General features: G+C 52.7%; 59 protein-coding genes, 3 tRNA genes and 1 CRISPR repeat array (1 of these 63 cut by a window edge). Of the genes, 32 read left to right on the top strand and 30 right to left on the bottom strand.

Annotated elements, in window-relative coordinates; all coding sequences use genetic code 11:
- Positions 1-548: the 3' end of a nitrous oxide reductase family maturation protein NosD gene (locus QXT02_RS00310; RefSeq protein ID WP_342811317.1), read on the top strand. It extends 2,734 nt beyond the left edge of the window; the window shows 548 of its 3,282 coding nt (coding positions 2,735-3,282); its start codon lies off the left edge, out of view; the stop codon is at positions 546-548.
- Positions 549-557: 9 nt separating this feature from the next.
- Here the strand turns inward: QXT02_RS00310 and QXT02_RS00305 are convergent, their stop codons facing one another.
- From QXT02_RS00305 to QXT02_RS00270, 8 genes are all read right to left on the bottom strand, one after another.
- Positions 558-947, bottom strand: coding sequence for a DUF126 domain-containing protein (locus QXT02_RS00305; RefSeq protein WP_342811316.1), 390 nt, complete (start codon positions 945-947; stop codon positions 558-560).
- A complete protein-coding gene (locus QXT02_RS00300) occupies positions 944-2,131 on the bottom strand; it encodes an aconitase X catalytic domain-containing protein (protein WP_342811315.1) in 1,188 nt (395 codons plus the stop codon). Before QXT02_RS00300 ends, QXT02_RS00305 begins: the two co-directional genes overlap by 4 nt.
- A 66-nt stretch (positions 2,132-2,197) precedes the next feature.
- A complete protein-coding gene (dnaJ, locus tag QXT02_RS00295; RefSeq protein ID WP_342811314.1) occupies positions 2,198-3,304 on the bottom strand; it encodes a molecular chaperone DnaJ in 1,107 nt (368 codons plus the stop codon).
- 17 nt (positions 3,305-3,321) lie between these two features.
- Positions 3,322-5,190 (bottom strand): molecular chaperone DnaK, encoded by a 1,869-nt coding sequence (gene dnaK, locus QXT02_RS00290; protein ID WP_342811313.1) that lies wholly within the window; start codon positions 5,188-5,190, stop codon positions 3,322-3,324.
- A gap of 4 nt (positions 5,191-5,194) precedes the next feature.
- On the bottom strand, positions 5,195-5,707 hold the full coding sequence (locus tag QXT02_RS00285; protein WP_342811312.1) for a nucleotide exchange factor GrpE: 513 nt from the start codon (positions 5,705-5,707) through the stop codon (positions 5,195-5,197).
- A 223-nt stretch (positions 5,708-5,930) separates the two neighbouring features.
- On the bottom strand, positions 5,931-7,202 hold the full coding sequence (locus tag QXT02_RS00280; RefSeq protein ID WP_342811311.1) for a UbiD family decarboxylase: 1,272 nt from the start codon (positions 7,200-7,202) through the stop codon (positions 5,931-5,933).
- A gap of 4 nt (positions 7,203-7,206) precedes the next feature.
- The gene (mvk, locus tag QXT02_RS00275) at positions 7,207-8,127 is read right to left on the bottom strand and encodes a mevalonate kinase (protein WP_342811310.1); all 921 of its coding nucleotides are present in this window, start codon (positions 8,125-8,127) and stop codon (positions 7,207-7,209) included.
- Positions 8,128-8,140: 13 nt separating this feature from the next.
- Positions 8,141-8,749: a PH domain-containing protein gene (locus QXT02_RS00270; protein ID WP_342811309.1), complete on the bottom strand. Its 609-nt coding sequence runs from the start codon at positions 8,747-8,749 to the stop codon at positions 8,141-8,143.
- 68 nt (positions 8,750-8,817) lie between these two features.
- On the opposite strand from QXT02_RS00270, the gene QXT02_RS00265 reads away from it, so the two are divergent.
- The 5 genes from QXT02_RS00265 to QXT02_RS00245 are packed head-to-tail and all read left to right on the top strand — an operon-like array spanning position 8,818 to position 13,775.
- Positions 8,818-9,801: a methylcobamide--CoM methyltransferase gene (locus QXT02_RS00265; RefSeq protein ID WP_342811308.1), complete on the top strand. Its 984-nt coding sequence runs from the start codon at positions 8,818-8,820 to the stop codon at positions 9,799-9,801.
- Positions 9,801-10,808 (top strand): methionine synthase, encoded by a 1,008-nt coding sequence (locus QXT02_RS00260; protein WP_342811307.1) that lies wholly within the window; start codon positions 9,801-9,803, stop codon positions 10,806-10,808. Before QXT02_RS00265 ends, QXT02_RS00260 begins: the two co-directional genes overlap by 1 nt.
- Positions 10,795-12,660 carry a transglutaminase family protein gene (locus tag QXT02_RS00255; RefSeq protein WP_342811306.1) on the top strand — a complete coding sequence of 622 codons (1,866 nt, stop codon included), beginning with the start codon at positions 10,795-10,797 and terminating at the stop codon, positions 12,658-12,660. The genes QXT02_RS00260 and QXT02_RS00255 overlap by 14 nt, the downstream gene beginning before the upstream one ends.
- 11 nt (positions 12,661-12,671) lie before the next feature.
- Positions 12,672-13,043, top strand: coding sequence for a Mov34/MPN/PAD-1 family protein (locus QXT02_RS00250; protein ID WP_342811305.1), 372 nt, complete (start codon positions 12,672-12,674; stop codon positions 13,041-13,043).
- Positions 13,044-13,049: 6 nt separating this feature from the next.
- The gene (locus tag QXT02_RS00245; protein ID WP_342811304.1) at positions 13,050-13,775 is read left to right on the top strand and encodes a 6-hydroxymethylpterin diphosphokinase MptE-like protein; all 726 of its coding nucleotides are present in this window, start codon (positions 13,050-13,052) and stop codon (positions 13,773-13,775) included.
- A 95-nt stretch (positions 13,776-13,870) separates the two neighbouring features.
- Here QXT02_RS00245 and QXT02_RS00240 read toward each other — a convergent pair whose 3' ends face one another.
- Positions 13,871-14,506, bottom strand: coding sequence for an HAD family hydrolase (locus tag QXT02_RS00240; RefSeq protein ID WP_342811303.1), 636 nt, complete (start codon positions 14,504-14,506; stop codon positions 13,871-13,873).
- Positions 14,507-14,587: 81 nt separating this feature from the next.
- Here QXT02_RS00240 and QXT02_RS00235 point away from each other — a divergent pair, with 81 nt between their 5' ends.
- Complete coding sequence (locus tag QXT02_RS00235; RefSeq protein ID WP_342811302.1) at positions 14,588-15,310, top strand: SprT family zinc-dependent metalloprotease; 723 nt, start codon at positions 14,588-14,590, stop codon at positions 15,308-15,310.
- Positions 15,311-15,318: 8 nt separating this feature from the next.
- Here the strand turns inward: QXT02_RS00235 and QXT02_RS00230 are convergent, their stop codons facing one another.
- From QXT02_RS00230 to QXT02_RS00215, 4 genes are all read right to left on the bottom strand, one after another.
- The gene (locus QXT02_RS00230) at positions 15,319-15,888 is read right to left on the bottom strand and encodes a DUF998 domain-containing protein (RefSeq protein WP_342811301.1); all 570 of its coding nucleotides are present in this window, start codon (positions 15,886-15,888) and stop codon (positions 15,319-15,321) included.
- Complete coding sequence (locus QXT02_RS00225; protein ID WP_342811300.1) at positions 15,878-16,201, bottom strand: hypothetical protein; 324 nt, start codon at positions 16,199-16,201, stop codon at positions 15,878-15,880. Before QXT02_RS00225 ends, QXT02_RS00230 begins: the two co-directional genes overlap by 11 nt.
- 34 nt (positions 16,202-16,235) lie before the next feature.
- A complete protein-coding gene (locus QXT02_RS00220) occupies positions 16,236-16,583 on the bottom strand; it encodes a winged helix-turn-helix domain-containing protein (RefSeq protein ID WP_342811299.1) in 348 nt (115 codons plus the stop codon).
- A gap of 257 nt (positions 16,584-16,840) precedes the next feature.
- Positions 16,841-17,347, bottom strand: coding sequence for a hypothetical protein (locus QXT02_RS00215; protein ID WP_342811298.1), 507 nt, complete (start codon positions 17,345-17,347; stop codon positions 16,841-16,843).
- Positions 17,348-17,500: 153 nt separating this feature from the next.
- Between QXT02_RS00215 and QXT02_RS00210 the strand changes: the two genes are divergently transcribed.
- Both QXT02_RS00210 and QXT02_RS00205 read left to right on the top strand, forming a co-directional pair.
- Entirely contained in the window at positions 17,501-18,850 is a 1,350-nt protein-coding gene (locus tag QXT02_RS00210; RefSeq protein WP_342811297.1) for an acetyl ornithine aminotransferase family protein, read from the top strand.
- A 62-nt stretch (positions 18,851-18,912) separates the two neighbouring features.
- Positions 18,913-19,842 (top strand): AEC family transporter, encoded by a 930-nt coding sequence (locus QXT02_RS00205; protein WP_342811296.1) that lies wholly within the window; start codon positions 18,913-18,915, stop codon positions 19,840-19,842.
- Here the strand turns inward: QXT02_RS00205 and glyS are convergent.
- Genes glyS through QXT02_RS00185 form a run of 4 tightly spaced genes read right to left on the bottom strand, consistent with a single transcriptional unit; the run spans position 19,832 to position 24,519 of the window.
- A complete protein-coding gene (gene glyS / locus QXT02_RS00200; RefSeq protein ID WP_404980397.1) occupies positions 19,832-21,331 on the bottom strand; it encodes a glycine--tRNA ligase in 1,500 nt (499 codons plus the stop codon). The two genes, QXT02_RS00205 and glyS, sit on opposite strands and share 11 nt — an antisense overlap.
- Positions 21,332-21,379: 48 nt before the next feature.
- A complete protein-coding gene (locus QXT02_RS00195) occupies positions 21,380-22,216 on the bottom strand; it encodes a CBS domain-containing protein (RefSeq protein ID WP_342811294.1) in 837 nt (278 codons plus the stop codon).
- A gap of 59 nt (positions 22,217-22,275) precedes the next feature.
- Complete coding sequence (locus QXT02_RS00190; protein WP_342811293.1) at positions 22,276-23,415, bottom strand: amidohydrolase family protein; 1,140 nt, start codon at positions 23,413-23,415, stop codon at positions 22,276-22,278.
- A gap of 21 nt (positions 23,416-23,436) precedes the next feature.
- Entirely contained in the window at positions 23,437-24,519 is a 1,083-nt protein-coding gene (locus QXT02_RS00185; RefSeq protein WP_342811292.1) for an MtaA/CmuA family methyltransferase, read from the bottom strand.
- A gap of 73 nt (positions 24,520-24,592) precedes the next feature.
- On the opposite strand from QXT02_RS00185, the gene QXT02_RS00180 reads away from it, so the two are divergent.
- Together QXT02_RS00180 and QXT02_RS00175 are read left to right on the top strand one after the other, a co-directional pair.
- The gene (locus QXT02_RS00180) at positions 24,593-25,114 is read left to right on the top strand and encodes a DUF367 family protein (protein ID WP_342811291.1); all 522 of its coding nucleotides are present in this window, start codon (positions 24,593-24,595) and stop codon (positions 25,112-25,114) included.
- A gap of 411 nt (positions 25,115-25,525) precedes the next feature.
- Positions 25,526-25,699 (top strand): preprotein translocase subunit Sec61beta, encoded by a 174-nt coding sequence (locus tag QXT02_RS00175; protein ID WP_342811290.1) that lies wholly within the window; start codon positions 25,526-25,528, stop codon positions 25,697-25,699.
- Here the strand turns inward: QXT02_RS00175 and QXT02_RS00170 are convergent.
- The 3 genes from QXT02_RS00170 to QXT02_RS00160 are packed head-to-tail and all read right to left on the bottom strand — an operon-like array spanning position 25,696 to position 28,185.
- A complete protein-coding gene (locus QXT02_RS00170; RefSeq protein ID WP_342811289.1) occupies positions 25,696-26,556 on the bottom strand; it encodes a M48 family metalloprotease in 861 nt (286 codons plus the stop codon). The genes QXT02_RS00175 and QXT02_RS00170 overlap by 4 nt on opposite strands.
- A gap of 51 nt (positions 26,557-26,607) precedes the next feature.
- A complete protein-coding gene (locus QXT02_RS00165) occupies positions 26,608-27,162 on the bottom strand; it encodes an adenylate kinase family protein (protein ID WP_342811288.1) in 555 nt (184 codons plus the stop codon).
- A 9-nt stretch (positions 27,163-27,171) separates the two neighbouring features.
- Entirely contained in the window at positions 27,172-28,185 is a 1,014-nt protein-coding gene (locus QXT02_RS00160) for an adenylosuccinate synthetase (protein ID WP_342811287.1), read from the bottom strand.
- Between the two features lie 103 nt (positions 28,186-28,288).
- Between QXT02_RS00160 and QXT02_RS00155 the strand changes: the two genes are divergently transcribed.
- From QXT02_RS00155 to QXT02_RS00130, 6 genes are all read left to right on the top strand, one after another.
- Positions 28,289-29,146, top strand: a complete 858-nt coding sequence (locus QXT02_RS00155; RefSeq protein WP_342811286.1) for a UbiA family prenyltransferase — start codon at positions 28,289-28,291, stop codon at positions 29,144-29,146.
- A 4-nt stretch (positions 29,147-29,150) separates the two neighbouring features.
- Entirely contained in the window at positions 29,151-29,813 is a 663-nt protein-coding gene (locus QXT02_RS00150; RefSeq protein ID WP_342811285.1) for a diacylglycerol/polyprenol kinase family protein, read from the top strand.
- Positions 29,814-29,826: 13 nt separating this feature from the next.
- Positions 29,827-30,390 (top strand): thymidylate kinase, encoded by a 564-nt coding sequence (locus QXT02_RS00145; RefSeq protein WP_342811284.1) that lies wholly within the window; start codon positions 29,827-29,829, stop codon positions 30,388-30,390.
- A 281-nt stretch (positions 30,391-30,671) separates the two neighbouring features.
- Positions 30,672-30,878: a histone family protein gene (locus QXT02_RS00140; RefSeq protein WP_342811283.1), complete on the top strand. Its 207-nt coding sequence runs from the start codon at positions 30,672-30,674 to the stop codon at positions 30,876-30,878.
- A 37-nt stretch (positions 30,879-30,915) separates the two neighbouring features.
- A complete protein-coding gene (locus QXT02_RS00135; protein WP_342811282.1) occupies positions 30,916-31,230 on the top strand; it encodes a hypothetical protein in 315 nt (104 codons plus the stop codon).
- Positions 31,231-31,241: 11 nt separating this feature from the next.
- On the top strand, positions 31,242-32,189 hold the full coding sequence (locus QXT02_RS00130; protein ID WP_342811281.1) for an aminopeptidase: 948 nt from the start codon (positions 31,242-31,244) through the stop codon (positions 32,187-32,189).
- On the opposite strand, the gene glmS is transcribed toward QXT02_RS00130, so the two are convergent.
- Together glmS and gatE are read right to left on the bottom strand one after the other, a co-directional pair.
- Positions 32,190-33,992: a glutamine--fructose-6-phosphate transaminase (isomerizing) gene (gene glmS, locus QXT02_RS00125; RefSeq protein ID WP_342811280.1), complete on the bottom strand. Its 1,803-nt coding sequence runs from the start codon at positions 33,990-33,992 to the stop codon at positions 32,190-32,192.
- A gap of 59 nt (positions 33,993-34,051) precedes the next feature.
- The gene (gene gatE / locus QXT02_RS00120) at positions 34,052-35,944 is read right to left on the bottom strand and encodes a Glu-tRNA(Gln) amidotransferase subunit GatE (protein ID WP_342811279.1); all 1,893 of its coding nucleotides are present in this window, start codon (positions 35,942-35,944) and stop codon (positions 34,052-34,054) included.
- 197 nt (positions 35,945-36,141) lie between these two features.
- On the opposite strand from gatE, the gene QXT02_RS00115 reads away from it, so the two are divergent.
- Positions 36,142-37,047: an AEC family transporter gene (locus tag QXT02_RS00115; protein ID WP_342811278.1), complete on the top strand. Its 906-nt coding sequence runs from the start codon at positions 36,142-36,144 to the stop codon at positions 37,045-37,047.
- A gap of 10 nt (positions 37,048-37,057) precedes the next feature.
- On the opposite strand, the gene gatD is transcribed toward QXT02_RS00115, so the two are convergent.
- Positions 37,058-38,398 carry a Glu-tRNA(Gln) amidotransferase subunit GatD gene (gene gatD, locus QXT02_RS00110; protein WP_342811277.1) on the bottom strand — a complete coding sequence of 447 codons (1,341 nt, stop codon included), beginning with the start codon at positions 38,396-38,398 and terminating at the stop codon, positions 37,058-37,060.
- 591 nt (positions 38,399-38,989) lie between these two features.
- Positions 38,990-41,215 (bottom strand): xanthine dehydrogenase family protein molybdopterin-binding subunit, encoded by a 2,226-nt coding sequence (locus tag QXT02_RS00105; RefSeq protein WP_342811276.1) that lies wholly within the window; start codon positions 41,213-41,215, stop codon positions 38,990-38,992.
- A 174-nt stretch (positions 41,216-41,389) separates the two neighbouring features.
- Here QXT02_RS00105 and QXT02_RS00100 point away from each other — a divergent pair.
- The 5 genes from QXT02_RS00100 (at position 41,390) to QXT02_RS00080 (ending at position 44,280) form a co-directional block, all read left to right on the top strand.
- A tRNA-His gene (locus QXT02_RS00100) sits at positions 41,390-41,466 on the top strand.
- A gap of 654 nt (positions 41,467-42,120) precedes the next feature.
- A complete protein-coding gene (locus QXT02_RS00095; protein WP_342811275.1) occupies positions 42,121-42,780 on the top strand; it encodes a 2,5-diamino-6-(ribosylamino)-4(3H)-pyrimidinone 5'-phosphate reductase in 660 nt (219 codons plus the stop codon).
- Positions 42,773-43,471, top strand: a complete 699-nt coding sequence (locus QXT02_RS00090) for a TraB family protein (protein ID WP_342811274.1) — start codon at positions 42,773-42,775, stop codon at positions 43,469-43,471. Before QXT02_RS00095 ends, QXT02_RS00090 begins: the two co-directional genes overlap by 8 nt.
- Before the next feature lie 327 nt (positions 43,472-43,798).
- The gene (locus QXT02_RS00085) at positions 43,799-43,990 is read left to right on the top strand and encodes a transcription elongation factor NusA (RefSeq protein WP_342811273.1); all 192 of its coding nucleotides are present in this window, start codon (positions 43,799-43,801) and stop codon (positions 43,988-43,990) included.
- A gap of 56 nt (positions 43,991-44,046) precedes the next feature.
- Complete coding sequence (locus QXT02_RS00080) at positions 44,047-44,280, top strand: Lrp/AsnC ligand binding domain-containing protein (RefSeq protein ID WP_342811272.1); 234 nt, start codon at positions 44,047-44,049, stop codon at positions 44,278-44,280.
- Between the two features lie 87 nt (positions 44,281-44,367).
- On the opposite strand, the gene QXT02_RS00075 is transcribed toward QXT02_RS00080, so the two are convergent.
- Positions 44,368-44,500: transfer RNA gene (locus QXT02_RS00075), tRNA-Gln, on the bottom strand.
- 114 nt (positions 44,501-44,614) lie between these two features.
- Here QXT02_RS00075 and hypA point away from each other — a divergent pair.
- Complete coding sequence (gene hypA / locus QXT02_RS00070) at positions 44,615-45,073, top strand: hydrogenase nickel incorporation protein HypA (RefSeq protein ID WP_342811271.1); 459 nt, start codon at positions 44,615-44,617, stop codon at positions 45,071-45,073.
- Positions 45,043-45,798 (top strand): Mrp/NBP35 family ATP-binding protein, encoded by a 756-nt coding sequence (locus QXT02_RS00065; protein WP_342811270.1) that lies wholly within the window; start codon positions 45,043-45,045, stop codon positions 45,796-45,798. Before hypA ends, QXT02_RS00065 begins: the two co-directional genes overlap by 31 nt.
- Here the strand turns inward: QXT02_RS00065 and tsaA are convergent.
- The 5 genes from tsaA to QXT02_RS00040 form a co-directional block, all read right to left on the bottom strand.
- Positions 45,795-46,220 carry a tRNA (N6-threonylcarbamoyladenosine(37)-N6)-methyltransferase TrmO gene (gene tsaA / locus QXT02_RS00060; RefSeq protein ID WP_342811269.1) on the bottom strand — a complete coding sequence of 142 codons (426 nt, stop codon included), beginning with the start codon at positions 46,218-46,220 and terminating at the stop codon, positions 45,795-45,797. The two genes, QXT02_RS00065 and tsaA, sit on opposite strands and share 4 nt — an antisense overlap.
- Before the next feature lie 82 nt (positions 46,221-46,302).
- Positions 46,303-46,437, bottom strand: a tRNA-Gln gene (locus QXT02_RS00055).
- A gap of 64 nt (positions 46,438-46,501) precedes the next feature.
- The gene (locus QXT02_RS00050; RefSeq protein ID WP_342811268.1) at positions 46,502-47,059 is read right to left on the bottom strand and encodes an SAM-dependent methyltransferase; all 558 of its coding nucleotides are present in this window, start codon (positions 47,057-47,059) and stop codon (positions 46,502-46,504) included.
- A gap of 9 nt (positions 47,060-47,068) precedes the next feature.
- Complete coding sequence (locus tag QXT02_RS00045) at positions 47,069-48,394, bottom strand: FAD-dependent oxidoreductase (RefSeq protein WP_342811267.1); 1,326 nt, start codon at positions 48,392-48,394, stop codon at positions 47,069-47,071.
- Positions 48,395-48,397: 3 nt separating this feature from the next.
- On the bottom strand, positions 48,398-49,648 hold the full coding sequence (locus QXT02_RS00040; protein WP_342811266.1) for a phosphoglycerate kinase: 1,251 nt from the start codon (positions 49,646-49,648) through the stop codon (positions 48,398-48,400).
- Positions 49,649-49,787: 139 nt separating this feature from the next.
- On the opposite strand from QXT02_RS00040, the gene QXT02_RS00035 reads away from it, so the two are divergent.
- The 7 genes from QXT02_RS00035 (at position 49,788) to QXT02_RS00005 (ending at position 55,251) form a co-directional block, all read left to right on the top strand.
- The gene (locus QXT02_RS00035) at positions 49,788-50,450 is read left to right on the top strand and encodes a DUF120 domain-containing protein (protein ID WP_342811265.1); all 663 of its coding nucleotides are present in this window, start codon (positions 49,788-49,790) and stop codon (positions 50,448-50,450) included.
- Positions 50,447-51,127: a 3,4-dihydroxy-2-butanone-4-phosphate synthase gene (gene ribB, locus QXT02_RS00030; RefSeq protein ID WP_342811264.1), complete on the top strand. Its 681-nt coding sequence runs from the start codon at positions 50,447-50,449 to the stop codon at positions 51,125-51,127. The genes QXT02_RS00035 and ribB overlap by 4 nt, the downstream gene beginning before the upstream one ends.
- Positions 51,124-51,585, top strand: coding sequence for a riboflavin synthase (ribC, locus tag QXT02_RS00025; RefSeq protein WP_342811263.1), 462 nt, complete (start codon positions 51,124-51,126; stop codon positions 51,583-51,585). The genes ribB and ribC overlap by 4 nt, the downstream gene beginning before the upstream one ends.
- 4 nt (positions 51,586-51,589) lie before the next feature.
- Positions 51,590-52,003, top strand: coding sequence for a 6,7-dimethyl-8-ribityllumazine synthase (ribH, locus tag QXT02_RS00020; protein WP_342811262.1), 414 nt, complete (start codon positions 51,590-51,592; stop codon positions 52,001-52,003).
- Positions 52,000-52,659 (top strand): 2-amino-5-formylamino-6-ribosylaminopyrimidin-4(3H)-one 5'-monophosphate deformylase, encoded by a 660-nt coding sequence (gene arfB, locus QXT02_RS00015; protein WP_342811261.1) that lies wholly within the window; start codon positions 52,000-52,002, stop codon positions 52,657-52,659. The genes ribH and arfB overlap by 4 nt, the downstream gene beginning before the upstream one ends.
- 2 nt (positions 52,660-52,661) lie before the next feature.
- Positions 52,662-53,828 (top strand): NADP-dependent malic enzyme, encoded by a 1,167-nt coding sequence (locus QXT02_RS00010; protein WP_342811260.1) that lies wholly within the window; start codon positions 52,662-52,664, stop codon positions 53,826-53,828.
- A 64-nt stretch (positions 53,829-53,892) separates the two neighbouring features.
- On the top strand, positions 53,893-55,251 hold the full coding sequence (locus QXT02_RS00005; protein WP_342811259.1) for an aspartate aminotransferase family protein: 1,359 nt from the start codon (positions 53,893-53,895) through the stop codon (positions 55,249-55,251).
- Between the two features lie 52 nt (positions 55,252-55,303).
- Positions 55,304-56,725: direct repeats of the CRISPR family, unit length 37 nt; unit sequence CTTTCAATCCTCACTTTATGAGGCTGTTCACTGAAAC.
- Between the last annotated feature and the right edge of the window lie 27 nt (positions 56,726-56,752).

Raw genomic sequence — 56,752 nt, 5'->3', positions numbered from 1 at the left:
CGATAACCGTGATAACGAACCTCTCCGGGGTTACTCTTCCTGAGGGCTTGCTTCAGGCGGGGTTGTTTGTGGATATAAGCACTTCTGAGAACATAGCGGAAAACATACGTATCACCTTCCACTACACCGATGAAGATGTGGCGGGAATGGACGAGACCTCGCTGAAGATCTACTGGTGGAGTTCGACCGACAACGCTTGGCATCCTTGTGATAACATCGTCGTAGATACGGCGAACAACACCGTTTCGGGATGGGTCAACCACCTGACGCTGTTCGGCATCTTTGGAAGTCCCACTCCACCGCTCGCACCGCCCCAGCCCACACCTACACCTACCCCAACCCCATCCCCCACACCAACTCCAACGCCCACGCCAACACCAACCCCATCCCCGACGCCAACTCCCAAACCTACAGCACCTCAGCCAACCGTGCCGCCTCTGGGGGTGCCACCTGTGCCTCTGGAATTGATCATAATCCCCGGCCTGATTCTGGTCTTCTTGGTGATAGCGGTCGGTATTATATTGGACAGGCTATCCAAGAAAATCTAACAAATTAAATCAGCCTTGAACTAGCTCCACGGTCGCGTTGTCGGCGTCGACCACCAGCTTGTCTCCGGTCCTGATTTTATTTATATCAATTTTGTCGACACAGGGTATCCCGGCCAAGATGACTCCCGTCGCCACGATGGTTTCCGTTTCCTGATTCACTATTGCCGCCGGGGCCACGCCGTTCTTCTTCAACCCGTAAATGACGTAGGAGCCCACGGTTGAACCCTTTCCCTGAGGGAAAACCAGAATTTTATCCTTGACACACTCACCCTCAAGCTCGTGACCTTTTTCAATGACTATTCCTGTCTTGGGATCGATGCCACCGTAGAAGCTGAGCGGGGATCTCGAAACCAAGGCCTCACCAGCCGCCTTTCCAGGGCTAATCATCCGTCCCTTCATGCCATCATTTCCTCCAGCAATTCATCAAGGCTCTTGAAGACCACCTGTTGCTTGCAGAACCCCGGGAGGTAGTTCGCCGCCTTCCCGGAGTCGACTCCGACGGTCCGGTAACCCATTCGCTCGATCGGTGAAACCACGGTGCAGGTGTCGGCAACAACCCTTCCTCCGGCCGCCTCTATGGCTCCCGTCAGCCCCATTCTGGTTGCCGCCTCTTTGGTTGCACGCGAGGTACAGATCCAAACCGGCTTTCTGAGTCTTTTCCCCTCCAGCTTGCTGGCCAGCGTCGCGATCTCTTTAAGCGAGGCATGGGGGCAACCGAGGATGACGATGTCCGGGCTCGAACCAGTGTTGAGCTTCTCATAAGCCGCACGGAGCTCCTGCTCTCCAACTTCAACCCTCTCCAAGCCCGAGATATCCATCTGTTTGGCCTCGGGAGTAATTCCCTCGACGTGGTAGAGTGCTACGGCCCCTGAGGCCGCCATTGCCGCTCCCAGCGCCTTCAGCTGGTCCACATCTGCCTCCCTAATGCCCCGGAAATAAGGAATTTTATCCTTGACGATCTTACCCACATGATAACCCAGAGCACCGAAATCTGAGGTGTTCCTCAACTCGGCCTTGACCTCAATCAGGTAGCTAGGTTTCCTATTTTCGTCAAGGTGCAAGCCGTAGTTGGGCGTCAGTCCGCAGATGGCCGCCGCCAGCGCTGAAGGTCCACCCTCCCGATTCGTCCGCGCTCCGATCACTGAGTTGGCAAAGGAAACCGCCGAGGACTCCGACCAAGCGATGTGCTCCCCGAAGCGCGGTAAATTTCCCACGAGATATGGGGTGCAGGTCGCGGTCATCATGATGCCCATCTTCCTGAAGGCCTCCATTATTCGCAACTGCTTCTCGGCGAAATCCTCCGGAAAGCCAAGCTCCCTCCAGTCAACGAGGTCCATGCCGGGGGGGTTCAGCGTCGTGGGAATTCTTACCTTGGCGCCCTTGGCTGCTATATCCTCCAAGAACTCGAGGCCCGGGTCTCCAATCGACTTATAGGAAACACCGGCGACTTGAGCCGAGGCGATGGGAATCATGCGGTCGGCACCGTAGATATCCCCCAGCCGCACCAGCAGCCGGAACATCCTCTCGACGACCTCACCCTCCTCGCCCGAGAGCATGCGTTCTTGGTCCTTCGTCAAATACATGAAATCAGCTAAAAATAGAACCCGCTTAATTTAATCTCTTTTCCTGCAGGGGCAGAAGACGGAACGCTAGCCGACGCGCTCCCTCAATCTCTCGAAGAACCCCCTCTTAGTCTTCGCTTTTTTCTCGAAAATTTCCCTGAACAAGGGCTCCTTCTCCTTCGGTACCCTTTCCGGTATCTCTACGACCACCTTTACCAGCTGATCGCCTCTTCTTCCCGTGCGGACGTTGGGCATTCCCAGACCCCTCAGCCTGAACACAGTGTGGCTCTGTGTTCCGGGAGGAATCCTCAGGATAGCTTTTCCGTTTATCGTCGGCACCTCAACTTCCCCACCAAAAATAGCGGTGCCAAGGTCTATCGTGGTCAGGCAGAAGAGGTCATCTTCATGTCTTTCAAAGATCTCGTGTTCTTTTACCCTAACCACCACGTAGAGATCACCCGGAGGACCACCCCGCTCACCCGGTTCACCCTCACCTGGGATCCTCAGATACTGTCCATCGCTGACGCCCCTCGGAATCTTGACCTCGATCTTTTTGACCTTCTTGACCTTACCGCTTCCCCGGCAGGCCTCACAGGGCCGTTCGATCACTTTTCCCGTTCCCCGACATCTGGGGCAGGTGGTTATGTTGACGACCTGAGCAAAAGCACTTCTCTGGATCCTCCTGATTTCACCGGTGCCGCCGCAATTGTTACACTTCTTCAGATATCCTGGTTTTGCCCCCGTCCCATTGCAAGCCGAACATTCGGAAAAATGAGGAACCTCAATGGTCGTGGTCAGCCCGCGGAAGGCTTCTTCCAGTGAAATTTCCACTTCTAGGCTCAGGTCCCGCCCTTCTCTGGCCCGTTCCCTCTCCTCAAAGCCGGAAAAAACGTCAAAGATGTCACCAAAGCCCAGATCCCTGAATAGGTCATCGAAGCTCGGCCACCTGAAGCCAGCCAAGTCCTCAGGTCTGAAGGCGGCGTGGCCAAACTGGTCATACTGGGCCCGCTTCTGCGGGTCGCTTAGGACTTGGAAGGCCTCGTTTATTTCCTTGAACTTTTCCTCGGCCTCCTTGTTCCCAGGATTGACATCAGGATGGTACTTTCTAGCCAGCTGCCGAAAGGCCCTCTTTATCTCCTCGGGGCTGGCATCCCTGCTCACCCCTAGGATCTCGTAGTAGTCCTTCTTGGTCATATTAATCTAAAGGGAAATTATTCTTTCACCTTGAAGTCGGCGTCGATCACTTTGTCCTTTTTCTTTGCGTTTTCCCTGTCCTCCGCCTTTTCTGATCCTGCCTTTTGCTTGGCTTGCTCCTCAGCATACCTTCGCGCCGCTTCTTGGTAGATGGCGGCTCCCGCCTCCTGCAGTACCTTCTGTAATTTCTCCATCTCCTCCCTGATCTTGCCCACGTCCTTGCCCTCCAGCGCCGTCTTGAGCGACTTCACCGCTGACTCAACCTTTTCTTTCTGCTCCTGGCTCAGCTTCTCCCCGAGTTCGGAAAGGGTCTTCTCCGTGGTATAGATAAGAGAGTCGGCATTGTTCCTTAACTCAACCTCCTCCTTCTTTCTCCGGTCCTCCTCCTCGTGCTCTTTGGCCTCCTTGATCATCCGCTCGATCTCTTTGTCCGAAAGCTTCGTCGATGCCGTTATCGTGATCTTCTGTTCCTTTCCGGTGCCGAGGTCCTTCGCCGAGACGTGCAAAATCCCTGAAGCGTCGATGTCAAAGGTGACCTCGATTTGAGGTATCCCTCTGGGGGCGGGAGGAATGCCCACGAGGTTGAACTTACCCAAACTGGTGTTGTCGGCGGCCATCGTCCTTTCTCCCTGCAACACGTGGATAGTTACCGCCGTCTGGAAATCTGAAACAGTGGTGAAGATCTGGCTCTTCCTCACCGGTATCGTGGTGTTCCTTGGGATGATTGGGGTCATCACACCTCCTAGCGTCTCAATCCCTAGGGTGAGCGGCGTGACATCGAGCAGAACAATGTCCTTGATGTCCCCGGCCAAGATTGCCCCCTGAATGGCGGCGCCCATGGCAACGCACTCCATGGGGTCAATCCCCCTCACTACCTTCTTGCCGATCTTCTCCTCCACAAACCTCTGGACGCAGGGCATCCTCGTGGGGCCCCCGACCAGTATCACCTTGTCAATATCATCCTTAGTCAACTTAGCATCGGCAAGCGCCTGCTCAATCGGACCGATGCATCGGTTGATGATGGGTTCAACCAGCTGCTCCAGTTTGGCTCGGGTCAACTTCATGGAGAGGTGCTTTGGCCCGTCCTTGTCCGCGGTTATGTAGGGTAAGTTTATTTCAGTTTCAAGGACGGTGGAGAGCTCAATTTTGGCCTTTTCCGCGGCCTCCCTGATCCGCTGCATCGCCATCTTGTCCTTCCTCAGATCGATGCCCTCCTGCTCCCGGAACCTCTCCACGATCCAATCGATGATGGCGTTGTCCATGTCGGTGCCGCCGAGCTGGGTATCTCCCGAGGTCGACAGAACGGTGAAAGTCCCCTCACCAAACTCCATGATGGTGACATCAAGGGTGCCACCGCCGAAGTCAAAGACTAGGATCTTGTGCTCGCCTTCCTTGTCCAGACCGTAGGCCATCGCCGCCGCGGTGGGCTCGTTGACCAGCCTCACCACCTCCAGACCGGCGATGGTTCCGGCATCTTTGGTCGCCGTTCTCTGGTTATCATTGAAGTAAGCCGGTACGGTGATTACTGCCTTCTTGACCTCCTCTCCGAGAAATGCCTCGGCGTCCCTCTTTATCTTCTGCAGGATGAAAGCCGAGATCTGCTGTGGAGTGTATTCCTTTCCATAAATTTTGTACCTGTAGTCCGTCCCCATTTTTCTCTTCACGCCGATAACGGTCCCTTCAGGGTTGGAAACAGCCTGTCTTCTCGCCGGCTCTCCCACCAGCAGCTGCCCGTCCTTGGTGAACGCCACCACTGAGGGAAACATCTTCCCGGCCACGGTGGCCCCCTCAGCAGAAGGTATGATGGTGGGCTTGCCTCCAATCACGACCGCGGCCTGGCTGTTCGAGGTGCCGAGATCTATCCCGATAATCTTCTCCTTGGCCATGAAATCACCCCTCAGTTGATTTTTCAGCGACTTTCACTTTTGAGTGTCTGATAACTTTAGATTTAAGCATATACCCCCTCTGAAACTCCTCGAGGATGGTCCCCTCCTCCCGATCCGACTTTTCCCGCAAGACCGCCTCATGATAGTAGGGATCAAACTTCTTCCCCAGCGCTTCAATCGGTTTCAGCCCGTGCTGTTCCAGAATCTTGAAAAAGTTTTTATAAAGCATGGAAAGCCCCTCCTTGTCCTTTCCTTCCTTCATCGACTGCAGGGCCCTCTCGAAATCATCCAGCACGACCAGCAAATCCTTGATTAAACACTCGTTTGCCAGCTCAATGATCTGCTCTTTTTCCCGATCCAAGCTCTTCCGGTAGTTCTCAAAATCGGCCTGCAGGTACTTCAGCTGGTTCAACCTCTCCTCAGCTAGCTTGGTCTTCTCCTCCATCTCTTTCTGCAGTTCCGCCAGTTTCTCCTGCAATTTCTGTGTTTCCGGCTCCATCTTCATCTCCGCAGCCATTACACCCACCTCAGAAAAACTGATCTCAAACGGTATCATTTCAAGCCGTTAAATTCCCGCGACTATAACCTTTTTAATTTACCAGATTTTTTAAATTTTATCTTTTGTACTTTTGCAACTCGACTATTTAGACTGTGCACACGTGTGCAGATCAATAACATCCGCTGTTGATACTCGAACTTGGTTCCCCCGGTAGTGCCAACACTTAACATCGTTTTATAATTTACAGATAGCTATCAAAGTCCAGTTTCAACGGGGGCTCTGGCTTGAAGAAACCTTTCTGACCTTCTCCCCAAGGCACCGTTAAATCAAAGCCCATCTTAGTAGTCATCCTCGTCTTCATGTCCGATGAGGGGTCAAGAGAAGATCCCGGTTCCTTTTTCATTATGATGTCCCGATCACCCTGAAATCTCGTGGCCATTGCCCATTCGACCTCATGCGGGTTGTGAACGTCGATGTCATCGTCAACCACCCAGACGTGCTTCAAGGATTTATGCCCCCTGAACGCCGCCTCAATCGCCTTTCTGCCGTCATCCGGGTTCTTCTTCTTTATGCTGACCACGGCGTGGAGCCATGAGCAGCCACCAGGGGTAATATAAACATCCTTACACTCGCAGACACTGTTAACCTCGCGAAAGATCGTCGGCTCCCGTGGCATGCCCATCAGCGTCTTGTGCTCCAGACCTCCCGGAAGCAGCGCCTGATAAACGGCCCCCTCCCTGACAAACACCCTCTTGATTTTGGCCACCGGCTGCCTCCTCACCATGTCGGGGATCTCCGTGAGGTCAACAAACGGGCCTTCTTCCTGCTCCTCCCCCGTCATCTCGGCAATCATCACTATTTCTGCTTCTGGTACCTTGTGTCCCCCCAGTTCAATCAGGTTGGTTTCGCCCAGCGCATTGGCGATGCTCAGCTCGCTCTTTCCCAGTTCCACCGAGACCGCCGCTGCAACCAGCACCGGAACCGAACAGCCGACGCAGATGGCGAACTCCTTATTCCCGCGTTTGAGAAAGGCATCGAAATCGCGCGGCAATATCCTGACCACCACTCTGTCCTTTCCGACCACCATCATCCTGTGGAAAGAAGCATTTAAACCGAGTTCCGGGTCCCGCGCGATTACCACGGCTGAGGAAAGGTAAGGTCCTCCGTCGAACGGATAATGCAGCAATATCGGAAATTGGGTGAGGTCGGCAGAAACTTCACGATAACCCTCAGCTTTAACCAGCTTGGGTTCCTTCGGGTGATCAATCGCCCAAGCCAGCTTTGAGATGATCTCATTGGGTTTTATGCCTAGGCCTAAGGCCACCAGCTCGCGCGTGGAGCAAAGGTTAGCTACCACGGGCATGGAAAATCCCTTGACGTTTTCAAACAGCAGTGGCCGATCATTTCTGAGCCTCATCAGGGTCGAAATCTCATACCTTGTGTCGACGGGGCGCCTGATCCTCGTGAGCAGACCCCTTTCATCAAGCACTTTTAAAAAACTGCGCAGATCCAAGACATCACCCTATCCGCATCATCAGGGCCTCAAAGCCCTCCTTTATTATAGCCCGGGCCACCCTTTCCTGAAGGTCCTTGCCTGGGGTGAGCGCCACCATGTTGCCACCCAGTCCGCCGCCCGTCATCTTCGCCCCGTAGGCGCCATTTTCCCGGGCTAGCTCGACCAAGAAATCCAGCTCTTTGCAGGAAACCTCAATCGCCTGCAGAAGCTGGTGATTTCTGTCCATAAGCATTCCGACCGTTCTAAGGTCATAGTCCACAAGCGCCTTCCTCGCTATATAGGCCAGTTCCTCCGCCTCCTTGAAAATCTTCTCATATTTAACCGAGTTCTTCTGGCGGCGTTCCCTGACTCCAGCCACAGCCGCCTCGGTGTTGGCGACTAGACCAGTGTTGCCCATCACTATCTCAACCGGGCGCTTTATCGAGATCCTTTCTATCGGCTTTCCACGGATGAACCAGAGCAACCCACCATAGGTCGCGGCAGTGTTGTCCACTCCGGAAGGATTCCCATGATAGGCCTTCTCACCCTCGTAGGCAATCTGGTTGATTTGTTCATCCGAGAAAGACAGGTTAAACTCCTGGGAAAGAGCCCTAGCTAGAGCCACACAAGAGGCCGCGCTCGCTCCAATTCCGCTGGCAGCTACCAGGTCACCCGCTAAGGTTATTTTGAGTGAGATCTTGGATAGATCCACCCCGGCAGCCCTCAGAACCCGCTCAATGGAATCGCGTTGCTGCTCCTGCTTTTCCTCTTTGTAACCGGGCGTGGCTGGCCTGCGGTCATCCAGAACCCAACCTGAGCCCTCCCCTCGTTCGACCCTAGCAACTGTTGCCTTCTCGATGGCGGACACTATGGAAGGGACGCCGTAGACGACAAAGTGTTCATTGAAGAGTATCACTTTTCCGTAACCTTTCCCTTCGCCCATCCACTCACCCAGTTCACCTTGCCAGAGCTCTTCTTATGCTTCTCAGTTCCTTCAATATCTCCGTCCCAACGTCAGCGGGTGCTTTGCCCGACACGCCGAATAACGGCCTGCTTCTAACATGTCTCAATATGGTCTCCCTTATCTCCAAAAAGTTGGTCACACCCCAGATTGACGCCTCAGCGCCTCTGGAGCCGGGTCCTGAGGTTCCACCTACCGGACCCGTATATCCGGCGGTGTATATCTGCACCGAGCCGATTCCAAATTTTCTGGACAACGGGCCTTGAATGACGTCTATCGACATCACCCTCGCATAGGGGACCGTGTGCTTCATCTTCCACCAGACCCCCCGCTCGACCAGCACTTCATCGGAAGTCAGCGTGTACGAGATGGAGGCGTAGTACTTTTGAATCCAATAGATAACAAAGGCGATGATGATCACCACTGCCGCCAGTGGCAACATCAGATAGGGCCAGCTCCCGCGCCAGAGCTCTGGGGCATAGGTCGCTGCTGCGTAGAGAACAAACAGACAAACTGCCAGAGGCACCGCGGCCGCAAGCGCCAGATAACTAAAGTAGACCTTTTTCAGGTTCGGATGTGGATAGAATTTCTTCCCTATCTCCATGTTTACCCCCTCTTCTATCTTCATCGAGTATCTATTTAACTCTCAAGAAAATATCGAATATGATTCAAATGAAGATTGTGGCCACCAGTGCCGGGAGCTATCCCCGCATAGGCGATCGTCCCGAACAACAGCGCCACCGCCAAGCCTACGCCCGGCTGGAGCGTTGCGAGATCACGACGGAGGAATTTGAAAAAATCCAAGATGAGATTACTCAAGAAGTTATTGAGGAACAGATTAAGGCCGGGCTGGATCTCGTCACCGATGGTCAGGTACGCTGGTACGACCCAATCTCCCACCTAGCTAGGGCGATCAATGGCTGTAGGATCAACGGGTTACTCCGGTTCTTCGACACCAATTTTTACTTCAGGCAGCCGGTGATTGAGGGCAAGCTGTCGCGGCGTGGGGCGGTGCTGAGGAGAGAGTTCTCCTTTGCCAAGAAGGTATCCAAAAAGCCGGTGAAGCCGGTATTGACCGGTCCCTACACGTTAGCCAAGCTTTCGATTGACAGGAGTGGGCTGGGCCTTCAAAAAATCGTTAGGAACTTCGCCGAAATCATCGCGGCTGAGGTGAAGGATTTGAAAGAGGAGGGTGCCGAAATAATCCAAGTCGACGAACCGGCCATCCTAAAGCATCCGGAAGAGTTCGAACTTTTCAGCGAAGCCGTGGAAATCATCGCAGGAGAGAAGGGGAGTTCCTACTTGGCTCTCTACACCTACTTCGGCGACGTGGCCCCACTTTATGAAAAAATGCTTGAACTTCCCATTGACGTAATCGGCCTAGACTTTACCTACAGTCCTAGGCTCCCTCAGGTGATAGAAGAGCAGGGCTGTGACAAGGATATCGGATTGGGATTCATCGACGGCAGAAACACTAAACTGGAAAGACCTGAAGAACTGCTAGAGAAACTACAACAGATGCTCCCGTCCCTGAAAGGCGACACTGTCTACATAAATCCCTCCTGCGGCCTCGGTGACTATCTGCCGCGGGAAATCGCGTTCCAAAAACTTAAGGTTGTGGCCGCAGTCGCTGAGGGGATGAGGAGGATGATTTGATGCGGGAAAAACTGGAGAGACTCGGAATCAATCTGCCGCTACTGCCCACGACTTCAGTGGGGAGCCTGCCCAAGCCCCCTTACATTCTTGAGGCTAGGCAGAAGTTCTCGGCGAAGAAGATAGGAGCAGCTGAACTCAGGGCGCTGGAGAAAAAGGCAACGGAAGAGTGGATAGCGACTCAAGAGGAGCTGGGCATCGATGTCCTCGTCGACGGGGAGATGTACCGCGGGGACATGGCCGCCTATTTTGCCGAACACTTGGAGGGGTTCAAGACCAGTGGGCTGGTCCGCAGCTACGGTAACCGCTACTACCGAAAGCCCGTCATCGCGGGTGAAATCAGGTGGAAAGGCCCGATCACGGTGGACTGGTGGAAATTCGCCCAAGGCCTGACGAAGAAGCCGCTCAAAGGCATGATAACCGGGCCCTACACCATGATGGACTGGTCCTTCAATGAATACTATCCCTCAAGGCGGGATGCCTGTTTGGCGCTGGCCAAGGCACTGCACCAGGAAGTCAAGGCCCTCTCCAATGCTGGAGCCAAGATAATCCAAATTGATGAACCGGCAATATCGGCCAGGCCCGAGGAACTCTCCGAGTTCGCCATCGAAGCCATTCAGACTGTTACCCGTGGCATCGACGCCTATTTCATCTGCCACATCTGTTACGGCGCTTTTGAATTCATCTACCCGGAGATGCTCAAGCTGCCGGTGGACAACTTCGACCTAGAGATGTCGAATTCGGAACTTGACCTCGTTGAGCTATTCCGGGTGCATCCGTTCACCAAAGACCTCTCCTTCGGGGTTTTGGACGTCCATTCCCACGAGGTGGAAAGTGTGGAAACCATCGAGAGAAGGATCAAAAGAGCCCTAGAAGTTCTCCAACCCGAGCAGCTCTGGATAGACCCAGACTGCGGCCTGAAGACCCGCTCCAAGGAAGAGGCCGTGGCCAAGCTGAAAAACATGGTCGAAGCGGTGAGAAGGGCACGAGCCGACATTGGAGGTAGGTAAAACGAGAAAGGTGACGGCAGGGCTACTTATCCTAATCGTGAGTTTTGCCGTCATTTTGGTATCGGCCGTAAGCATCCAGATTCTGACGAGATCTCCGTTGCCCCAGCCGGAAGAAAAGTCAAAGGTATTCTACTACTATGAGAACACGATTTTCAGAATAGCGGAAGGCGGCGGTGCAGAAGCGGAATGGAACATGGTGATGCCAGCATCGGAATTCACCGATCTAAACGTTTTGTCCTTTACGGGCGGGACAATTGGCGGTACTCTAGTTCATGGAATTGGTATAGAAAATGCCCGACAAATGTACATCGCGGAGCTGAAGGGCTCCTACGCCGTCTTTGGCCAAGAGATCGAGGTCACCCGCTGCGACCTCGTTAACTTAGGAGTGGGCAATGATCTTAGGATAACGGCAGAATGGACGGTAACGCAACTGGCCCACTGGGAAAACGGGCTATGGAAGATCACCATCGAGCCCGTTGATGCAGAGACCTATGCCCGCAACACTTTGAACCAGATCAAGGACCTGCAGGGCAGCCTTTCCCTCTTCTCCAATGACCCCTCTGAGGTCTGCCAGCTCAACATCGTTTCCACAATGACCTACCTCCTGCCCTATGGGGCCAAAATTGTCAGTCCTAGAGACGCGACTTTCAGATATATCATTGACTTCGGCGGCGGTACTAAGGAAACCTTCATCTTTCACATCACTGATGTTGAGGAGGCACAGGCCGTGGTGATGGAAGATCTTCTCACAGTTACTTCCCACCCCCTTTCGATCTCGGCTGAGGAACTTTTAGAAAATACTAGGTTCGTCAGCATTGAGTACACGGATGTTCCACCGCCTGTGAGCTTTGAGGATATCGCGACTGGGATAGCTGCTGAGATGAAGTTTGGAAGGGAAAGAAACTCATATGACGTTTTTCTGGATGGAATCGAGCTTAACCTCTCAACCCATCAACTGCTTTACTATTCGGCGCTGCAAATCATCAAAATTTACGAAAACGGCACTGGGCCGTTGCTCAGTGGCAAAAACCCCATCCCCGTGACGCCACCAGAAGCTGAAAAAGGAGACTGGGACGCCTTCCTGAAAACACTAACCACAGAGGAACTGGTGGCTCTGGCCCGAGATGTCCGCGACCGCATCAACTCGACCGGGAAATCGCCCGAGAGCATTGACAGTCCGATCGGCAGCGTGAGACCCAGAGACGCCTTGCTCACCTTTCTCCGGGCCATTTCCTCCCACCGAGAACAAGGAATCTTGCCCGGCCAATTGAAATTTTTACCCACACCCACGGGATTTCTGTTGAAGGGCGGCGTTGAAGTTCCGGCCTATCTGGCTTATTTCACACTCGGAGAAAAGTACGTCATCACAGGGACAGACAGGGTGAATCAAATTATCTCAGAGCTAAGACAATCCGGGGCAGCCGAACAATTCGCTGAAAATGCCTGCGGATGGGTCTACAAAAACATATCGTATCCCTACCCTCTAGTCTTAGGCTGGTTCACTTCGGAAGAGGTTTTGGAGATGAGAACCGGGAAGTGCTTGGATAAAGCCAATCTTTACTTAGCCCTCATGAGAACTGCCGGCTTGCCAGCTAGACGCGTCACCGGTTTCCTGATCTTTGACCAGGTTGAACCGCCATTCTCGGATATCGCTGGTGTGACCTCCGAGGGAAAATACCTCGTGGGGCACGCCTGGGCCGAGGTTTATATCTTTGGCGAGGGCTGGCTTTTCGCCGATCCCACTGCAGGTTATTTCAGGAGGCAGGAATACGAAAACAACATCTACTCAAGGATCGAGGAGACATGGCAAGAGGTGCTGGCCCAATACGAAACGATTTACGGCGGGCTTTAAAGGTGTCTGAAATGAAGGTCGACAAGATTGACCGGGAAACGCTGAAATTCATCCTGGCGGTTTCGCGCTCCAGCTACCCTAGGGAGTTTGCCGGAGTTCTGAGGGCAAAAGGAGGTGTGATAAAGGAGGTGCTGGTGCTGCCCGGGACGCTTTCCTCGGAGGAATCCGCGGTCCTCCGTCTCCACATGCTGCCAATTGACCCCAGCGCCTGCGGCACCGTTCACAGTCACCCCTCACCAGCAGCCACGCCATCTGAGGACGACCTTCTCTTGTTCGCGAAGTTCGGCCGTGTCCACATAATAGTCGCCTCTCCTTACGACGAAAAATCCTGGAAGGCTTACAACCACCAGGGAGAGAAGATAGAGCTGGAGATCGTGGGGTGAGACCTGATGCAATGGGAGAAATGGAGACCTTGGTATCATGAGATCGTGGAAAAACTCAAGCTGGATGAGCAGGCGGATCTAGAAGCCGCCAAGTTGCTGAATTGCCTTTTGCCGGAGCCAAACCTCAAGAGGCTAGCAGAAATTATCAGGGGTCATGAGTGCCTCGTCTTGGGGGCTGGTCCATCGCTTGAAGAGGATTTGAAAAGGCTTAAACGGGCGGGCTATCTGGACAAAGTCCTGATCCCGGCAGATGGAGCCACATCGGCGGTTATTCGATATCGAAATCCTGAAATCATCGTCACCGACCTTGATGGCGCCATCGGTGACCAACTTAGAGCTTGGAAAAATGGCAGCTGGTTAGTTGTCCACGGTCACGGAGATAACATTGCCCGGCTCCGCAAATACGTCCCCAGGCTGTTAGAGCGCATAATTGGCACCACCCAGACAAAACCAATTGGAAAACTCTTCAACTTCGGTGGATTCACGGACGGTGATCGGGCCGCCTTCATGGCCGCGGAACTGGGAGCGAAAGAGATCTACCTCGCTGGCATGAACCTCGGCACAAAGATAGGGAAGTACTCCGGCAGGAAAAATAGAGCGCGCAAGCTACTCAAGCTGGAAATATGCAGGGAGCTGCTTGGCTGGCTCTCCTCCGAGCTTGGGGCCAAGATCATCAATCTAACTCAAGGTGGCGAACCGATACCCAATGTTCCCAATAAAACAGTGGGTTAGCTAAAGTAGGCTATCTAGTATTTTAAATTTCTCCACGTGGCGTCTATCTTATCTCCAAAACTCAGCAACTGTTTAATAAAGGCTTGTGAACCGCCCTACAGCAGTCTACTTGTGAACTCCAGAAGATCTCGGACGACAAAATCTCCGGAGTGCTTTCCCTCGCGGTCGAGAAAGAAGGCCTTTATTCCTGCCTCCCGCGGCGCCAAGTAATCAAAAACGTAGTTATCGCCGATGTGAACCACCTCGTCGGCAGGGGCGTCCATCTCCGCCAAGACCTTCAGGTAGAACTCCCCGGTCTTTTTCACCAAACCAAAGTCTGTGGTTGCAGAAAAAACCCGGTCGAAATATTTCTCAAAACCCGATTCCTTAACCTCGACCTCGGCCAGCTCCCTGATGCCATTCGTGATGACGATGAGCCTGAACTTCTGGTGAAGTCGCTCCAGCGCCTCCCGAGCATCTGGGTACGGCCTGACCTTAGGACGACACTCCTCGATTAATTCTCTCCAGCTGCCTTCAAAGCCGAACTCCTTCCACCAGTAACCGATGTTGTACCAAGCCAGATTGTCCATGCCTACCTCATCATATCTTCTCCTGATTTCACGAAGCGCCTCTGGGACGCTCAGGCCCCAGCGCTCCGAGTACAACCTAGCCATGCAATCAAACCAGAAGGCGTCGGCGAACGTCCAGTCCACCAAGGTCCCGTCTAAGTCAAAGGAGATTATCCTTACCATCGCATCCGCCCCAGTCATTATAGGCGTTCGTTCGTTTTATTTTATCCGGGAATAATTCAAATAAAGCTCGCTGGTGAAGGCATGGTAAAAAACGAGAAATTCATTCGGGTCAATGGAGATCTTCTACCCTACTCAGTCGAACACCGGAGAATTAGAAACCCGCGGCTGGAATTCAGGGCTGGAGAGCTGCTGATCGTCCTTCCGCTAGGCTGGGGCGATGAAACCCCCCTGCTCAGGGAAAAAATTGGTTGGATCTCAAAAAAACACTTACAAATAAAGTCCGCCCTTGAGAGGTTGAGCAAACAGACGGTGGGGCCCAACACTCTGCCCATCTTCGGAGAATTCTTCGAAATCCAACGGGGCAAATCATTGGTCTTTGATCCGATAAAGAGGATAATTGAACTAGACCTAGACGACGCTATTCAGAAAAAAAGACTGGCGGCCATGCTCAAGAAAATGCTCGCCGAGGAACTACATAAAGCGGTGGCTTACTACAGCGCCCGATTTGGGGTTAACTTCAGGAGGGTCTGCATTAAAAGACACCGGAGCAAGTGGGGCAGCTGCTCCTTCCGGGGTAATTTGAACTTTAACCTCCGACTCGTTCTTCTGCCCAAGGAACTGGTCTGGTACTTGGCCTGCCATGAAGTAGCTCACCTGCGGGAAAGGGGTCACGGTAAAGGGTTCTGGTCGCTAGTTAGCAGTGAGTTCAGTAATTACCGGGAGATGGAGAAAAAACTCTTTGAACACTGGTTTTTCACGCAGAAATGCTTGAGATCTGTTTTTCCTTCACAGACGATTTTTTAAATCGACGGTTATGGCCGGCCTAAGTAAAACCTCGCACCTTGGACGAGGCTCCAAGCAGTAAAACATAGGGCCGATAACAGCTCAGGAATCGCCACGGCGGTCCAGTGGTAAACCCAGGGCAGGGCACCAACTACTCCAAGTACGACCGTCAGCACCCCCCAATTCTTATGACCCGAGCGCAATATGCCGATACCCAAAATCCAGAAGGAGATAGGTACCAGCACAAAAAAGGCCACTGAAAAGTAAAAGTGGATTCGCCCTGCCGCCTCGGAAAATATCCCGATTCCGATAAGGGAGATGGTGCCCAGTAAAAAAACCAAACCACCCACGCGCCGGATTCTATCTTGATAGATCGAGAGCATTATCGCGGCAAAAACCGTCGCCAGAAATCCTCCCAGCACCAATCCAGAGTTGAAGACTAGAGCGGCTTCTCCAACGCCCAAATCGCTGAGGGCATTCGCCGTCCAGCTAAACCAAGGCGAAAGCGATATCGCTGAGAAGATGAACAAAAGAGCCACTACCGGTGCCGCAATTCCGCAGACTCCGGCTAGCCTCAATCGTCTGCGCTCAGGTGTCATACTGGTCTTGATCCTCAAAACCGGTGTCTTCCTCAGACCCTGGCTGCTCCTCTTCGGTTTGTTCTTCGTAAGCCTGCTCAGTTTGCTCCTCAACGGGCTGTTCTTCCTCGGTTTTCTCCTCCGCTTTCTGCGGGACGAGCTCCATGTAAAGCTTCTTGAGTTCCTCTTCCTTCTCTTTCAAGGCCTTTTTCGAAGGCTTGGGCAGGCTCAGGCTTACCCCAGCCTGTGACAGCTCACGCTTGTACCTGGCCAGCTTCGCGGAACGGGCCAGTTGTCTGGCCTTCACGGCCATCTTGCCTGTCTTGCGGGTCAAATTTCCACCGCCTTTTACTAACACTCCCCCTATTTTAACCTTGATGCGCCTCAGGGACCAGCCAATACTCGGCCTCCTTTCTTATGTCGCGGAGAAACTGGTTGAACCCATCATAGCTCAGATAGTAAACTGTCTTGCCCCCTGACTTTCTCGTGGCGACCATCCCAGTCTCCCGCAATGGTTTCATCAGCACATAAAAATGCTTGCGCCCCCCGGCCGTTTTTAGATCCAACCCCAACACTGCCGCTAGCTCATCGATGTTCTTCGCGCCCTCCCTTAGCGATCTCATCACCTTCAACGCTTCCGGCTTCAGGGATGAACTCTTGGGATGATTTCCATAGGCCAGCGCCAACAGTTTTTCTGCCCCTCCCCTTTCTTCCAAACTATCACTCATCCTAAGTAATTTTCACTTTATTAATGAGTAATTTCAATATTTAAGCCTTATGGTGGGTAATTTTAACACTCTTTAAGGGTATTTTTCTTTCATGAGCACCGATTTTTCCTATTTTTGAATTACCTTATACAGGGTAAATAACCGACTTCATGGGGATCCAGCAAGCAAAAATTTTATTTTCAGAAACCCACTCTTTTCGGATTGTTACTCTACAAGAGTCATTTTTACACCCTAGAAGATCTGTTTTATCCAGGAATATACCCGAAAACTTCCGCCAATATGCCGTCAATTTTTTTCAATAGCTTCTTAGCCAAGATAGAAATATTTTCGGGACTTTCCTTGAAAGATGTGTTTATTTCATCCTTTAACTTATTTAATTGCCTATTTATCGACTCTTTATTCATTTGTTCCCTCAATTTTCCTTTTATTTCCTTGTCATATATTTTAAAAAGCTCTTTTTCCAATTCTGCCAACTTCAAAAGATCCAAGAGGTTGATGATGGTCTTGGCCACTTCCTCGCCCAGTTCTGTCAATTTAACTAGCTTTATTCTCCCCGATTCCTTAAAAGAAACTAATTTTAGCTTTTCCAGCTCAGAAATGATGTTAAACGTGTGTGCATATGTAGAATCTACTTTTTTAGATATTATTGAAGTATAAAGAGGTTTATTTTCCTTCTTTAGGTAAACAATTATTTCTTTTGGCTTTTCTTGTAAAAATAGACCATAAACATCCTCTTTTTTTACAGGAGACATGTCAGCCCTCCATAGAATACAATAGAACATATCTATTTAAGTATATCTATACTTTATAATATATTTTTTTCTATATTGATTGAGGAGACAAACGCTTTTATACAACAGAAAAAATTTATCAGGGAACATGCGGGAGTGAAGGAGGAACAATAATTGAAAAATTTGAAAAGACCAAAAATTATTGTGAACCCGCCTGGGCCAAAGGCTAAAGCGTTTATTGAGCGAGATCATGCTGTGAGTTCGCCTTCTCTGACAAGGACCGCCCCGTTGGTGGGGGTGGAAGAAGAGGGGGTATGGGTAAAGGATATTGATGGAAATATTTTTCTAGATTTCAGCTCCGGAATTGCTGTGACCAACGTTGGACATAAACATCCCAAAGTCGTCGAAGCCATTAAGCGCCAAGCAGAGAAGCTGATTTTTGTAAACAGTTGCGACTTTTATACGCTCCCACAGGTCGAGCTGATGGAGCGATTGTGCGAATTGTCCCCGGGCAAGTTCAAAAAGCGAGTTTTTCTTGGCAACTCCGGCACGGAGGCGGTTGAGTGTGCGCTGAAAATAGCTCAGTGGCAAACCCGCAACTATTATGTGATTGCCTTCATTGGCGGATTTCACGGGAGGACAATGGGATCACTAGCTCTGACTACAACAAGTGTCTCCGCTCGCCGGCACTTCAAAGGGATGATGCAGGGGGTTTACCATGTGCCTTACGCATATTGCTACCGCTGCCCGTTCAAGCAGGAATATCCGGGATGCGGACTTGCCTGTATAGAATTCATAGAGGAAACTATTCTGAAGAAGGTAGTTCCGCCAGACGATGTCGCCTGCATGCTCATCGAGCCGATACAGGGGGCCGGAGGATACATCGTCCCGCCTGACGACTACTTGCCTACGCTTGCTAAGCTCTGCAAGAGAAACAACATAATTTTCGTTGTGGATGAGGTTCAGACAGGTTTCTGTAGAACCGGGAAGTGGTGGGCATCAGATCATGTGGGAGTAGAACCGGATGTTATGGTTGTGTCTAAAGCGATGGCGGCGGGGCTCCCATGTGGTGCCGCAATCGCTCGCGCCGAACTCATGGACTGGGATCCTAACGCGCATGAAAATACGTTAGGTGGGAACCCAGTCATTTGTGAGGCCGCTTTGGCAGTATTGGACATACTGAAGGAGGAAAAGCTCGATCAGAACGCGGCGAAGGTTGGTGGATATCTGCTTAAGAGATTCAAGGAACTAGCTGAATCCCACGAAATCATTGGTGACGTTCGCGGGAGGGGTATGATGATTGGGATAGAGTTCGTAGAAGACAGACACACAAAGAAACCCGCAAAGGACTTCAGAAATGCGCTGATAGAGGAAGCCTTTAAGAACGGACTAGTGTTGCTGGGCGCAGGTGCCTCATCGCTCAGGCTTGCGCCTCCACTTATACTCACAGAGGAACAGGCGGATGTTGGCTTTGAAATATTTGAGGAGTCACTGAAGAAGGTTGAAAAGGATCAACAACGATAACCTATAGGGTTGAAACAACGCTCGAGACGTTCTTCAGCACCGCCCTCTATGTCTTTTCAATCGTGGTGGCCGGAATTCTCGCCAGAGCAATTACCCATCAAATCAAGCCCTTAAAATTCCTGAAACCTGTTGCTGACAAAGCGTTTGGTATTCTCAACACCCTAGTTATATGGGTAATATTGCCAACGGTAGTTTTTGTCTCGATATCTCGCTATAGCCTCATTGAATTGGCCATAATGGGCAACGCCTTCGTGATGGCATTTTTTACCATGGGCGTCTGTTTTGTGGCCTCAGTAGCTGTGTCGAGGATTTGCGGAGATGATAGAAAAACGATGGTTGCTATCTCATTAAATTCGGCATTTCAAAACGTCACTTTCTTGGGCCTTCCAGTCATCTATGCGTTTTTTGACGTCAGGGGGTTAAACGGGCTTGGGCCGGCGGCTCTTTATGCGATCGGCATCTCCGTCCCCCATCTTGTTTTGGGAGTAATGCTGGCGGCAACAGCGGTGAGAAAGAAAATCACTGTTGGGTCCGTGATCGAAAACATCATCACTTTTCCTGCTGCTTTTGCATTAATCGTCGCCTTGCTCTTCGTCGCTTTCAGCGCGCCGCTTCCGACTGTCGCCAGAGAATTTTTTGACGCCTATTTAACCAAACCTTTCTTCGGACTCATGCTCCTGCTCGTGGGGTACCAGATGCCTATCGCTAGCCCAAGAAAATACGTGAAGGACATAACGATGGTCTCGTTGATGAGGTTCATCATTGGTCCGCTGGTGACCTATGGGCTAATCTTAGCATTGGGCCTGAGCCTGCAGACCGACATCACGCCACGACCATCGCTGGTTCAATCGATAATGCCGCCAGGATTTTTCAACATGATGCTGGCTTGGAACTACAAGCTGGACCTGAAGATGTACAGCGCAATTATTTTCTACACCACTCTGCTCTCACTTTTCATCGTGCTACCGATAACTTATATGCTTATTTTTTAACCGGAGTACCGGCCTTTTCAAAATTGATTTGATCGCGAAGAAGCGATGATAAAACATCAGGCAGTTTTTCGATGCTGACCCTGATCTGCTTGGTTGAGTCCCTATCCCTAACAGTGACTGTACCATCCTCCATTGTTTGATGATCGACCGTCACGCAGTAAGGTGTGCCGATTTCATCTGCTCGCGCATAGCGCCTGCCAATCGATCCTGAATCATCGTACTCCGCCAGTAACCCTCTGGACCTCAATAGGCACTGCACCTCCAAGGCCTTCTCCGGCAGTCTATCTCGCTTGAGCAGTGGAAACACGCCGACCTCAACTGGGGCCAACCACTTTTTCAGCCGAAGATATTTCCGATCACCTTCTTCAACATAGGCATGCTCGAGGACGCAATAGAGCGGCCGGTCGATCCCATAGGAGGGCTCGACCACATGACAGATTATCTTCCTACTGCCCTCACCAACCGTCATCGTTAAATCCTCGCCGCTGAACTTTGCGTGGCGCGAGAGGTCATAATCTGTGCGGTTGGCAATTCCGGCGACCTCCACCCAGCCAAAACGCTCCGTGTAGACCTCGGCGTCCCAGGTTTCGCTGGAATAATGTGCCCTCTGCCACGGTTTCTGTTCCCGGAATCTTATGTGCTCATAAGGTATGCCTAGCTCCTCGAGGAATTTTTTGGTCAAAACCGCATAGTAGGCGATGAGTTCGTTGTGAATGTAGTTTTTTTCTACCGCCTCCCTCGCGGTGACCTCCACTACTCTTTCCTCCCCCTTTATCTGATCCTCAGCCCGCCACAGCCGAATTTTTTCATCGGCAAAGCAGGAAAAATTTGGGTGATGCGGATTGTCGGGGTCGAAGAACACCTCTGCCTCGGCCATGGTGAATTCACGTAGTCTGATTATGCCCTGACGAGGTGATATCTCATTGCGGTAACCTTTGCCAATCTGGATCACCCCAAAGGGCAGTCTCCCACGGGCATGGCGTTGGAGCCGCTTAAAATCAATGAATATACCCTGGGCAGTTTCTGGTCGCAGATAGCCTACTCTCTGGCTGCCTGGACCAATGGTCGTGCGAAACATAGAATTGAAGAGAAAAACTTTCCCCAGTTCACCGCCGCAATCTGGGCATTTAATCCTATTTTTGGTAAAGAACTCGTCCATCTCTGTCTCCTTCATGCCCTCGATATCTTTGCCTGTGGCCTCGCGGGCAACGTCGACTGCCTTGAAAGAATTTCCACACTTTTTGCACTCCACCATCGCATCGACGAAATGGTCAACATGGCCACTGGCCTTCAACACCTCTTCCGGCATGACGCTGGGTGAATCTATCTCGAAGAAGTTCTCCCCAATGAGATAGAACTCACGCCATTTTTGAATTATCTTATTTTTCAACACCGACCCCAGCGGGCCAAAATCGTAAAAGCCACCGACCCCACCGTAGATCTCGAAAGATGGCCAGATGAAGCCCCGTCTGCGGACCAGCTCCATCATTTCCTCTGACTTGTCTTTCACTTCAAGCACCAAAAATTTGAAAATCCATCACTCCGTCAGCGCGCGGAGTAGATCAATATCTCGTACTATACCTACCAGTTTGCCCTCAGATGAAACGACCGGCGTCTGCTCGACTTTGTTCTGTTTCATCAGTTGAGCCACTCTGCTAATCGGGGTCTTCCTAGTGATGGTGACTAGCTCCTTGGTCATGACATCCTTTACCAGTTTGTCCGGGACCTTTAACATGCTCTTGGTGATATACACACGGTCTTCGCTGTCCCAAGTCCAGCTGTCTCCCTCGCTTCTTCCCGCCATCTGGCTGACCTTTGATCCAACCTCAACATCGCTGACTTTAATGATATCATAATCATCTATTATTCCCACCATGGCACCATTCTCGTTTATCACCGGCAAGCCTCTGAAGCCCGCCAAGTCCATTATCTCAATGGCTGCCCTGATTGGTGTGCCTTCCCAGACAACGAAGACGTGCTTCCGCATGAGATCCGAAGCCGGGCGCTCTATGCCTAACTCGGCTATCGCGCGGTAAACGATATCCCTGACCGTGATGACGCCGACGAGTTTTCCATCCTTTAAAACAGGCATCCTCCTAACCCCTGACTTTAGGAACTTCATGGCAGCCTCCTCAATGTTCTCATCAGGAGTAACCGTTGGTACCTCTCGGTCGACCAGCATTGCCAGCTGGTCCTCGTCCGGGTGCTCAAAGAGCTTGCGCAACGTGACCATCCCCACGAGCTCATCGGTCCCGCGCTTCACCGCTGGGACGGCGCTGACGCCTAGCTTTCTGAGCAGGTCCAAGGCATCAGAACGTGACCCCGGAACTTCTACCCACTTGACCTCTTTAGTCATTACGTCCTTTACTTTCATGTTATCGCTTCCAGATTCAACATCATTCGCTGATATTTTATAGTATTTGTTTAGGGTTATCAACTTATAATTATTTTGCCGTTAAAATAGATAGCCCTTATGTTGTCGGCACGAGCCCGGTTGACTAAACCTGCGTAAACATCGGAAAGATGGAGGAGATTGCTCTTCCTAGCTAAAATCAAAAAGGTGGCTTTCTGGCCCTCCTCAACCGGACCCCAGGGTAAGTTGAACAGGCTGAGGGGTTTAACCGTGGCTGCAGCAAGCAACGACTTGGCCTCCTCAGAGCCCGCTGCGGTGTTGTCTCGGCGGAGGCATCTCCATGCGAAGGAAATCTCCTCAAACATGTCGGGCTGGCAGACCATTGCATTGTCGGTGCCGAGGAAGAATTCAGTACCTGTCTTCAAAGCCAGATTAATCGGTGGCACACCAACTCCCAACAGGCTATTGGAACGGGCACAAAAAACCACAGGGGTCTTATTTGCCTTTAGCCTCAAAAGTTCCTCCTCGCTGCAGTGGGTGGCATGAACGACAAAAGTAAACCTGAGTTTGATGGCCTGTTCCACCTCGCTTCGGTGATGCTTTTTTTTGAACGCCAGCACCTCATGAGCATTCTCGGCAACATGAACTGCGAAAAATTTCTTGGCCTCACGCGCAGCTACAGATGCTTCCTCCAAAACCTCCTCAGAAAATGCGTCCAAACTAGGAATACCCAAACCATCTGATATTGAAAGCACCTTCAGCATCTCCTCAACTTTGGAGAATCGACCCAGAATAATTGAAGTTAACGGGGGCAAAATAATTCCTCTCAGAAAATTCACGCCATCGACACCCTCCTCTCTGAAATCACAGTGAGCAAGGGTTCCGGTGGCCAGCATATCCTGCAGCGTGGCCTTCGTGGCTTGTGCCTTCTGGACTGGTGCGCTTCGCTCCAGCACCCGGAACTTTAAACCCTGCGGACCAACTACTTGGGTCTGATTTTTGCCAAGATAAAGCTCCTTGGCTACCGAATCCACCACATGAGTATGGGCGTTGATGAAAGGAGGTATGATAAAACCACCGTTTAGATTCACCGCTCGCCTCTGGGGAGAGCCCTCGGAAATTTCCTTGATCACATCGTCCTCAATCACCATGTAGCCCCGTGTTATTTCTAACTCTCTTCCCGTCAAAATCACGGCGTTCGACAGTATTTCCCGGGCCAATTTACCAGCTCCAATGGCGACTTATCCGGCATTCTCTTTATCCATTATGGCGCGAGATTTTCCTCCCAACCAAGGTGGAGGGCTTCCCAGCTCCTTAGTGGTCTCCACAAGGGCCCTGATGTGCTCGGTCGGTGTTTCCAACCAGAAATCGCACCCTGGAGACACCATATCAACACCTTCGCCAATGGCCTTCCCCACGGCCTCCCTTATCTTTTCAACCGGGCCCAAATGAATCACCCAGTAAGCGGATATATTGCCGATCAGCGGTGCCCCTGTCCTAACCCTGTCGATCGCTTTTCTGGCCTCACGAAGGGAAGTTCGCTCGTCCACCGCGATGGCGCTGGGACCGGACTCTGCCATCTTATCCACTATTCTCACTGCCGACCCACAGATGTTCAAAACGGTGGGCACGGACAAGCGGCCGATGATCTTTTTCAGATAGGGCTTGACAAACTCATCAAAATGGTCCGGAGAGATGTTATCGTTGGAGGCCCCCATCTCGTGAAGGGTGATAACATCGGCACCAGCTTCCTGATAGAGTTCTGCTATCTCAATATAAACGTCCAAGACGGCGGTGCAGAGGTCATGAACTTTTTCCGGCTCCTTTATCAAGCATTTCAAAAAGGAAATGGTGTCTACCAAGTAGCTGCTCAGGCTGGTAAAGGGCGGCACCAGAAAAGCGTTGACTGGAACCCTGCCACCAAACTCTTCTTTGAGCAGCTTGATCGCCTCGGTTATCACCGGGACGGTCCCAGCCTTGGCAACGTCCTCAGGGAATTTTAGATCAGAGATTTCTTTCACCCGAAATTCCTTGATGGAGGGCCATCTTACCCTGTCCTCGCGATAATCGATCACGGCGCCCAAGACCTCCGCCTCGACAACCGTGGAGAATGGTACTGTGATATTGTCCAAGCCGCAAAGCCTGTGAGCGGCTGAGGATAGCTTGGCCATCTTCACCGGATCCTTGTGAGCGGCGGGCCAAAAAGAGCCTGTGGCCTTCATGAAATCTACCGTGGCCACGCTGGCAAAGTTGACGCAGGGGATTCTGTCGACCTCCTCCTTCATGCCGAGCAGGATTTTCATAACCCTCTCGTAGGAATTCATCGAACGACCTCGCAGCCATGAAATCTAGCGGATTAAACATTTAAAAACTAAATGAGGAAACCTGTTATCATCAATGATGTCCATGCAAATCACGGTATATCATGCCCGAGAATGCGACCCGAAAAGATGTACGGCACTGCGCTTGTGTAGAGCAGGCAAAGTTGAAATAGTCTTCAGGGTTGAAGAGCTACCCAGGGGCGGCGTCTTACTAACTCCTTTTGCCGAAAAGGCACTTTCAAAAGAGGATGCTGAACTAGCAAGAAAATATGGGTTGATTGCCTTCGACTGTTCCTGGAAAAAAATTGACCAGGTCTCCAGAGTGAAAAATTGGTTCCGGCCAAGAAGCCTGCCTTATCTTCTCGCCGCAAACCCAACGCATTACGGGAAACCTACCACCCTGAGCACCGCCGAGGCGCTGGCCGCGGCACTCTTCATTTTCGGTGAAAAGGAGAAGGCTAATGAGATTCTCGCCGGTTTCAAATGGGGCCCTGTCTTTCTAGAGCTAAATCGGGAGCCGCTGGAGGCCTACAGCAGGGCTAAAAATAGCGCCGAAATTGTTGAGGCTCAAAAGCAATTCATACCACATGACGACTGACTAAAACGTCTATGCTTTCTTCAAGGGAAACGTTATTTGAAAAATAGCCTTGTTGGCTTGAGAAAATTCTGTTTTAACTTGACACAGCTATATCATTTTTCTCCGTGCTAATAATTAATTTTGGTAAAAATTAGGATTCTTCGCGCTTTTTCAACTCATACCAGTAAGGATCTCGTCCTCTGGTGAGCTTTCTTCTCAGCTCACGAAAAATATTTTTAAACATGGTTTGGATTCTATCAAAGAACAATACCACCACAAAGAAGCACACCACACTAATCCATAAAACGGCTTTCGTGCTCGTGTACTTCACCCCCGCAACATCATTTTTTCCATTTCTCCAACTTATTTTTTTCTGATTTTCTATTCAAAAAGATTTAAGAGGGCTAGACTGGATAGGAAAACGGGTTTGACATGCCGAGGAACGAGGAAAGACTGCCGCCGACGGGAGCCGGACTGATAAGGTATTTTCAGGAGGAGGGTAGCGGAATAAAAATCTCGCCAAAAAGTGTTCTAGCCTTCACTGCCGCAGTAATTATTTTTGTTATTCTCCTTCACGTCGCTGGAGCAGGTGTGCTCGGTTTCTAAGCCTGTATTAATCTGGCGAGGTTCTCCAACCTAGCTATCCTCTGCTGGGTTGGAGGGTGCGTTGAAAATAGGCTGGCGATGTTTATGCCTTGGAATGGATTAACGACGAACATATGTGCCGTAGAAGGATTGCCCTGCTTGAGGGGCCTGTTTCTCGCTGCAGTCTCCAGCTTCCTCAGGGCACTGGCCAGAGCCAGAGGTTTGCGGGATATCTTCGCTCCATCCTCGTCAGCCGCATATTCGCGCCCGCGGGAGATGGAAAGTCTGACGAGCGCGGCCGCAAAGGGCACAACCAAAAGCAGCAGCAGGGCCAACAGCCCCGCCCCGCTGTCTCGATCTCTACGGCCGCTGAACATGGTAAAGTAGGTAACATAAGTTATCACGGCTCCGATTATGGCGGCCATCGTGTTCACCAGCATGTCATGATTTTTGATGTGGGAAAGCTCGTGTCCCAGCACACCTTCCAGCTCATCGTCATCCAAGAGGTCCAGGGCGCCCTTAGTCACCGCAACGACCGCGTGCGATGGCGATCTGCCCGTCGCAAAGGCATTGGGGACATCTATCGGGACTACGGCGACCTTGGGCTTGGGTAATCCAGCTTCAGCCGCCAGCTTGGAGACCATGTTGTGAAGTTTGGGCTGCTCGGCCTCGCTAACCAGCTTGGCCCGGTAAATGCTGAGCACCCACCTGTCGGCATACCAATACATCGAAAGGTTCATTATGATTGAGAGCATGACGAAGAAACCTAAGCTCTGAGCCATCGGGATCCCGGTCAGATAGCTCGCCGCAACACCAACGAGCAGCAACATTGCGGTAAGCACGCCCATCAGCAGCGCCGTTCTGGTTACCCCGCTCATATTCTCCCCTCGATCCCGTCGGTTAACTGATGATGAACTAATTGATAAACTTTACTCTACTATCTTGAAATGTTCTTCAAGCCAATCGACTTTGCCCGGCCTTGCGACCACCTTTCCCTCCATTACCAGCAAAAACTGATTCACGGCTTCTTCTGGGCTTAGATTTGTGGTGTCTATCTCGTGGACCTTATCGACACCGTGAGCCTCGACTGCCTCCCAGAGGATCACGTCTAAGGCCTCGGCATCCACGTTTTCCCTCACTTTCGCATCCGCATAATTTCTCCTTCTCAGTCTAAGCTCCAGCACCTTGGGGTGTGTCCTCAGCACCACCACATGGTCAACAATTTTCTTCGGTAGCAGATGTGCTAAGATTCCTTCCACCACCACCGTTCCACTTAAATCGCGTGCCTTTTTAGCAAAACACTTTCGTAGCTTTTGAATATCCACAGATTTAGTGCCGTCGGGGTCGAGGGTGTAAATCTTATTCTCCTCGATGAAATCATTGAGACTCAGTAACCTTGCCTGCAGCTTTTCGGCGAGCTTTTTGGAGAACTCAGACTTTCCCGTGCCGGGAGTTCCGCTGACCGCGATAATCAAGCGACCCAAATTACCGCCTCAGAGTTTCTCCGAACGCAGGTCGATTACATCCTCTACCTCGCTTCCCGTGGAGATGATAGTCACGGGCACGCCCAGCTCTTTCTCAATTTTGTCAACGTAATCTTTTGCATCACTAGGAAGATCTCTCCACCTTCGCACCTTCGCGGCTCCCTTGAACATTCGGTCCAAGTTGGTTAGCGTCAGCTGGGTGGCACCGTTTATCATGACGGCGCGCTTGGCCAGAGCGAAGTCAAACAGGCCGATTCTCCGGCGCCTTCCGGTGACTGTTCCAAACTCGACTATGCCAAGCTCCTCGGCTTTTTCCTGTGAAATTTCAGTTGGAAAGGGACCGAGACCAACTCGGCTCGTATAGGCCTTGAAAACAAGCATGACCTCGTCTACCTTGGTTGGCCCAACACCAACATCGGCAGCGAGTGTTGACGCTGTGGTGTCCTTGCTGGTGACGTAAGGATAAGTGCCGTGGATCAGCGACAGTCCAAAGCCCTGTGAGCCCTCAACAAACACAAGACTCCCGTGATCTATTGCCTCGTTCAGCTCTGCCGGGACATCGGCAAGGAAGGGCTTGAGCTCAGGCACCTCCTCGGCCAACTTGGCGGTGCGACTAACCCTCGCCACGTTCGCTGGCCCGCAACCAGTTCCAGTGGTGCCAATCTTTCCCTGAAGATATTCCGACTTCGTGTCCTGTTCGATGTGGGCTGGCTCAATAACAGCACATCTCCTGTCAACCCCAAACCTATTCGCCGTCCCCGTCATCTCCAGCTCCTTCAGAACCACTTCTGGATTGACCAGCACCCCGGGACCGATCAGCAGCCGGGCACCCTCATAGACGAAGCCCGAAGGAATCTGCCTCAAGCCAAAGGTCCTGCCCTTATAGTTAACCGTGTGGCCGGCATTGGGGCCAACTCCAGCCCGGGCAATTATCTTAGGTCTATCGGTGAGCGCAAGGTAGGCCACGATCTTTCCCTTGCCTTCATCCCCCCACTGCCCTCCGGCGATTATCATACAGGGCAAGCTTCCACCTTTGCTCATTAGGCGGGGCTTGCTTAAATTTCTGTCGAGAAGCGTCTGGCCAACTTCAAAAAATATTTACCCTAAATTTATGATAATTATTCTAATGAAAGCTAAAGCACTTTACGACCTGATGCGCCTCGACCACGGCGTGATGCTGTTCGTGGCCGTTCTGATCGGTGCCCTGATCGCAAACAGTGGTTACCTGCCTAACTTAACTAAGTTGGTTTTTTCCTTTCTAACAGCTCTTTTTCTTGAGGCCAGCACCTTCGCGCTGAACGACTACGTCGACCTAGAAATAGACCGAAAAAACAAAAGGATGGACAGGCCGCTGGTGAGGGGGGACCTACAACCAAGGGTCGCTCTCGTCATCTTTTATCTTCTCTTTCCCTTGGGCATACTCGTTTCCTTCTTGGTCAACTTACAGTGTTTCGCTATCGCTATCGCCACCGGGGCTTTCGCCATCTTATATGATCTGCGACTGAAAAAGACGAAAGTTCTCGGTAATCTATACATCGCCTACATCATGGCGGTTCCCTTTCTCTTCGGGGCTGCAGTCGTCTCACCGACAATACCCACCGCCGTTTGGATCCTATCTCTGATCGCCTTCTTGGCCGGTGAGGGACGGGAGATAATGAAAGATACGATGGACGTGGCTGGAGACAGGTCAAAGGGGGTTAAATCCCTGCCGCTCTACATCGGTGAGAAAAACGCCTGCCGGATAGCGGCAGTCTTCTACCTCATCGCTGTAGCCCTGAGCTTCGTCCCCTTCTGGCTGAAGTCTACTTCATACTATGGAAACTTTCTCTATCTCTTCCTCGTTTGTCTGACCGACATCTTCTTCATTTATATCGCGGCCGCCATTGCTTTTAGGAAAAATCCACCTCTGGCAAGATATAGGAAGATGACGCTGGTTTCGATGATCATCGGCCTTCTCGCCTTTCTAATTGGCGCCTTTAGGTGAAAAAATGTTCCCAAAAGATGCCGCGGGTATCTTATTCGTCTACGGTTACGTTGGCCTTCTGCTCGTGCTCTCGGAAAAAATCCTATCCAAGTATCCTACCATAAGCAGAAAAATACTCCACATCATGGTTGGCAACATCGTCTTTATCCTTCCCATCTTTCAAACCAAGGAAGCCATGGTTTTCGGTGCCGCCGCTCCATTCATCGTCTTTACCTTCCTCATCAGCCCCCGTTCACCCATCAAAAGTAAAAGCAGGGTTTCTCAGGCTGGCCACGGGTTTGGTCTAATGTACTATGCTATTTCTTGGACGGTGCTCGCCTACCTGTTCTTCGAACATCTCTGGGTAGTCGGCGTGGGCATACTGGCTATGTCCTACGGCGATGGCTTTGCCTCGATCATCGGCGTTCGTTTCGGCAGACACTCCTTTCAGATTTTCCAGGACAAAAAGAGCCTTGAGGGATCTCTGGCCATGTTCTTGACAACCATGCCGATGCTTCTGGTTAACGCCATCTTTTACTCTCTGCCAATAACACTGCAACTATTGACTGTTCTCTTCTCGGTCTGTCTCATCGCCACCATCATCGAGATGTTGACCCCCAGAGGCCTAGACAACTTGACCGTTCCACTAATAGCATCGGCGCTGTGCTGGTATCTCACTATTATTTGACCGTGGTGATAATGTGCGCTTTATCGTTATCGACGGCCTAGATGCCTCGGGAAAGGACACCCACGCCGAGATTATCCGTAGAAAATATGAGAAAAAAGGAGAGAGGGTTGTCGTCAGATCACACCCCAGTGAAGACAACTGGTTCGGCAGAATGGCAAAAACAGCGCTATTGGCCGGCGGCAAATCGGACCGAATTAAGGCCTCACTCTTCTACGCCTTGGACGTCATCAGGTCCCTGTTTAAATACTACAATAGAAAATGCGACACCCTGATCATGGTTAGATATCTCATGGGCACAGCCTATCTTCCCTCTCCTCTCGACAAGCTAGCCTATAAATTCTTCAAGATCCTGTTGCCCACCTCTCGGTTCATGTTTTTTCTCGATGTCTCCCCTGAGGAATGTCTGAGAAGGATAAAAGGTAGAAAAATCCAAGAAATGTTCGAGACCCACGACGAAATAGTAAAGGTGAGAAAAAAGGCGTTAACACTGGCTGGGGAGGGCTGGTACGTCCTAAATACTGATTTACCTCCGGAAAAAGTCGCTGACGAAATTGAAAGGATTCTAAATTCCAATTAAAGTCGTTTTTTCTACTGTAAAGTTAACTTTTCACCTTCAAGAAAAATATTTTATTTTTTTAATGAGAACAAGTGACTTTTTGTTAAATCAGGGCCTTGTTACCCGTTGAGAAAAATTTTAAATTTTTATTCATTAAATTCTAGACGTTAAATCAACTAAAAACATTCTGTTTCAGCCGAAAAATGCTTAGCAAGTTAATATTAATCAGATAGCTTTAAATAGTGCCTTAAATAAAGAAAAATTGCTCTTAAATGGCTGGAACAAACGGAGGAGGTAGAAAAATGGTTGAATTGCCGATAGCGGCTATAGATCGAGTAATAAGGAAATCCGGAGCCAAGCGGGTTAGCGAGGAGGCCGCGATTGCGCTCGCAGAGGTCCTTGAAGAGCGAGCGATGCAGATCGCCAGCGAAGCGGCTAAGTTAGCTGAACACGCCGGAAGAAGAACCGTGCGCGACGTGGACATCAGGCTGGCCGCCAAGCGCGTATAATTTAAATGTTCTCGGTCTAACTCAAGCAGGGGTTAAGGTGGAAGAAAGCAGCCCATCCGTAAGTGAGATGCCGCGCATTCATGATATCTTCGATGTTCCCAAAATAAAATCACTAAGAGCCACCTCGAAAATTAACAAGCCGGTGGACATCGCTGAGGTCTTGAAGCGACTTCCCAACGTTAAACCCATAACTACCTCCAAGAAGAACGTGGTAAAGTTCACCCTGAGACGAGGCAATTACCTGTTACTGTTCCCCAACGGTTACATTGAAATTCACGCGGCGGAAGAGGGAGCTATTCGGGAGATCCTGTCATCTTTTCGGGAGGAACTCTTCAAAGCTGGACTTATCTAGTTGGTATTCTCATGAACCCCATGATCCGCGGCGCCAGAATGGTAGTAGACACCTGTCTGAAGATTCGAAGAAACGAAAAAGTGCTTATCGTCACCGATCCACTTAGGATGAAAATCGCGGAAACGATTGCTGATGTCGCTAGGAAGCGCGGAGCAGCGGTGACGTTAATCTGCATGCCCGTGGGCAAAAGACACGGGCAGGAGCCGCCTGAACCGGTAGCTCTGGCCATGACTCATTTTGACGTGGTCATTGCCCCGACCACCTATTCTCTCACCCACACGCAAGCGCGTTTACGGGCCTGTAAGGCTGGAGCCAGAGTAGCCACCATGCCTGGAATCACGGAAGAGATGATGCAGAGAGGAGCCATGCTGGCTGACTACCGTGAGGTGGCTCGGCTAACTAATAAAATTGCCGCTCTTCTTGACCGAGCGTCGGAAGTTGAAGTCAAAACAGAAGCGGGGACAGACCTGAAATTCAGCATTGAAGGGAGGAGAGCTCATCCAGACACGGGTATCTTCCATCGCCCGGGTGATTTCGGCAACCTGCCCGCTGGAGAGGCTTTCATCGCTCCGGTTGAGGGAACCGGAGAGGGAAAGGTTGTCGTTGACGGATCAATTATCGACACGACTACAGGTAGAACTGAGATAGTGATAGAGAGGGGAGTGGCTGAAGAAATAGCTGGGTCATCGGCCATAAAACTGAGGAAAATGTTGAACGAAGCCGGGCCAAAGGCACGGAACCTAGCTGAGTTCGGCATCGGAACTAATCCCAAGGCTCGGTTGATCGGACAGGTTCTTGAGGATGAAAAAGTACTTGGAACCTGTCATGTGGCACTGGGTGACAACTCCACCTTCGGGGGGAAGGTCAAAGCAGGCATCCACATCGACGGCATCTTCAAGAAGCCCACCGTTGAGCTGGATGGGAAACTACTGATGAAGGAAGGCAAGCTGCTGATCTAGCTACTCCACCGTGACCGATTTGGCCAATGATCGGGGTCGGTCGGGGTCCTGTCCTTTTTCCACAGTAATATAATAGGCGAGCAGCTGAAGCGGGATGATGAAGAGAAGGGGGCTAAAGAACTCCTCAGTGTGCGGAATCGATATCAGTTCGTCGACATGCTCCCTGAGGTCCTTGCCATTGTCGGCTATGGCGATGACGTAGGCCCCACGTGCCTTTACCTCCTCGACATTGCTTACCATCTTCACCCGCATTTCCCCAGGTGGCACCACGGCAATGACTGGCGTCTCCTCCTCGATTAGCGCCAGAGTTCCATGCTTGAGTTCACCGGCTGGCATTCCCTCTGAATGGATGTAAGTGATCTCCTTAATCTTTAGGGCTCCTTCCAGCACCAGCGGGTAGCCAATCCCGCGCCCGATAAGATAAATATTATCCGCTTTAGCTAGACGACGAGCTAGCCGTTTCACCTGAGAATTTATCCCATCCAAAACTCTTCGCATGTCATCGGGCAGCAACATCAGCCCAGCTGCCAAGCTCCTACACCTCACACAGGATCTTTCCCTCTCCTCAGCCAGTTGTATGGCGAGCCGCAGCAAGTAGGCCACCTGAGCGGCAAAAGTTTTCGTCGCTACCACGCTGACCTCAGGTCCAGCATAGGTATAGCAGACTAGGTCGCTCATTCTAGTTATGGAACTGCCCACAACGTTGGTCAGGCAGGCTACCTTTGCCCCAGCAGCCTTGGCGGCCTCAACCGCTTTCAGCGTATCAGCCGTCTCTCCTGACTGGGTGATGGCCAACACTGCCGTTTCGTCATCGCTACTGCCAATCTCGCCGAACTCTGAGGAAATCACTACCTCTACCGGAAACTCGGCCAGCTTAGCCAGCACATATTTCGCCACCAGCGCAGCATGGAAGGAGGTGCCGCAGGCGACAAAATAAACCCGTTTGGCACTGAGCAGAAATCTGGCCAGCTTTTTCAGCTCATCTAACGGCGCGCGAAGAGTTTCTTGAACAGCGCCCGGCTGCTGAAAGATCTCCTTCAAGGTGAAGTGAGGATAACCATCCTTCTCCGCCATCTCGGCCGTCCACCTGATCACCATGGGCTTTCGTTTAACCTCGACACCGGAACTGAACTTTTTAATCACCACGTGGCCAGGCGCCAGTACCGCCATCTCGCCGTTCTCAAGCACCACCACCCGGTTGGTGTGCTGGAGCATCGCGGGTATATCTGAGGCCAAAAAGGTCTCTCCGCTTCCGAGTCCTATAATCAACGGGCTATCCTGACGAACCGCAATGATCCTATCTGGCTCATCCACACTGACAATGGCCAAAGCGAAACTGCCCTTCAGCCGCTTGGCTGCCCGCCTAACGCTCTCCTCCAGATCATAGCCCCGACCAACAAAATAGGAGATCAAGTTGGGAATTACCTCGGTGTCGGTCTTTGAAAAGAAACGATAACCATGTTTCTGGAGGAACTTTTTTATTTCTGAATAGTTCTCGATAATTCCGTTATGTACCACGGCAATTTTTTCCGAGTTGTCGAGGTGAGGGTGAGCGTTAACTCTGGAGGGCTCGCCGTGCGTAGCCCAGCGAGTGTGTCCCAAACCCAAGTGGCCCGGCATCTCCGCCAATTTTAGCCTCCGGTCAATATCAGCAATTCTCCCTCGGTCCTTTTTGACGAACAATTTTTTAAAAACCGTGGCCATTCCGGCTGAATCATAACCCCGATACTCAAGTCGCCGGAGCGCCTCCAGTAATATCGGCGCTGCTGGACGGCTGCCGATATAACCCACGATGCCGCACATCCAACTACCTAACTATGCTGGTGAGTATGGATTAAAATAAACAGCGGGGAGTCTGATAACTAGAGGTTCCTTTCTATCTCCTTTTTTAATAGCTCGTGTACAACTCTTCCGTCGGCCTTTCCCCTTACCTTTGCCATCAGGATGCCCATGAGGGGATCAATGGCTCTCGTTCCCCTCTCCTGAATCAGCTTCAGATTCTCCGCAACAACCTCGGCGACCAGACTTTCTAGCTCGGTTGTGCCAAGACGGGAGAGCCCGAGCTTTTCTACAGCCTCACTGATGCCGACTCCCTGCGAGGCCAGCCGGAGCACCTCGGGGACGGCCTCCTTGGCCACGTCTCCACCCGCCACCCGCCGAAACACCTCCTGGAGGGTTTCCTTGGTTATCTTCTCGACCTCAACTCCTTCACGACGCAGGCTGACAATGGTGCCCTCAAGAGTCGCCGCGACCAAGGTCGGGTCTGCTCCCGTGCTCGTAACCAGCTCCTCAAACAGGTTCAGGTTATCGGAAAGGCTCAGACGTTCGGCGAGATCTTGGCTGAGGTGATATTTCTCCAGGAGTCTCTCGCAGGTCTTCTCCGGTGGCTCCGGAAGCCGACTTCTGATCTTTCTAATCCTAGCAGGAGTTATTGTGATAGGAGGAATGTCAGTCTCGGGGTACATGCGGCTGGCACCGGGCAGCGGACGCATGAACTCGGTATTTCCATTCTCCAAAGCCCGACGCGTTTCTTCAGGAACTCCAGCCAACGCCTCATTGGCCCGATCAACAACTGCCTCAAGTGCCGCCACCGCCTTTTCCCTGCGGTCAGCGATCAAAACCACGGCATCCATTTCCTCTGCGCCCACCTCCTGCCTTATTCGACTAACCTCCTCAGCAGAGACACCATAGCTAGGAAGTTCGTCGGTGTGAAAGAGCCCACCCACCTTGCCGTAGGTTTTGGCCCGGTCGGATAGTTCGGTTCCAAACCTTCTTCCGGGCTGAATCTCCTTACCAAGAAGGCCAGCGAACTTCTCCAGTTTCACCGCCAAGACTGAACCTCCACTGGCCAAGGATCTCTGAATCAGTTTTGAACCAGTTTTTGAAAAAATCTCCGTCACATCGACAATTTTTTTCTCCAACCTCTTCGCGCCGCGACGCTTCAGTTCTTCACGAATCTCCAGAAGCGCCAGTTGCCGCTGAACCTCTCGCTCAATCACCGTCGAGATGAGACCCAGCTCCTGTACGCCTTTTATCTCTTGGCGGGCACCCGCAGCGATGGAGATGTTTATGTCCTGACGGATGGTTCCGATGCCGCGCTTCACCCTACCTGTGGCGCGAAGGAGCTGTCCGATGTAAAGGGCTGCCTTGGCCGGAGTTTCTGGATCGCTGAAGTCGGGACCGGTAGCGATTTCAACGAGCGGAATACCAAGCCGATCCAAACGATATTCAACCAACTCGCATCTCTCACCCACTTTTCTGGCAGCATCCTCCTCCAGACAAATTGTCGGGATGCTGATCCTTTTACCATCGACCTCGAAGCTGCCTTCGGTGGCAACCAACATCGTTCGCTGGAAGCCGCAAGTGTTGCTGCCGTCGATTACGATTTTCCTCATCACGTGAACCTCGTCAACAGGGGTGGCGTTGAGCAAAAGCGCTATCTCGAGCGCGATGTCGAGCGCCTCCTCGTTAACAGAGTGAGGTGGCTCCTCATCTAGCTCCACCAAACAGATGCTGTCGGGATATACCTGATAGCTGAAGGCCTTGCCCTTGATCGCCTCAGCAAGGGCGGCGCGGTCGATCTCGCCTAGCTCGCTCTGGGTCGGGCGTAATCTCCGCCTGACCTGAAAGCTTGGATGATCGTCACGGAGCTGGGAGGGACAGCTGCAGAAGAGCTTGGACGTCGCCAGCTCCTGATGAATCTCGAAGCCCACGCGCAGGCCTATTTTTCCGAAATCAATTTTCTGCTTCTCCATCAAATCCATCTCTGCTGATGTAGTATTTTAGTAAAGAGGTTGCGGTACTGAGATTTCAAGTCAAAAGAAGCCCATGATTGGCTACTACTAATTTATCCCCCAAAATCGAAGAACCACCGAGGTATATCCTTATCAGCTAAAGAGATTCTTATTTCACTATGATTTGAATCAGGGGCTAAAGGCTACGGAGGGATGAGTTGAGCGATCTAACCAACATCGTGGTGATGCCCTCGCTGATGGGATTGGGCATCCTACTCGGGCAAGTCAAGTCCGGTCTGAAGCCAAAGCACCTCGAGTTCCTTCTCATTAACATCATGGCCCCGATTCTGATGTTTGCTGAGATCTTCAAAGCTGACCTGTCTGGACTCACCCTAGGAAACATCGTGCTGCTCTCGGTCACCTATGTTGGTTTTTGTTTCGGCGTGAGCTACCTCTCCTCCAAAAAATTCAACACAAAGGAGCTGGGAACTGTCGTGATCAACTCGACCTTCTTCAACAACATCTTCCTCCCTTTCCCCCTTATCTACGCGTTCTACGGCGACCTCTCCGCAGCCCTGCTCTTCTCCCTACCCACGATGATTCTTCACAACACAGTGGGGGTCTTCCTTGCCTCCTACTGGGGCCACGGCAAGTTTGAAAAGAAGGTGCTCACCCGGGCTGTCACCTACCCTCCGCTGCTAGGGTTCCTGCTTGGCTTTCTGGCCCGCCCCGTGATCCCGGGCTTTGTGGAGACGGCCGCCTTTTACTGGCTGCACCAGTTCGGCCTGATGACCGTTTACCTGAGCCTGATTTTCGTCGGCATGATCCTGCCCCTCTCCAAGGAGTCGCTGCTGATCTTCACCAACCGCGTCACCGGGATCATCACCGTCAATAGGTTGTTGATCTCACCAGTTATCGCCCTGATTTTGGCGGTGATCTTCATCCCCACGGAAGCGGTAAGAAACACGCTGCTGATCATGTCGCTGATGCCCCCAGCTGTCACCAACCTGATGATCATCTCCAGATTTGATCTCGACGTTAAGTCAACCTGCCAGAGCCTTTTCGTCCCCACCCTGCTCAGCGTGGCGGCGGTATTCGTGCTCAGAGGGTTAGCGGTAATATGAAAAATCTGCTTTACTCAGAGGTGAAGATGGTTTTTAGAAAAACATCGGGTCGGGTTCTAGGGGTTATCTCTCCAGTCAGATTTCGCTGCATTAACTTGGCCACTTTATCTGGATCCTTGGTCCTGCCCAGAACCCACATCAGCTTCACCCAAGCCACCTCAGGGAGCATGTCCTCGGCAGGGATCACGCCGAGCTGGAGCAGGTCGCGGCCCGTTGAATAGACGTTCATATTAACCCTCCCCCAGAGGCACTGCGATGTCATCACCACAGGTACTTTTCTCTTTCCGGCGAATTCGATTCCCTCGAAAAGAGATTGGGGAGCATGGCCCAGCCCGGTCCCCTCAATCACGATACCTTTATCACCCGAAGCCACGATACCTTTGATAACGCTGGAGGGCAAACCCGGTGTGGCCTTCAACAGGGCGACTTTTTTCTCAAACCGGCCCTGCACTCTGACCCTGCCCTCGGAGCTGGCGCGGTGATAGTCATCGCGGAACAGCTTGATCTGTCCGTTTCGTACCATACCCAGAGGGATGTCGTTGATGCTCTGAAAAGCGTCCCTGCGGCTGGTGTGGCACTTCCTTACCTTCGTCCCCCTATGGATTAAGCAGAAGTCGTCCTCGGTTGACCCGTGCATGACAACAACAACTTCGGCGATATCCGACCGGGCGGCGACTGCGACTGCTGAAATCAGGTTCAAGGCGGCATCGCTGCTCGGCCGGTCAGAGGACCTTTGCGATCCCACTAAAACTACCGGGCGGAATAATCCTTTGAGCATGAAGCTCAGTGCGGCGGCGGTATAACTCATCGTGTCGGTGCCGTGGGCCACGACGACGCCCGTAGCCCCGCCGTTGATTTCCTTGGCTACAACCCGGGCTATCTTCACCCAGAGGTCTGGGGTCATGTGCTCGCTGAACACGTTGCAGGCCTGAACGACCTTGATGTTGGCAATCTCGGCTATCTCTGGGACCGCGCCGTAAATGTCCTCAGGAGTAAACGCAGGATAGACCGCTCCGGTGCGGTAATCGACCCTGCTGGCAATCGTCCCCCCGGTGCCCACTATCGTCACCCGTGGCTTAGATGGATCCTGGGGCCTCTCTGGCTTGGGCACGGCTAGTTCTGGTAGCTCTTGACTTTCCAGCAAGGTAACCTCAGTGTCTCTATCGACCTTCACGCCGATGTTGTAACCGTTGGCCAACTTGAGAACCAGATGATTAGGATCACCCAGCTCGGTGCGGGGCATCAAAACACCGATATAGGCTCGGCGGCGGCTTACGACCTTAATTTTGTCACCAACTTTTACTGCTGCCCTTCGCAAAATTTTCTCAACCTCGCCCCTATAACTAAACATCACCATCAGCTTAGGTTATCGCGCGCGGACTTATAATCAATATCCTTTTCATCAAAAATCACATCTTATACCTGCCTTTTTCGGATTATCGAAAAAAGTTTGAAGATGCAATTGCCGCAGAGTAGCATTTTTAACTTCAAACTACAGAGAATTTGAAGGTGCGGGGGTAACTCAACCATCTGGTGGATAAAGGCCACCGGATTGAAATGGGAGACCAGGTAAAACCTGGCTCAATAGTGTCGGACCTTGGGGACAGCCCTCGAGGGGCAAAACTGAAGACTCCTGGGTCTGATATCCGAATGTTGAGGGTTCAAATCCCTCCCCCCGCACCATCCCTCAGCGGCCAAATAAGCCATCCATATTTCTTTCGCTGGTGCTAGATTAACGAGAATTTTATCTGAATTATTCTAAGAAAAAAGCAGGTTTTAGCCGAATAATTTTTGACGCAATTTATCATGCTCAACTTTGTATAGTATCTCGTTAGCTATTTTTGGTGATGTTAATTATTCTACTTCTGATAACTTAGATCTAAGTAGTTTAAGCGACAGTATATATGGACTGAGCGATACAAGTCCAACAACGACGCATTCGTCACTTTAAACGGTCTTTTAGGGCCCTCAGTATTTTATTATGAGTTATCGGCAGATCTCTTATCCTGACGCCGACCGCCTGGTATATAGCGTTGGCTATGGCTGGAGCCACTGGAACCAAGGCAGGCTCACCAACCCCCTTAGCGGCGAATGGTCCCGTTGGCTCATGGGATTCAACGATGATGGGCTCTATCCGCGGCAAATCTGACGCATGGAGAAGCTTGTAGTCGGTGAAGTTCTTGTTGATCACCCGACCATTGCTGTCCAGAACCAACTCCTCGGTGAGAGTGAAGCCCAACCCCATCACTGCCCCGCCCTCGATCTGTCCCTCAACTATTAAGGGGTTGATCGCCCGACCGACGTCGGCTGCATAAGTAATATTCAGCACTCTGATGCTGCCGAGTTCTGGGTCTACCTCCAGCTCCACGCACATGGCGCCAAACAGCGGGGCGTTGCTCGGCGGCATGTATGAGGCCCTGCCGACTATCGCCACCTCACCGACTATCTCTCGAATGGTCTTTCCCACCTGCGGATTCTTCTTCAACCGAACTACACCGCCAACGATCTCTAAATCATCGGGCTTGGCCTCCATCACCTCGGCTGCCTTCTTTAGTAGCTGCTGCTTGGCATCCGCGGCGGCCAGCCTCGCCGCCTGACCGCTGATGTAGAGCTCTCCGCTGGCGTAGGTTCCCCGGTCCACCGGAACAAACTCGGTGTCGGGACGGGAAACCGCTATGCTCTCCAAATTCACGCCGAGCTCCTCCGCCACCATCTGGGCGATGGTGGTCGTGATCCCCTGCCCGATGTCGGTCGCCCCCGTCATCACCTGCACCGAGCCATCCTCGTTGATCTGAACGATCGCTGAAGATGATTCCTTGATGTAGGGGAAGGCACCGCTGTTGTGCATCAGGCAGGCGATGCCCAGACCGCGGTTCTTCAACCTGCCACTCTCGATGTCTCGGGACTTCTGCCGCCAGCCTATCCTTTCCGTGGCCCTCCTTATGCACTCCTCCAGCCCGCAGCTCTCAATCCTCAAACCGGTCCCGGGGTTTATATCACCGCTGCGGATGGTGTTCTTCAGCCTCAGCTCCACGCGGTCGATGCCCAGTTCCTCGGCGATTTCATCCAATTGCGATTCCACGGCAAAGCTCTGCTGCGGGTTTCCATAGCCGCGGAAGGCTCCGGCCGTGGGGCTGTTGGTGTAGACTACATCAGCCTCAAAACTCACGTGGGGCGACTTGTAAAGACCCAGCTCCCTCGTGCTCATAGCGCCGGCCACCGAGGGCCCGTGGGAAGCATAGGCACCCGTGTTCAGGATCGCCTTTACCTGCCTCGCCACCAAGGTCCCATCCTTCTTCACCCCTGTCTTCAACCAGATTATCGAGGGGTGTCTGGTTGTGGTCGTGTAAAAGACCTCATCACGGTTCAGCCTCAACTTGACGGTGGCGCCGAGCTTGATCGCCAACAGGGCGCAGATGGGCTCAAGGATGACCTCGTCCTTGCCGCCGAAGCCTCCACCCACGAAGGAGGTGATTACCCTGATCCTGTGCTGGGGCAAACCGAAGACCTCAGACAAGATGGAACGAACGTGAAAGGGAATCTGGCTGGTCGTCCAGACGGTCAGCTTTCCCAACTCATAAGAGGCCGCGCAGGCGTGGGGCTCAATCGGGGCGTGCGCCTGCCTTCCGGTCGTGTACTTGCCTTCAAAAATGCGATCCGCCTCGCGGAAGCCCTTCTCAACATTTCCCCACTCCCTAGTGATGTGAGCGGCGATGTTGGTGTCGTGGATTTTGGGCGCCTTGGGGTCCATGGCTGCGACTGGGTCAAAAACCGCCGGCAACTCCTCATACTCAACATTGATCAGCGAGACTGCCTCCTCGGCGGTGTCCTCGTCCACCGCCGCCACGGCCGCCACCGGCTCCCCGACAAAGCGCACTTTCTCGTCGAAAATGTATTTGTCCTTGGGCAGGATGTAGTAGACGCCCGGGTTGAAGGGAACCCTCGGTGCATCCTTGTAGGTGACGATACCCTTCACTCCCGGAAGCCTCTCCGCCCGGCTCACGTCAATCCTCCTTATCCGGGCATGGGCACATGAACTGCCGAGCAACTTCACCGAGAGCGCTCCAGGCAGCCTGATATCGTCCAAAAACTCCGCCTTACCCGTGGCAAGTTTAACCGCGTCAAGCTTGGGGACCGGCTTTCCCACCACAGAAAACTTCACGCTCATGCGCTGTCTCTCCAAGTTTCCGTTTCTGCTTCACGAGGCTCGCTAAAATACCTTTCGTTACCCCAAAACTCGATTTTGGAGGCCTCGAAAATCATCGGTTGCTATATAAAGTTAAAGGCACAAAATCTCACGACTTCAAACCTAAATAAGAAAAAAGGACAAAATTCATCTGTGGCCAGGGTGGTGTAGCTTGGTTAACATTCGGGCCTGTGGAGCCTGCGACCTGGGTTCAAATCCCGGCCCTGGCCCCATACTATCTAACTGTAATTACTTGGGCGATATAGTCAGTATTTCGCGACAAATTTCAGGATGCTGGGCGATGAACCTCAACTCGTCCTAGACCAACGGTTTCTGGTTCAAGACGTTGGCTTGGCGCACCAGCTCCACTATCTTGCTGGCTTCCTTCTCATTCTTGAACCATATCTCGGCCTTTCGGCCACATCGCCACAATCATCCCGGGATCGTCGAGGCAATGCAGTCATCCAGACAACTTGAAAAGCAATCCCCCATCTGAACAGTATCTTTTGATCCCATTTTTTCAACTTGCCAAAATTGATAAAAAGGGCAGGGGCCGAGACCTGCCGTCAAATCCCAACTGATCTCTTGGCCTGTTCACAGAGCAAAGACTAGTCCCACCCTTCTGGGCGATTGCGGGCGGCTTTGGACGCGCCACCTTTGACCTTCTTCTTCACCTTTTCACCTCCTTGCCTTTGTAGCGCCTCCAATTAACCTCCGAGAGAAAGATGACCATCAAGCTACTTAAGGAAATTTGTGAAAATTGTGCCAATCAACCGTAATTTTGTGAAAATAATTTACCCCAAGAAAAAAATCGTGATCATTTTTGACCACCAGAAACGAAATTAAACGTATTTTAAAAGACAGCGGACATAAATCTCGATGAGACCATGCCCCGACCGTACGTGATCCTGAACGCTGCGATGACGCTGGATGGAAAAATAGCGACCTCGTGCGGGGACAGCAAGATCTCATCCGAGGCCGATCTCACCCGCCTCCACCGCCTCAGGGCCAAGATGGACGCCGTCATGGTCGGTGCTGGAACCATTCTGGCCGATAACCCCTCGCTGACCGTACGCCGCGTGAAGGGAAGAAACCCCATCCGGGTGGTGGTCGATGGAATGGCGAGGATATCCACCAACGCCAAAATTCTGGATCACTCGGCCAGAACCATCGTGGCTGTTTCGAGGGCAGCCGATAAGGAAAAGGTCGAAAGGCTGCGCCAAACTGGGGCTGAAATCATCATTTCTGACGGGGAGAATATTGACCTGCAATGGCTCCTCGAAGAACTCTACCGGCGGGGAATCAGGAAGCTGCTGCTTGAGGGTGGCTCAACGCTGAACTGGAACATGATCTCGCAGGGGCTTGTGGACGAGATCCAAGTCACCGTGGCGCCCAGAATCGTCGGCGGGGCGGCGGCCAAAACCTTGGTCGGTGGAGATGGTTTCTGCAAAGTAAAGAATGGGGTCAGGCTCAGGCTCTCCAAGATATCCAGAGTGGGCAGCGATGTCCTGCTCGTCTACCGGACTGCGGGTGCCCAGCGTGATTAAGAAAATTGGCGATCGTCTCACCATTGTCGGTGTGGCCCACGTGCTGCCGAAAAGTGTTGAGGAGGCCAAAGGAGTGATCGCCTCTGAGCGTCCCGACCTCGTCGCGGTGGAGCTGGATCCCGCCCGTTATCTGGCGCTAACGCGTGGCACAAGAGCTGGAATTCTTGACTTCTGGCGCGCTGGCCCAGAAGCCTGGCTACTAACCGCGCTGATTCTACTCCTTCAGGGAAAATTCTCCCGCCAAACAGGGGTCGCAGCAGGGGAGGAGATGCTCGCCGCGGTTCAGAAGGCCCGGGAAATCGGGGCGCAAGTGCATCTCATCGATAGAGACATCGGAATTACGCTCAACAGGCTCGTCAGCGGGATGCCGGCGCGGGAGAAGCTCAGGCTCTTCGGAAACCTGATCGTCAGCCTGCTTCCATTAGGAAAAGGTTTTGAGCTGAGTCGAATCACCGAGGAACAAGTGGTCGAAAATCTGCTGCAGGAGTTCAGGAAGCTTTCGCCGAGGGCCTACGATATCCTGATCTCGGAGAGGGACCGCTACATGGCAATGAGGCTGGCGGAATTTCTGCTCTCGGGAAAGAGGGTAGTCTGCGTGGTGGGAGCTGGGCATGTGCTTGGCGTTTGGAAGGAGCTGAACCAATTGTTGGCCGGCAAGTGGAGCCTGAACCTAGAATACTCGGCTGGTTGATGAACCCAAGGGTAAATTGCTCTGAATTTGTGTGAACAGTTCGCTAGTTTTTCACTTATTAACCAACCTGCACCAAAGGTCAAGGCGGAATGAAACATTGTGTCGTATTTAATTGGCTATGATATCAGGAAGTTAGACCGCGCAACAAAGCTGCAGTTTAACGGGTGTCTTAGAGTTGGGATCTTTTAAACTGCAACAATCAACGTGAGAGTTTAATGATCACACCGATTTACAGAAAATTTTGTCAAAACAATCTTAAGCCATTTGGAGCTAAACCGGTGAATAGGATTTATAAAGGGTTGACTAAAATATCGTGGAGATGAGCAAGTGGATCAAAGCATTGTGGAAAAACTGAAGACGATGCTGGGAGTTCGTGTGGAAAAGGTTGAGGAGCATGAGGGTCAGCTTCTGGTCTATGTGCCCAAGGGCCAAGCTGCGAGGGCGATAGGCTCGGGCGGCGCCGTGGTCCGGTCCGCAGAACTCGTCCTAAACAAGAAGCTGGCGATAAAGGAGCTCTGAGTTTACGCTCGAAAGCTCTTTAAAATCCCGGGGCGAAATAACGTTGAGGTGAGCTTGTGGTACAGGCATACATTTTGGTAACCGCGGCCATTGGGAAGGTAAAGCAGGTGGCCAAGGAGATAAAGAAGCTGCAAGACGTAAAAAATGTCCATGTTGTCACCGGGCCCTACGACATCATCGTTCACGTTGATACCAGCAGCATGGATACCCTGAGCAGGGCGGTGGTCGAAGGTATTCACAAAATCAAAGGAGTGGTCGACACCAATACCGCCATCGTCATCGACGTCTGAGCTTCGGAATTCAACAGCTTTGCCCCACTTTTACAACCTTATTTCACTAACGCGGTGTGAATTCGCTATTCAATCGCATTGAAAAAATGGTAGCCCCGCCCGGATTCTCGTCGACGCTGTCGATTTCGAACCGGGGTCAGCGGGTCCAGATTGCGGCCTGCCGGTGCCCGCCAGGATTGACCGATGGGCCCCGCCTCCTGCGGGTCTACCCCACGGGGCTACAAGATTACTACCTCAAAAGGATAAAAATACCTTGAGATTGCTTCCCTTAAACCAACAAGTTAACCCTGCCAACGTTCCTGAAAAACAGCTCCGCGTAAATGAGCCAAGTTAGTTGAGGGGGCTCCGAAACCGTCTAAATAGTCCTTTACCTAGTGAAAGCGGTGGTTGCCTGCACGAATGGGCTTTAGCCGAGGCCGTCGTCTCCACCATGCTCGCGGTGGCCAAGGAGAAGGGTGCCAAGATGGTTTCCGAGGCAAAGATAAAGCTGGGAAGACTGCAAAACATCGACACCGAGATCTTCAACCATGCCCTCCGGGAGCTGACCAAGGGCACCTTGCTGGAGAAAACCGAAATCAAGTTGGAGATGGAAGAATCACGCTTCAGATGTCGGGCCTGCGGGCACGAGTGGAACTTGGACCCCAGCGAGGTTGGGTCCGATGAGTCCGAAGCCATCCACTTCGTCCCCGACTTGGCCCATGCTTTCATCCGCTGCCCCCGCTGCCGCAGCCCCGATTTTGAGGTAACCGGAGGAAGGGGAGTATGGGTAGACTACATCAGGATTTCAACGTAGAGGTGCCGGACCCGCGCCTCGCCATTATCGACGAACGGCTCGGCGGGGTCAAGAGGATCATCGTCGTGGCCAGCGGGAAAGGTGGGGTGGGAAAGAGCCTGATCGCTACTACTCTCTCCCTGCTGCTGGCCCGAGACGGCAAGAAGGTTGGCCTGCTGGATCTGGATTTCCACGGCCCCTCTTGCCACATCATCCTTGGGGCGACAGACGCGGTACCTGCTGAGGAAATGGGGTTGATACCTCCGGTGGTTCAAGGAGTGAAGTTCATGTCGCTGGTTTACTACATCGGGGACCGGCCGCTGCCACTGAGGGGCGAGGAGGCCTCGAACGTCTTCGTGGAACTGCTGACCATTACCCGATGGGGCCAGCTCGATTATCTGGTGGTGGATGTGCCCCCGGGAATCGCTGAGGAGGTCTTAGACATCATCCGCCTGATTAAAAGGGGAGAGTTCCTCGTCGTCACCACGCCGTCGAAATTGGCGGTGAAAACGGTGGCCAGGCTGGTTCAACTTCTTCAAGAACTCAAGGTCCCGACCCTGGGCTTGGTGGAGAACATGCACCCCCCTAGCTCAAAAATCGGGAAAACCGGTACCTTCAAAGCTAACTTTTTGGGTCGGCTTCCCTTTGACCCTGAAGTGGAAAAAACTCTGGGTCACCCGGAAGAACTGCTGAAAACTCATTTTGCGCGGAGTCTGAAACGCATTGTTAAAAAATTAGGGCGCTAGGTGGTCGGTCCGTGGGACATCCACTCGGGCGCCCTTGCTCCGGGAACCGAGTCAGCCCGAGGCAGATAAGGTTTGATATCGACGATCGGGGACCCCTCAACCGCATCCAAACCCTTCACGCATAACCTGCAGTTCTCCACCCTGATGAGCTCCACCACACACATGCCGATGGGGTTAGGTCTAGTGGGGCTCCGTGAGGCGAAGACACCGACCAGAGGTGCCCCAGGGTGTCTTTTGGGTATAACCTGCAGAACCTGCCTCTGTTCGGCGGTATCCCGCTGGTGAAGCCAATAAAGGATTATCAGGTGGGAGTAGTTTTCGATGCCCCTGAGGCCGGGACAAAACTCGGGAAAAATGGCGATCTCCGCCTCCTCGTTCTCAATCCTCTCCACAGTCCCGATGAAACGGAGTTCTCCCTTCATCACATTACCAAGTTAAAGGTGGCGTGGCTGCAAAAAAGATTGACGGACCTGACTTTCGGTCAAGGGACGTTGAAAAATTTTGTGGTAGCCCGGGGCGGAACTTCGGTCGACCCGTCGACTTTCGAATTCGGCGGGATATCCCTCCGCCGTCGCAGGCTCCAAAGGCCCGCAGGATTGACCATTGGGCCCGATCTTAATCGGTCTACCCCACCGGGCTACCGAAATTATTTCCCGGCTCCAGCATTAATCTATTTGCTTTTTCCTATCCTTCTCGTCTTCGCTCAATGTCTCCTGAGATAATCGATGAGTTCGGCCGCGATCAACGGTTTTCCCCCAACCAGCGGAAAGGCATAGGGGAGAATGTTCGAATATCCCGGCTCAATCGGCACTTCCAAACCCACCTGGACCGGTATCTCCTCCAACTTCTTTCCCGAGATTATCTGCTTGGCGACGTGGACCGCCCCATCGATGGCGAACTGGTGCCGGCCGATATTGCGCTTTAAGGCCCGGGACAACTTCTTGGACAGCAGTTCTCTCGTCCGACCCAAGGGCGGATCATTTCCCAAGATTCCTCCGATCAGAACCAAGGATCTGCTCTCGAGGTCTTCCGGTGAAAATGGTTTTCTGGCCAAAGGATCCAGTACTATTATCTCATCCTGCTGGAAAAGCTCAAGCGCGCTTTTTCTCTCTACCCTTGTGATCTGGGATAGCTTTCGATAATCGGTGGCCCTTCTGACGTTGGTTATCAACAAGTCCTCTCCAGCGATCCTCGCCGAGTTGGAATACTCGATGAAAAGCCACTCGCTGAGCTTCGGCTCCAGATGCTCAATCACCAGCATGATCTCCGCTTACCTTCTCCGCAGTAGCGCCTCAGCCGCCACCACCATGGGATCGATGCTGTCGCTCACCGGCGGTGCATAGCAGTAATCAACTTTGGAGAACTCCTTTGCCGTCATTTCCTTCCTGATCGCCAGCGCCAGCCTGTTGGCCCGCTCCGCGGCACCGGTACCGAGGAACTGACCGCCCAGAAGCCTCTGTCCCTTTCTCTCCGCGACCAGCTTGATCATCACCGGTTCAGCTCCCGGGAAATAATGTGGTTTGTTGAGGCATCTCACCCGCGCTGAGACGGCTTCAATCCCTGCCTCCCCAGCCACGGTCGCGGTCAATCCTACCGAGGCAACTTCCAATCCGCCAGCGATGGTGACAACGGCATTCAAAACACCGTCAAAAATTTCATCCCCTCCAGCGGCGTTAATCCCAGCAACCCTGCCCATTCTGATAGCGGTGGTGGCCAGCTGGCTCCTGACCGGTCTCTTGGTGATCAGACAGCGGGCTTCAGCACAATCGCCTATCGCGAAGATATCTGGATTGCTGGTCCGGAGATGATCGTCAACCGCTATTGTCTTCGTCGGTCCCAGCGCCAGACCGGCTCTCACGGCAAGCTCAACGTCCGGCTTAACGCCTATCGCCATTACCACTAGATCGGTCGGAATCTCCTCCCCCTCCAGAACTACTGAGCTGACCCTTTCCACGCCGCGCAGCTCCTTCACCGCCTTGGAGCAGATGACGCGAACCCCGGACTTGACAAGGCGCTCGGCCACTATCCCTGCCATATCCGGATCGAGCATCCCAGGCAGGACATTGGGCATCATCTCAATTAGAACCACATCCAACCCTCGTTCCTTCAGGGCACTGGCAGTCTCCACGCCGATGGGGCCAGCTCCGACCACCACGGCCTTTCTTGAGTTTGGCAATGCTGAGAGGATTTTCTCGCCATCCTCAATCGTCCTCAGGCTGAACACATTGCCCAGATTTATCCCTGGAATCGGCGGCCTCAGGGCCACGCTACCGGTGGCCAGAATCAGCTTATCATAAGGTATCTTCTCCACCTGAAGCGTCTTGAGGTCAAGAACCTCCACTGTCTTTTCTTTAACATTGATGGCCTTGGCTTCAACGCCCAAACGCACATCGATTCCCTGCAGCCTCGGCGCGGTCTCCACCAAATCGCGAAGCTCCGGAACTTCGCCGCCGATGACAAAAGGAAGCCCGCAAGGATGGTAGGTGGCGTAGCTCCTGCGCTCAATTACGGTGATTTTTGCCTCTCGATTATAGAGCCTGGCCGTGGCCGCCGCCGTCAGACCCGCCGACTGAAAGCCAACGATGACAATCCTCAAAAATTATCTCCCTTGTCTAAGTCGTTTGGAATAAAGCAACGCCTCTATTCCCGGCATCGGTTCTCCGGAGAGGAAGCTCACGGCCGCTCCCCCGCCTGTGCTCACGTGGTCTATCTTGCTTGCCACACCCGCCTCGTTGACGATAGTAACGGTGTGGCCGCCGCCGAAGATCTTAAAGGCCTTGGAGTTGGCTGCCGCTCGGTACAGCTCCAAGGTACCACGTTCGTAGCCCTTCCTCTCAAAAACACCCATCGGCCCCTTAACAACTATCGTCTTGGCCTCAGCCAGAAACTTGGAGTAGTAGGCAATGGTCTTCGGGCCCACGTCGAGCAGTTCCACGTTCATCGGCAGCTCCTCAACCATAATTACTTTGGGCTTGCCCTGAACATCGACGACGAAGTCCAATGGGGTCTTTATCAGGTAGGCGTGGTTGGCATAGATCGCCTTGGCGCGGTCAACCAGCTTGAGGTAGCTCTTGTCAGAAATCAGCTTGACGTTGGGGCCGCCGATGTCCCTTCCAGAGACCATGAGGAAGATGTTAGCCAGCAGCCCGCCGGTTAGGACCGTGTCTACCAGTCCCTTCTTGAGCGAGTGTTCTAGGATTTTTACCGTGTCCTCGACCTTGGCTCCGCCGAGCATGTAAACGCAGGGGTGCTCGGGGTTCAATGCCCGAGTCATTCCCTTGACCTCTTTCTCCATCACCCTGCCGGCGTAGGCGGGCAACACCGCGGCAAACCCGATTATCGAGGCGTGAGGCCTTTGGGCCGCGGCAAAAGCATCGTTGACAAAAATCTGCGCCAGAGGGGCTAGGTTCTTGACCAGCCTAGTCTTGGCCTGCTCTTCCATCGGGCGGGCCACGGGTTCCTCGGCCAGATAGCGAACATTTTCCAGCAAAATGACATCACCGGGTTTCATTTCCTTTATCGCTTGGGCCACTGGTTCCCCGTAGAAGAGATCCTTGAGGTACTTCACCTTTATTCCAGTCGCCCGGCTCAAGAGTTCGGCATGTTGCTCCAAGGTGGTGAAATCATCATCACCCAAACGGCCTTGGTGGGCGAGCAACACCAGCTTGGCGCCCCTTGAAGCCAGCTCCTTTATCGTCACCGCCGAGGCCCTGATCCTAGTGTCATCCAAAATCTTTCCGGTCGCGGGATCCATAGGCGAGTTGATATCAATCCTCACGATTACCGTCTTATCCTTAACATCAACCTCATCCAGCGTGGGTAAATCCTCTATCCTATCACCCAACGTCATTTTATCGAGCCTCTCTTAAAGGTTGCTGGAAAGGGAAAATACCACACCAACGCTTTCCCCATATTGTTCCAATTTTTAGACGTGTTCCATTTTTGGAAAGCTTTAAAAGGAGGCAGCACATCCGTTCATAGAGGTAGGTATGCCCGAGAAGACTTGGATCGAGCTGCTGATGCTTCTGGCTGGGGAGGGGGCGACGAGGGAAGAAATTAGAATTTCATCCAGTTCGCTGAGCAAACGCTTGGGAATGTCAAAGCAGACCGTCATTAGAAAGCTGACCGAGCTGGAAGAACAGTCGCTGATTTCCCGCCGGGTGGAGCCCCGAGGACAGTTCATCAGAATAACCCCTACAGGAATGTCAGCACTGCGGGCGATGCACCAGGAACTGGAGAAGATACTAAAACAGAAGCCGGCCAAAATGATTCTCACCGGCCGCGTGGTCACCGGGATGGGCGAAGGTAGCTATTATGTGGGACATCCGGGCTACTCGGAGCAGTTCAAAAGGGAACTCGGCTTTCTGCCCTACCCCGGTACCCTAGACATCAAGCTCGACCGGACATCTGTGGAGCTTAAGGAAACGCTGACAAAGTTGCCGTCAAAACAGGTGCCCGGGTTCAAGACCAGTGAGAGAACCTTCGGCCCGGTGAAGCTCTTTCCCTCCAAGCTGAAAGGTGAAAAAGGAGCCTTGGTCATCCCCAACCGAACTCACCACACCGATATCATAGAGATCATTGCCCCGATCAACCTGAGGAAGAGCATGGGCCTGAAGGACGGCGACCCGGTCAAGGTGGAGGTGTTCCTGTGAGCATTGATCGGGCTTTGGAGGCTCTACGCCGGGGAGAATTCGTGCTCCTTCACGACGGGAAGAACCGCGAGAACGAAGTAGACCTAGTGATTCTAGCCGAAGCGATTGAACCGCAACACGTGGCCACCATGAGGCGCGACGCCGGAGGCCTGATCTGCGTGGCGCTACACCCGCGGATAGCGGACAGCTTCGGTTTGCCTTACCTGACCGACATCTACCGTGAGGCCAAGTCAAGGTTCAAGATTCTGAAGGCAACCTGGCCCAACGATATTCCCTACGATGAGCGCTCGGCCTTCTCCATCACCGTGAACCACCGGAAGACGTTCACGGGAATCACCGACGAGGATCGGGCGCTGACCATCAGTGAACTCGGCAAATTGGGCGCCAAGGCTACCGATTGCGACCTATCTGGGGAATTCGGTAAAAGGTTCCGGAGCCCGGGCCACGTCCATCTTCTCCGCGCTGCCAACGGCCTGCTCAATGAGAGGAAAGGACACACCGAGCTGGTAACCGCCCTCGCGGAACTGGCTGGAGTCACCCCCGTGGTTGCCATCTGCGAGATGCTGGACTCGGAGACGAACCGCGCGCTGTCGAGGGAAAAGGCGAGAGAATATGGGTTAAAACACGGCATCGAGTTCCTCGACGGCGCTGAGGTGATCAAGGAGGTTGGAGTTTGAAAAGGGTTGGTATTGTCGACACCACCTTCGCGCGCTATGACATGGCCGGCGCCGCCATCGACGAGCTAAAACAACTTTGCAACGTCAAGGTGGAGCGCCGCACCGTTCCCGGAATTAAGGACCTCCCGGTCGAGGCCAAGAGGCTGCTCGACGAGGGCAACGACATCGTGATGGCCTTCGGGATGCCCGGGGCGGAACCGATCGACAAGCAGTGCGCCCACGAGGCCTCGCTGGGGCTCATCATGGCCCAGCTCCTGACCAACAAGCACATCATCGAGGTTTTCGTCTTTGCCGACGAGGCCAAGAGCGAGAAGGAGCTCGCCGTCCTGGCCGAGAACCGGGCTCGCGAGCACGCCCGAAACGTTTACCGCTTGCTCTTCAAACCTGAGGAGCTCACAAAACTGGCCGGCACCGGGCAGAGGGAAGGAGGCCCGGACGCCGGACCCCTGAGGAGGTGACAAATTGGTAAAGCTGGGTCTAGCGGCCACGGAGTTCAACTTCGACATCGTCTCGCCGATGATCGAGTTCGCCAAGAGACACGCTGAATTCCTTGGGGCGCAGATCGTCGCCGAAGTCATCGTCCCCGGGGTCTACGACCTGCCCTTGGCGGCCAAGAAGTTGGTCCAGAGGAACGATGTCGATGCTGTGGTGACGTTGGGGGCTGTTATCGAGGGGGAAACTGAACACGATGAGATAGTGATGCAGCACGCGGCGAGAAAACTCATCGACCTCTCCATAGAATATGGCAAGCCAGTCACGCTCGGCATCTCCGGCCCCGGGATGACACGCCTGCAGGCCTTGGAGAGAGTAACCGACTACGCCCGAAGATCCGTGGAGGCCGCGGTCAAGATGGTCAAGCGTCTGGAGAAGGTGTGAGGTTGGGCGGAGTCGGCATTCTGGCGCTGGGCTCGCACCAAGAGAGGCATGGGGCAGCCCTTCCACCCGACACCGACGCCCGGCTGGCTTCCCACGTGGCGCAGGAGGCAGCGCAGCGCACCGGGGCGAGGTTTCTGGGGGTGCTCAGCTCATCCTACGAACTCCCGGAAATAAACACAGGCGAGCATCAGACGCTGGATCAAGTCAAGGATGAGCTCCGCCGGGCGCTGCTCTACGCCAAGCAGGAGCTGGGTATCGACCGGGTCGTCATCGTCAACGGCCACGGCGGCAACGGGATCCTGCGGAATTGGATACCGATGCTGGAGGAGGAGCTAGGCATGCGACTTTACTTCAACAACACCATCATTGACCTTGAGGGGCCGCACGCGGGCACCGGTGAACTCAGCATGGGGGCCGCCATTGGAATCGTGGATGAATCGAAGCTGTCCGAACACTCTGACTTCTCCAGATATCCTGAGGTGGCCTTCATCGGGATGAAAGGTGTCCGGGAGAAATACAGCTGGGCGGAGGAGCAGGCCCGGGAAGTGGAGAAGCTGGGACTCAGGATAGATAGGTATTTGGGGGAAAAGCTGCTCGAGTGCGCCATAATGGATGTTATCAACGATGTCCATGAAATTTCCCGCGAGGATGGATAATCATGAGCTTGAAGGAAGAGGCGCTGGCCCGGCACCGTAAGTTTCGGGGCAAAATTGCCACTTTGGTAAAGGTGCCGCTGAAGACCCAGAAAGACCTAGTGCTCGCCTACACCCCGGGAGTCGCCGAGGTCAGCCGGGAAATCACCAAGAATCCGGAGAGCATCTTTGACTACACCTCCAAGTGGAACACCATCGCCGTGGTCACCGACGGCAGTCGGGTGCTGGGTCTGGGCAACATCGGGGCTGAAGCGGCTCTGCCCGTGATGGAGGGCAAGGCGGCGCTGTTCAAGGAGTTCGGTGGTGTGGACGCGGTGCCCCTGTGCCTGTCCACGCAGGACGCGGAAGAAATCGTCAAAGTCGTCAAGGCGGTCTCACCTAACTTCGGCGGCATTAACCTCGAGGACATCGAGACCCCTAAGGTGCTCGAAATCAAGGAGAGGTTGGTCAAGGAGCTGAACATTCCTGTTTTCCACGACGATGGGGACGGTACCGCCGTGGTCACCCTCGCCGGGCTCACCAACGCGCTGAAGGTGGTGGGGAAAAAGCTTGAGGAGGTGACCATCATCATCGCCGGTGCGGGCTCGGCTGGTTATGAAATTGCCAGAATTCTGCACAAGGTGGGGGCGAGAAGAATCATCGTGGTGGACTCTAAGGGAATCATTTACCGGGGCAGGAAGGAGGGAATGAACCGGTTCAAGGAGGCGCTGGCCAAGATCACCAATCCGGAAAACATCACCGGTGGACTGGTTGATGCCCTGAAGGGCGCGGATGTCTTCATCGGCGTCTCCGCAGTCCCCAATCTGCTCAACGCGGAGATGATAAGGAGCATGGCTAGGAACCCTATCGTCTTTGCCCTGACCAATCCCGACCCAGAGATACTTCCCGATGAGGCCCGAAGGGCCGGCGCCAGCGTGGTCGCCACTGGCAGCTCTCAGTTCCCCAACCAAGCCAACAACCTCCTCGTCTTCCCGGGCTTCTTCCGGGGCCTGCTCGACGCCCGGGCCAAAGCGGTGACGGATGAGATGAAGATCGCGGCCGCCGAGGCCATTGCCGGGCTAGTGGGAAAAAGGGAGCTTAGCGCGGGTAGAATCCTGCCACAAGCGGTGAACAGAAAAATTGCCCGAAAGGTTGCCCAAGCGGTGTGCGAGTCAGCGGCAAAGCTTCCTTAACTTTCACTAGCATTTAGTTAGAGCTGCTCTAAAGTTTTATAGGTGAAATAAATTAGTGGAATTTATGCCCGTTGCTGACCCGTTGCAGAAGTGCCTGCAGGAGTACCGAAGAAGAACTCCCAACTCCAGAAGAATTCACGAGCTGGCGAGCCGATTTCTGCCCGGAGGCAACACCCGCAGCGTGGTTTACTTCAGCCCTTATCCCTTCGTCATGAAAAGGGCTAGCGGTTGCTGGATCTACGATGTGGACGGCAACAAATACCTTGACTTCGTCAACAACTATACCTCATCCGTCCACGGTCACGCCCACCCAAGGATAGTCGCCGCGATAGAGGAGCAGCTGGAGAAGGGTTGGACTGGCGCTGCTGCCATGGAACTCCAGCACCGCCTTGCCGAAGTTATCTGCCGTAGGTTCAGATCCATGGAAATGATCAGGTTCTGCAACTCCGGCACCGAGGCCACCATGATGGCCATTCGGGCCGCCCGAGCCTACACCGGCAAGGAGAAAATCATGAAGATGGAGGGAGGCTACCACGGCAGCCACCCGGAAGCCGAGATCAGCGCCCGTCCGAGGCCGGAGCTGGCGGGGATTGCTGAGCGTCCGCTGAGTCTCCCCGATGGCCCGGGAATCCCGAAGAGTGTGGTAAAAGAGGTTTTGGTGGCCCCGTTCAACAACGCTGAAGCCGCTGAGAAAATCGTCAAGGAACACGGGCAGGAGCTGGCTGCGGTCATCGTCGAGCCGATGCTGGGCATCGCGGGACAGATACCGCCCAAGGAAGGCTACCTGCAGTCATTGAGGGAGATCACTGAGGAGAACGATGTCCTGCTGATCTTTGACGAGGTGATGACGGCCAGGCTGGCCGTGGGCGGGGCTCAGGAATTTTTCCGCGTCAACCCCGACCTCACTGCACTGGGAAAGATGATCGGTGGGGACCTGCCGGCTGGGGCCTTTGGCGGCCGCCGGGAAATCATGGAGCTCTTCTCACCGGAGAGGCGGGAGTTCATCCACCACGCGGGGACATTTAACGGCAACGCGTTGGCGATGGCGGCTGGACTGGAGACGCTGAAGCTGTTGAACGCTTCCGCCATCGACAGGATCAACGCCATCGGAGAGGTTCTTGCCGAGGAAGTGAAGAAAATCTTCTGGGAGGCAGGCATCGCCGCCCAAGTGACTGGGATTGGTTCTCTGAGGCACATCCACTTCACCGCCGAAGAAGTCGTGGATTACCGGAGGGCGATGACCTCAAACGAAGCTGCCTCCAAGCTGCTATTCTTCTCCCTGCTCAATGAAGATGTCTTCATCTCGCCGCGGGGGATGTTCTGCATCTCCACACCGATGAATAGAAAAACTACTGAGATCCTATTGGAAAAAATTGAGGGTAAAATTGAAATATTGAAAGAAATCGTGAAGAAAGGCAAATAGCTCGTTTGATCGGGAGTATGGAAATTTTGTCTGAGCCTAGGACAATGATCTTCTTTCAATCCTCACTTTATGAGGCTGTTCACTGAAACGGAGATGGAGGAGCTGAGCCCTGAGGAATGGGCAGCTTTCAATCCTCACTTTATGAGGCTGTTCACTGAAACCTCGATTTTTACACGCTCGCCAGCACGCCAGTCCCTCTCTTTCAATCCTCACTTTATGAGGCTGTTCACTGAAACCAACATCCACGCCGACCTACCCAATATCAAACTGACTTTCAATCCTCACTTTATGAGGCTGTTCACTGAAACGCAGTTTTGTGGGCATCATTATCAGGCAGTACGGGGCCTTTCAATCCTCACTTTATGAGGCTGTTCACTGAAACGATCCCCATGACTTACGTTGGCCGCTATGCAAAATTCTTTCAATCCTCACTTTATGAGGCTGTTCACTGAAACGAGAACGCACTACTTGAACACATACGTATAATCGGCTTTCAATCCTCACTTTATGAGGCTGTTCACTGAAACCTACCTTCGGGGGTTGAGGAACCCACGGATATAGTTCTTTCAATCCTCACTTTATGAGGCTGTTCACTGAAACAGCCGACATTGCTCCAAAGATGGGAAAATAGTTTGTCCTTTCAATCCTCACTTTATGAGGCTGTTCACTGAAACACCAAGTTGGGCACGGCCATTAGCCAAACCTCTGTTCTTTCAATCCTCACTTTATGAGGCTGTTCACTGAAACTAATTTTACAAAATTCAGAGCACGCGGGCTATCAGTCTTTCAATCCTCACTTTATGAGGCTGTTCACTGAAACGGGACATCTTTATCCTGTGGCGCCAGAAGTACCTTAGCTTTCAATCCTCACTTTATGAGGCTGTTCACTGAAACCTGGTCGGTAGCGGGATGCTGGCGGCGGTGGCAGGAGCTTTCAATCCTCACTTTATGAGGCTGTTCACTGAAACGGGGATGCGCGGAGGGGTCGTCTGTTTAACATACTTCTTTCAATCCTCACTTTATGAGGCTGTTCACTGAAACCAATGTTACAGACGGTTCACGAAAGGGGCATCGACTTTCAATCCTCACTTTATGAGGCTGTTCACTGAAACTATTTCCGATATTATATTGAAAAAGCGATATAGGGCTTTCAATCCTCACTTTATGAGGCTGTTCACTGAAACACTATGGCCGTGCTGGAAAAGGCAGAGGTACCCACCTTTCAATCCTCACTTTATGAGGCTGTTCACTGAAACCACTCGCCCGCCCCTTGCCCCCCCCGCCGTTGTTTCTTTCAATCCTCACTTTATGAGGCTGTTCACTGAAACTCAAGGACTTTGGTCGTGATGCGATAGCCTTTTTAGCTTTCAATCCTCACTTTATGAGGCTGTTCACTGTAACCTATTTTAGATGTTGCGGATTATGCCATTTCATATCCTTTCAATCCTCACTTTATGAGGCTGTTCACTGAAACGCTCCTAAGCTCACCGCACCACCGATA

It is taken from the genome of Hadarchaeum sp. (SeqCode) (assembly GCF_038871235.1).
Taxonomy (GTDB): domain Archaea; phylum Hadarchaeota; class Hadarchaeia; order Hadarchaeales; family Hadarchaeaceae; genus Hadarchaeum.
This window is presented reverse-complemented; position numbering and strand designations above follow the sequence as displayed.

Coding starts and splice junctions, on each gene's coding strand:
- QXT02_RS00305 (WP_342811316.1), bottom strand. CDS start 947: ATGAAGGGACGGATGATTAGCCCTGGAAAGGCGGCTGGTGAGGCCTTG.
- QXT02_RS00300 (WP_342811315.1), bottom strand. CDS start 2,131: ATGTATTTGACGAAGGACCAAGAACGCATGCTCTCGGGCGAGGAGGGT.
- dnaJ (WP_342811314.1), bottom strand. CDS start 3,304: ATGACCAAGAAGGACTACTACGAGATCCTAGGGGTGAGCAGGGATGCC.
- dnaK (WP_342811313.1), bottom strand. CDS start 5,190: ATGGCCAAGGAGAAGATTATCGGGATAGATCTCGGCACCTCGAACAGC.
- QXT02_RS00285 (WP_342811312.1), bottom strand. CDS start 5,707: ATGGCTGCGGAGATGAAGATGGAGCCGGAAACACAGAAATTGCAGGAG.
- mvk (WP_342811310.1), bottom strand. CDS start 8,127: ATGGGCGAAGGGAAAGGTTACGGAAAAGTGATACTCTTCAATGAACAC.
- QXT02_RS00270 (WP_342811309.1), bottom strand. CDS start 8,749: ATGGAGATAGGGAAGAAATTCTATCCACATCCGAACCTGAAAAAGGTC.
- QXT02_RS00265 (WP_342811308.1), top strand. CDS start 8,818: ATGAAGATTGTGGCCACCAGTGCCGGGAGCTATCCCCGCATAGGCGAT.
- QXT02_RS00260 (WP_342811307.1), top strand. CDS start 9,801: ATGCGGGAAAAACTGGAGAGACTCGGAATCAATCTGCCGCTACTGCCC.
- QXT02_RS00250 (WP_342811305.1), top strand. CDS start 12,672: ATGAAGGTCGACAAGATTGACCGGGAAACGCTGAAATTCATCCTGGCG.
- QXT02_RS00245 (WP_342811304.1), top strand. CDS start 13,050: ATGCAATGGGAGAAATGGAGACCTTGGTATCATGAGATCGTGGAAAAA.
- QXT02_RS00240 (WP_342811303.1), bottom strand. CDS start 14,506: ATGGTAAGGATAATCTCCTTTGACTTAGACGGGACCTTGGTGGACTGG.
- QXT02_RS00235 (WP_342811302.1), top strand. CDS start 14,588: ATGGTAAAAAACGAGAAATTCATTCGGGTCAATGGAGATCTTCTACCC.
- QXT02_RS00230 (WP_342811301.1), bottom strand. CDS start 15,888: ATGACACCTGAGCGCAGACGATTGAGGCTAGCCGGAGTCTGCGGAATT.
- QXT02_RS00215 (WP_342811298.1), bottom strand. CDS start 17,347: ATGTCTCCTGTAAAAAAAGAGGATGTTTATGGTCTATTTTTACAAGAA.
- glyS (WP_404980397.1), bottom strand. CDS start 21,331: ATGATGGAGCTGGTCCGCAGACGGGGCTTCATCTGGCCATCTTTCGAG.
- QXT02_RS00195 (WP_342811294.1), bottom strand. CDS start 22,216: ATGAAAGTAAAGGACGTAATGACTAAAGAGGTCAAGTGGGTAGAAGTT.
- QXT02_RS00185 (WP_342811292.1), bottom strand. CDS start 24,519: ATGAATTCCTACGAGAGGGTTATGAAAATCCTGCTCGGCATGAAGGAG.
- QXT02_RS00180 (WP_342811291.1), top strand. CDS start 24,593: ATGATGTCCATGCAAATCACGGTATATCATGCCCGAGAATGCGACCCG.
- QXT02_RS00175 (WP_342811290.1), top strand. CDS start 25,526: ATGCCGAGGAACGAGGAAAGACTGCCGCCGACGGGAGCCGGACTGATA.
- QXT02_RS00170 (WP_342811289.1), bottom strand. CDS start 26,556: ATGAGCGGGGTAACCAGAACGGCGCTGCTGATGGGCGTGCTTACCGCA.
- QXT02_RS00155 (WP_342811286.1), top strand. CDS start 28,289: ATGAAAGCTAAAGCACTTTACGACCTGATGCGCCTCGACCACGGCGTG.
- QXT02_RS00150 (WP_342811285.1), top strand. CDS start 29,151: ATGTTCCCAAAAGATGCCGCGGGTATCTTATTCGTCTACGGTTACGTT.
- QXT02_RS00140 (WP_342811283.1), top strand. CDS start 30,672: ATGGTTGAATTGCCGATAGCGGCTATAGATCGAGTAATAAGGAAATCC.
- QXT02_RS00130 (WP_342811281.1), top strand. CDS start 31,242: ATGAACCCCATGATCCGCGGCGCCAGAATGGTAGTAGACACCTGTCTG.
- glmS (WP_342811280.1), bottom strand. CDS start 33,992: ATGTGCGGCATCGTGGGTTATATCGGCAGCCGTCCAGCAGCGCCGATA.
- gatE (WP_342811279.1), bottom strand. CDS start 35,944: ATGGAGAAGCAGAAAATTGATTTCGGAAAAATAGGCCTGCGCGTGGGC.
- gatD (WP_342811277.1), bottom strand. CDS start 38,398: ATGTTTAGTTATAGGGGCGAGGTTGAGAAAATTTTGCGAAGGGCAGCA.
- QXT02_RS00105 (WP_342811276.1), bottom strand. CDS start 41,215: ATGAGCGTGAAGTTTTCTGTGGTGGGAAAGCCGGTCCCCAAGCTTGAC.
- QXT02_RS00095 (WP_342811275.1), top strand. CDS start 42,121: ATGCCCCGACCGTACGTGATCCTGAACGCTGCGATGACGCTGGATGGA.
- QXT02_RS00065 (WP_342811270.1), top strand. CDS start 45,043: ATGGGTAGACTACATCAGGATTTCAACGTAGAGGTGCCGGACCCGCGC.
- tsaA (WP_342811269.1), bottom strand. CDS start 46,220: ATGAAGGGAGAACTCCGTTTCATCGGGACTGTGGAGAGGATTGAGAAC.
- QXT02_RS00050 (WP_342811268.1), bottom strand. CDS start 47,059: ATGCTGGTGATTGAGCATCTGGAGCCGAAGCTCAGCGAGTGGCTTTTC.
- QXT02_RS00040 (WP_342811266.1), bottom strand. CDS start 49,648: ATGACGTTGGGTGATAGGATAGAGGATTTACCCACGCTGGATGAGGTT.
- QXT02_RS00035 (WP_342811265.1), top strand. CDS start 49,788: ATGCCCGAGAAGACTTGGATCGAGCTGCTGATGCTTCTGGCTGGGGAG.
- QXT02_RS00010 (WP_342811260.1), top strand. CDS start 52,662: ATGAGCTTGAAGGAAGAGGCGCTGGCCCGGCACCGTAAGTTTCGGGGC.
- QXT02_RS00005 (WP_342811259.1), top strand. CDS start 53,893: ATGCCCGTTGCTGACCCGTTGCAGAAGTGCCTGCAGGAGTACCGAAGA.